At 52.9% G+C, this 57,671-nt stretch carries 49 protein-coding genes (1 of these 49 running past the window's edge); 27 read left to right on the top strand and 22 right to left on the bottom strand.

The window, feature by feature from the left end; all coding sequences use genetic code 11:
* The 3 genes from proX to proV all read right to left on the bottom strand — a co-directional run.
* On the bottom strand, positions 1 to 469 hold the start of the coding sequence (gene proX / locus THS27_RS12860) for a glycine betaine/L-proline ABC transporter substrate-binding protein ProX (RefSeq protein ID WP_085591458.1). The gene continues 548 nt to the left of window position 1, outside the view; the window shows 469 of its 1,017 coding nt (coding positions 1-469); it begins with the start codon at positions 467 to 469; its stop codon lies beyond the left edge, outside the window.
* 62 nt (positions 470 to 531) lie between these two features.
* Positions 532 to 1,659, bottom strand: coding sequence for a glycine betaine/L-proline ABC transporter permease ProW (proW, locus tag THS27_RS12855; protein ID WP_085591456.1), 1,128 nt, complete (start codon positions 1,657 to 1,659; stop codon positions 532 to 534).
* Complete coding sequence (gene proV / locus THS27_RS12850) at positions 1,652 to 2,857, bottom strand: glycine betaine/L-proline ABC transporter ATP-binding protein ProV (protein ID WP_085591454.1); 1,206 nt, start codon at positions 2,855 to 2,857, stop codon at positions 1,652 to 1,654. The genes proW and proV overlap by 8 nt, the downstream gene beginning before the upstream one ends.
* A 225-nt stretch (positions 2,858 to 3,082) precedes the next feature.
* Here proV and THS27_RS12845 point away from each other — a divergent pair, with 225 nt between their 5' ends.
* Positions 3,083 to 3,586: a MarR family winged helix-turn-helix transcriptional regulator gene (locus tag THS27_RS12845; protein WP_085591452.1), complete on the top strand. Its 504-nt coding sequence runs from the start codon at positions 3,083 to 3,085 to the stop codon at positions 3,584 to 3,586.
* A gap of 160 nt (positions 3,587 to 3,746) precedes the next feature.
* On the opposite strand, the gene THS27_RS12840 is transcribed toward THS27_RS12845, so the two are convergent.
* Positions 3,747 to 4,787 carry an ABC transporter substrate-binding protein gene (locus THS27_RS12840; RefSeq protein ID WP_085591450.1) on the bottom strand — a complete coding sequence of 347 codons (1,041 nt, stop codon included), beginning with the start codon at positions 4,785 to 4,787 and terminating at the stop codon, positions 3,747 to 3,749.
* A gap of 350 nt (positions 4,788 to 5,137) precedes the next feature.
* On the opposite strand from THS27_RS12840, the gene THS27_RS12835 reads away from it, so the two are divergent.
* Positions 5,138 to 5,968: a 3'-5' exonuclease gene (locus THS27_RS12835; RefSeq protein WP_085591448.1), complete on the top strand. Its 831-nt coding sequence runs from the start codon at positions 5,138 to 5,140 to the stop codon at positions 5,966 to 5,968.
* A gap of 204 nt (positions 5,969 to 6,172) precedes the next feature.
* Positions 6,173 to 7,189, top strand: coding sequence for a Fe(3+) ABC transporter substrate-binding protein (locus tag THS27_RS12830; protein WP_085591446.1), 1,017 nt, complete (start codon positions 6,173 to 6,175; stop codon positions 7,187 to 7,189).
* Between the two features lie 64 nt (positions 7,190 to 7,253).
* Here the strand turns inward: THS27_RS12830 and THS27_RS12825 are convergent, their stop codons facing one another.
* Complete coding sequence (locus THS27_RS12825) at positions 7,254 to 7,919, bottom strand: hypothetical protein (RefSeq protein WP_085591444.1); 666 nt, start codon at positions 7,917 to 7,919, stop codon at positions 7,254 to 7,256.
* A 271-nt stretch (positions 7,920 to 8,190) separates the two neighbouring features.
* Here THS27_RS12825 and THS27_RS12815 point away from each other — a divergent pair, with 271 nt between their 5' ends.
* The 15 genes from THS27_RS12815 (at position 8,191) to THS27_RS12740 (ending at position 27,680) form a co-directional block, all read left to right on the top strand.
* Positions 8,191 to 9,204, top strand: a complete 1,014-nt coding sequence (locus THS27_RS12815) for a Fe(3+) ABC transporter substrate-binding protein (RefSeq protein ID WP_085591440.1) — start codon at positions 8,191 to 8,193, stop codon at positions 9,202 to 9,204.
* Positions 9,205 to 9,287: 83 nt separating this feature from the next.
* Positions 9,288 to 10,955, top strand: a complete 1,668-nt coding sequence (locus THS27_RS12810) for an iron ABC transporter permease (protein ID WP_139835576.1) — start codon at positions 9,288 to 9,290, stop codon at positions 10,953 to 10,955.
* A 79-nt stretch (positions 10,956 to 11,034) separates the two neighbouring features.
* A complete protein-coding gene (gene glp, locus THS27_RS12805) occupies positions 11,035 to 12,360 on the top strand; it encodes a gephyrin-like molybdotransferase Glp (protein ID WP_085591436.1) in 1,326 nt (441 codons plus the stop codon).
* Positions 12,361 to 12,483: 123 nt separating this feature from the next.
* Complete coding sequence (locus tag THS27_RS12800) at positions 12,484 to 14,055, top strand: MBL fold metallo-hydrolase (protein WP_085591434.1); 1,572 nt, start codon at positions 12,484 to 12,486, stop codon at positions 14,053 to 14,055.
* Between the two features lie 448 nt (positions 14,056 to 14,503).
* Entirely contained in the window at positions 14,504 to 15,721 is a 1,218-nt protein-coding gene (locus tag THS27_RS12795; protein WP_085591432.1) for a glycosyltransferase family protein, read from the top strand.
* Entirely contained in the window at positions 15,718 to 17,037 is a 1,320-nt protein-coding gene (locus tag THS27_RS12790) for a glycosyltransferase family 4 protein (RefSeq protein WP_085591430.1), read from the top strand. Before THS27_RS12795 ends, THS27_RS12790 begins: the two co-directional genes overlap by 4 nt.
* A 5-nt stretch (positions 17,038 to 17,042) precedes the next feature.
* Positions 17,043 to 18,224 carry a glycosyltransferase family 4 protein gene (locus THS27_RS12785; protein ID WP_085591428.1) on the top strand — a complete coding sequence of 394 codons (1,182 nt, stop codon included), beginning with the start codon at positions 17,043 to 17,045 and terminating at the stop codon, positions 18,222 to 18,224.
* Positions 18,214 to 18,810 carry a histidine phosphatase family protein gene (locus tag THS27_RS12780; protein ID WP_085591426.1) on the top strand — a complete coding sequence of 199 codons (597 nt, stop codon included), beginning with the start codon at positions 18,214 to 18,216 and terminating at the stop codon, positions 18,808 to 18,810. The genes THS27_RS12785 and THS27_RS12780 overlap by 11 nt, the downstream gene beginning before the upstream one ends.
* 22 nt (positions 18,811 to 18,832) lie before the next feature.
* Positions 18,833 to 19,975 (top strand): glycosyltransferase family protein, encoded by a 1,143-nt coding sequence (locus tag THS27_RS12775; RefSeq protein ID WP_085591424.1) that lies wholly within the window; start codon positions 18,833 to 18,835, stop codon positions 19,973 to 19,975.
* Positions 19,959 to 20,717: a polysaccharide deacetylase family protein gene (locus tag THS27_RS12770; protein WP_085591422.1), complete on the top strand. Its 759-nt coding sequence runs from the start codon at positions 19,959 to 19,961 to the stop codon at positions 20,715 to 20,717. Before THS27_RS12775 ends, THS27_RS12770 begins: the two co-directional genes overlap by 17 nt.
* Entirely contained in the window at positions 20,708 to 21,388 is a 681-nt protein-coding gene (locus THS27_RS12765) for a hypothetical protein (protein ID WP_246832952.1), read from the top strand. The genes THS27_RS12770 and THS27_RS12765 overlap by 10 nt, the downstream gene beginning before the upstream one ends.
* Positions 21,385 to 23,463, top strand: a complete 2,079-nt coding sequence (locus tag THS27_RS27395; RefSeq protein WP_246832951.1) for an ABC transporter ATP-binding protein — start codon at positions 21,385 to 21,387, stop codon at positions 23,461 to 23,463. Before THS27_RS12765 ends, THS27_RS27395 begins: the two co-directional genes overlap by 4 nt.
* Positions 23,463 to 25,445: an ABC transporter substrate-binding protein gene (locus THS27_RS12750; protein WP_246832950.1), complete on the top strand. Its 1,983-nt coding sequence runs from the start codon at positions 23,463 to 23,465 to the stop codon at positions 25,443 to 25,445. The genes THS27_RS27395 and THS27_RS12750 overlap by 1 nt, the downstream gene beginning before the upstream one ends.
* A gap of 67 nt (positions 25,446 to 25,512) precedes the next feature.
* Positions 25,513 to 26,511: an ABC transporter permease gene (locus THS27_RS12745; protein WP_085591420.1), complete on the top strand. Its 999-nt coding sequence runs from the start codon at positions 25,513 to 25,515 to the stop codon at positions 26,509 to 26,511.
* On the top strand, positions 26,508 to 27,680 hold the full coding sequence (locus tag THS27_RS12740) for an ABC transporter permease (protein WP_085591418.1): 1,173 nt from the start codon (positions 26,508 to 26,510) through the stop codon (positions 27,678 to 27,680). The genes THS27_RS12745 and THS27_RS12740 overlap by 4 nt, the downstream gene beginning before the upstream one ends.
* 110 nt (positions 27,681 to 27,790) lie before the next feature.
* Here the strand turns inward: THS27_RS12740 and THS27_RS12735 are convergent, their stop codons facing one another.
* From THS27_RS12735 to dusA, 4 genes are all read right to left on the bottom strand, one after another.
* Positions 27,791 to 28,648: a class I SAM-dependent methyltransferase gene (locus THS27_RS12735; protein WP_085591416.1), complete on the bottom strand. Its 858-nt coding sequence runs from the start codon at positions 28,646 to 28,648 to the stop codon at positions 27,791 to 27,793.
* Positions 28,649 to 28,790: 142 nt separating this feature from the next.
* Entirely contained in the window at positions 28,791 to 29,969 is a 1,179-nt protein-coding gene (locus THS27_RS12730) for an MFS transporter (RefSeq protein ID WP_085591414.1), read from the bottom strand.
* The gene (mnmC, locus tag THS27_RS12725) at positions 29,966 to 31,291 is read right to left on the bottom strand and encodes an FAD-dependent 5-carboxymethylaminomethyl-2-thiouridine(34) oxidoreductase MnmC (protein ID WP_085591412.1); all 1,326 of its coding nucleotides are present in this window, start codon (positions 31,289 to 31,291) and stop codon (positions 29,966 to 29,968) included. Before mnmC ends, THS27_RS12730 begins: the two co-directional genes overlap by 4 nt.
* Positions 31,288 to 32,283 carry a tRNA dihydrouridine(20/20a) synthase DusA gene (gene dusA / locus THS27_RS12720; protein WP_085591410.1) on the bottom strand — a complete coding sequence of 332 codons (996 nt, stop codon included), beginning with the start codon at positions 32,281 to 32,283 and terminating at the stop codon, positions 31,288 to 31,290. Before dusA ends, mnmC begins: the two co-directional genes overlap by 4 nt.
* 151 nt (positions 32,284 to 32,434) lie before the next feature.
* On the opposite strand from dusA, the gene THS27_RS12715 reads away from it, so the two are divergent.
* Together THS27_RS12715 and THS27_RS12710 are read left to right on the top strand one after the other, a co-directional pair.
* Positions 32,435 to 32,788 (top strand): ArsC/Spx/MgsR family protein, encoded by a 354-nt coding sequence (locus THS27_RS12715; protein ID WP_085591408.1) that lies wholly within the window; start codon positions 32,435 to 32,437, stop codon positions 32,786 to 32,788.
* A complete protein-coding gene (locus THS27_RS12710; protein WP_085591406.1) occupies positions 32,788 to 33,465 on the top strand; it encodes an HAD family phosphatase in 678 nt (225 codons plus the stop codon). The genes THS27_RS12715 and THS27_RS12710 overlap by 1 nt, the downstream gene beginning before the upstream one ends.
* 81 nt (positions 33,466 to 33,546) lie before the next feature.
* Here THS27_RS12710 and ggt read toward each other — a convergent pair whose 3' ends face one another.
* Entirely contained in the window at positions 33,547 to 35,418 is a 1,872-nt protein-coding gene (ggt, locus tag THS27_RS12705; protein ID WP_246832949.1) for a gamma-glutamyltransferase, read from the bottom strand.
* Between the two features lie 209 nt (positions 35,419 to 35,627).
* Positions 35,628 to 36,464: an alpha/beta hydrolase gene (locus THS27_RS12700; RefSeq protein ID WP_085591404.1), complete on the bottom strand. Its 837-nt coding sequence runs from the start codon at positions 36,462 to 36,464 to the stop codon at positions 35,628 to 35,630.
* Between the two features lie 344 nt (positions 36,465 to 36,808).
* Between THS27_RS12700 and THS27_RS12695 the strand changes: the two genes are divergently transcribed.
* Together THS27_RS12695 and THS27_RS12690 are read left to right on the top strand one after the other, a co-directional pair.
* A complete protein-coding gene (locus THS27_RS12695; protein WP_085591402.1) occupies positions 36,809 to 37,492 on the top strand; it encodes a Crp/Fnr family transcriptional regulator in 684 nt (227 codons plus the stop codon).
* 387 nt (positions 37,493 to 37,879) lie between these two features.
* On the top strand, positions 37,880 to 38,272 hold the full coding sequence (locus tag THS27_RS12690) for a DUF423 domain-containing protein (RefSeq protein WP_085591400.1): 393 nt from the start codon (positions 37,880 to 37,882) through the stop codon (positions 38,270 to 38,272).
* 192 nt (positions 38,273 to 38,464) lie between these two features.
* Here the strand turns inward: THS27_RS12690 and rpmG are convergent, their stop codons facing one another.
* From rpmG to THS27_RS12675, 3 genes are all read right to left on the bottom strand, one after another.
* Positions 38,465 to 38,632, bottom strand: coding sequence for a 50S ribosomal protein L33 (gene rpmG / locus THS27_RS12685; RefSeq protein ID WP_007089918.1), 168 nt, complete (start codon positions 38,630 to 38,632; stop codon positions 38,465 to 38,467).
* 94 nt (positions 38,633 to 38,726) lie between these two features.
* On the bottom strand, positions 38,727 to 40,361 hold the full coding sequence (locus THS27_RS12680; RefSeq protein ID WP_085591398.1) for a S41 family peptidase: 1,635 nt from the start codon (positions 40,359 to 40,361) through the stop codon (positions 38,727 to 38,729).
* A 160-nt stretch (positions 40,362 to 40,521) separates the two neighbouring features.
* The gene (locus THS27_RS12675; RefSeq protein WP_085591396.1) at positions 40,522 to 40,923 is read right to left on the bottom strand and encodes a DUF983 domain-containing protein; all 402 of its coding nucleotides are present in this window, start codon (positions 40,921 to 40,923) and stop codon (positions 40,522 to 40,524) included.
* Between the two features lie 202 nt (positions 40,924 to 41,125).
* On the opposite strand from THS27_RS12675, the gene THS27_RS12670 reads away from it, so the two are divergent.
* Positions 41,126 to 41,914, top strand: coding sequence for an Hpt domain-containing protein (locus THS27_RS12670; protein WP_085591394.1), 789 nt, complete (start codon positions 41,126 to 41,128; stop codon positions 41,912 to 41,914).
* Positions 41,915 to 42,040: 126 nt separating this feature from the next.
* On the opposite strand, the gene rnr is transcribed toward THS27_RS12670, so the two are convergent.
* The 7 genes from rnr to THS27_RS12635 all read right to left on the bottom strand — a co-directional run bounded on the left by rnr (position 42,041) and on the right by THS27_RS12635 (position 52,779).
* Complete coding sequence (rnr, locus tag THS27_RS12665; RefSeq protein WP_085591392.1) at positions 42,041 to 44,446, bottom strand: ribonuclease R; 2,406 nt, start codon at positions 44,444 to 44,446, stop codon at positions 42,041 to 42,043.
* Between the two features lie 84 nt (positions 44,447 to 44,530).
* Positions 44,531 to 47,191 (bottom strand): type I DNA topoisomerase, encoded by a 2,661-nt coding sequence (gene topA / locus THS27_RS12660; protein ID WP_085591390.1) that lies wholly within the window; start codon positions 47,189 to 47,191, stop codon positions 44,531 to 44,533.
* A gap of 162 nt (positions 47,192 to 47,353) precedes the next feature.
* Positions 47,354 to 48,670, bottom strand: a complete 1,317-nt coding sequence (dprA, locus tag THS27_RS12655) for a DNA-processing protein DprA (protein WP_246832948.1) — start codon at positions 48,668 to 48,670, stop codon at positions 47,354 to 47,356.
* A 64-nt stretch (positions 48,671 to 48,734) separates the two neighbouring features.
* Positions 48,735 to 49,400, bottom strand: coding sequence for a glycerol-3-phosphate 1-O-acyltransferase PlsY (gene plsY / locus THS27_RS12650; RefSeq protein WP_085591388.1), 666 nt, complete (start codon positions 49,398 to 49,400; stop codon positions 48,735 to 48,737).
* 2 nt (positions 49,401 to 49,402) lie between these two features.
* Positions 49,403 to 50,737 (bottom strand): dihydroorotase family protein, encoded by a 1,335-nt coding sequence (locus THS27_RS12645; protein ID WP_085591386.1) that lies wholly within the window; start codon positions 50,735 to 50,737, stop codon positions 49,403 to 49,405.
* Complete coding sequence (locus tag THS27_RS12640) at positions 50,734 to 51,696, bottom strand: aspartate carbamoyltransferase catalytic subunit (RefSeq protein WP_371455583.1); 963 nt, start codon at positions 51,694 to 51,696, stop codon at positions 50,734 to 50,736. The genes THS27_RS12645 and THS27_RS12640 overlap by 4 nt, the downstream gene beginning before the upstream one ends.
* Positions 51,697 to 51,855: 159 nt before the next feature.
* Positions 51,856 to 52,779, bottom strand: coding sequence for an AEC family transporter (locus THS27_RS12635; RefSeq protein ID WP_085591382.1), 924 nt, complete (start codon positions 52,777 to 52,779; stop codon positions 51,856 to 51,858).
* Positions 52,780 to 53,049: 270 nt separating this feature from the next.
* Between THS27_RS12635 and THS27_RS12630 the strand changes: the two genes are divergently transcribed.
* A complete protein-coding gene (locus THS27_RS12630; protein WP_085591381.1) occupies positions 53,050 to 53,874 on the top strand; it encodes a VOC family protein in 825 nt (274 codons plus the stop codon).
* Positions 53,875 to 53,944: 70 nt separating this feature from the next.
* Here THS27_RS12630 and ruvX read toward each other — a convergent pair whose 3' ends face one another.
* Positions 53,945 to 54,502 carry a Holliday junction resolvase RuvX gene (gene ruvX / locus THS27_RS12625; protein WP_085591526.1) on the bottom strand — a complete coding sequence of 186 codons (558 nt, stop codon included), beginning with the start codon at positions 54,500 to 54,502 and terminating at the stop codon, positions 53,945 to 53,947.
* 258 nt (positions 54,503 to 54,760) lie between these two features.
* Between ruvX and gatC the strand changes: the two genes are divergently transcribed.
* The 3 genes from gatC to gatB form a co-directional block, all read left to right on the top strand.
* Positions 54,761 to 55,051 carry an Asp-tRNA(Asn)/Glu-tRNA(Gln) amidotransferase subunit GatC gene (gene gatC, locus THS27_RS12620; RefSeq protein ID WP_085591379.1) on the top strand — a complete coding sequence of 97 codons (291 nt, stop codon included), beginning with the start codon at positions 54,761 to 54,763 and terminating at the stop codon, positions 55,049 to 55,051.
* On the top strand, positions 55,051 to 56,529 hold the full coding sequence (gene gatA / locus THS27_RS12615) for an Asp-tRNA(Asn)/Glu-tRNA(Gln) amidotransferase subunit GatA (protein ID WP_085591377.1): 1,479 nt from the start codon (positions 55,051 to 55,053) through the stop codon (positions 56,527 to 56,529). Before gatC ends, gatA begins: the two co-directional genes overlap by 1 nt.
* A 3-nt stretch (positions 56,530 to 56,532) precedes the next feature.
* A partial coding sequence (gatB, locus tag THS27_RS12610) for an Asp-tRNA(Asn)/Glu-tRNA(Gln) amidotransferase subunit GatB (RefSeq protein WP_085591375.1) occupies positions 56,533 to 57,671 on the top strand: 1,139 nt, incomplete at its 3' end.

The raw sequence follows: 57,671 nt of genomic DNA, 5'->3' as shown, positions 1-57,671 counted from the left end.
CGTCGCCATTGATGTCGAAAATCTTGGCGATTTTCGGATCTTTGAGCTGTTCGATATTGGTGATGTTGTATTTTTCTGCGGTCTTTTTGTCGATCAGGTAACCCTGAAGCGCACCGGGAGAATACACACCTTCGCGATAGATTTTGTCGGACCCACCGGCATTTTTATAGAAATCCGCGTGTAGCGGGTCCCAGTAATCGGCCATGAAGGTGCCGTCGCCATTGGCGATGGCAACAATACCGGTCGCATATTCAATTTCCTTGATGTCCCCGACGTTATAGCCAAGTTCTTCCAGGGCTTTCATCACGATTTCGGTCTGAAAGGTTTCTTCCGCGATCGAGCTTTTAAGCGGCTGGACGTCAACGCCTTCGCCTGGCTTCATATTGTCGGCAAAGGCAGTTCCTGCCAGCAACATGCTGCTGGTAACAGCAATGGCTGCTCCGGCGGTGAGTTTTTTCAGGATGGTCATTGGCTTCTCCTTGTTATGTGGTTTGGGCCGTTGATTCAGCCTTTATTGCAACCGCTGTGCGGTTATTTCTTGCCCATAAGGGAACGGACGAGGCCAACCGGACCGGTTTCATACCAGTGACGGGAGCCCTTGCTGCGCATGTCCTGACCAAGGGCCTGGGTCATGCGGTCCAATACAATTGCAAGTAAAACAATGCCGATGCCGCCCACGGTGGCGAGGCCCATATCAAGGCGGCCAATGCCGCGCAGCACCATTTGCCCAAGGCCACCAACTGCAATCATGGATGCAATCACAACCATGGAAAGCGCCAGCATCAGGGTCTGGTTAACACCGGCCATGATGGTCGGCATGGCAAGGGGTAACTGCACCCGAAACAAAAGCTGCTTTGGGCTGGCCCCAAACGAACGGGCGGCTTCCACCAGATCGGCCGGGACCTGGCGAATGCCAAGGATGGTCAGGCGGATCAGCGGGGGCAGGGCGAAAATAATGGTCACGACAACGCCTGGCACATTGCCAATCCCGAATAACATCACAATCGGCACCAGATAGACAAATGCCGGGGTGGTTTGCATGGCATCCAGAACGGGGCGTGTTATGCGCGATGCTTTTTCATTGCGTGCCAGCCAGATACCGGTGGGTAGGCCAAGGACAACACAGAACAAAACCGACGTAATCACCAGCGCCAGCGTAATCATCGCTTCGGACCATGCGCCGATCAGGCCGATTGCGATCAGCGACACGAACGTACCAATCGCCAGTTTGCGCCCGGCGACCTGCCAGGCCAGCAATGCCATAATGACGATCACGATCAGGGCCGGGGTCGCTTGCAAACCGGTTTGAACCCCGGTCAACACTGCGTCAATCGGCCAGCGCACGGCCTGAAAGAAACTGCGAAAGTTATTCACAATCCAGTCAAGGCCATTATTAACCCAGATATCGACCGGGAAGGCGGCATCGTGAAACGGGTGGATAATGCTGAAATGGTGTTCAGGGGCCGGTGCTGCGCCTGACAGCCAGTCGCCGGCAGTATCGGAAACGCCGCTGCCAGCAGAGGCATCGGGGGTTCCCCACGGATTGGATGCAGCAGAGGATGCGGCGTCGCCGCCACTTGCCGCAGCATCGCCACCGCTGGTTGCTGCATCCGCGTCAGATTGGCCGCTGCTTGCCCAGGGATTACTGTTATCAGCCATTGGTCAAATCTCCTTCCGGGTCGAGCGTTGCCAGCAATTTTGCCTTGCGGATCACACCGGTATATTTTCCGGCGTCTGTCACAATGGGCACCCCGCACGGGGCATGGGCAACGGTTCCGATCAGGTCGGAAAGCTGGGTATCTTCATTAACGGCTTCGATATTGGCAAGGAACGCCGCCGACAGCTTGTCAGCCCCGGCTTTGATGGCACGTTCAACGCTTTCTTGTGAAATGACGCCGTGGAATTCCATATTTTGACCAACGATATAGCCAAATTCGCGGTTTTCGGTTTCAAGGCGACGCTGGGCCGTTTTAAGGCCGACGCCCTCGCGCTCGATCACGGTGGTTTCGCGTTTTGAAACAATATCCCTGGCCGAAAGGATGGTTGAAACATCCACCCCGCGGAAGAACGATTTGACATAATCGTTGGCCGGGTTATTGAGAATTTCTTCAGGTGTGCCGACCTGCACCACAATACCGCCTTCCATGATCGCAATGCGATCACCGATGCGCATGGCTTCATCAAGGTCGTGCGAAATGAAAATGATGGTGCGTTTGTGTTCGCGCTGCAAAATCAGCAGTTCATCCTGCATTTCGGCACGAATAAGCGGGTCCAGTGCGGAAAAGGCTTCGTCCATCAACATGACAGACGGGTCATTGGCAAGGGCACGGGCGAGGCCGACGCGCTGCTGCATGCCACCTGAAAGTTCGTCGGGATAGGAACTGGCCTGGGCGTGCAAGCCAACCTGTTCAAGGGCGTTGAGCGCCCGTTTTTGACGTTCTTCAAGTTCGACACCGGCCAGTTCAAGGCCGAAAGCCGCATTATCTACAACCGATAAATGTGGCATCAGGGCAAAGGACTGAAACACCATCGACATATCGCGGCGTCGCAAATTCATTAATTCCTGCGCATTCATTGCCGCAATGTCGACGCCATCATACAGAACCTGGCCTGCTGTGGGTTCGATCAGCCGGTTCAATAATCGGACGAGGGTGGATTTGCCGGAGCCCGACAGCCCCATGACAACAAAAATTTCACCCTCGCGAACCGTGAAGTTTGCACCGCAAACGCCAACTGTCTGGCCGGTTTTTTCGAAAATCTCGGCTTTGTCGATCCCGTCGCGCACCATTTTCATGGCTTGGTCCGGCTGGTCGCCAAAGACTTTATAGAGGTCTTTTACAACGATTTTATCGGTCATGGTCCCTTGTCGGTTTTTTGGCAAACCGCATAAATCTACCCGGTTTTAGGCGGGCAGTTCAGCTGTTCGTTTTGTGGTTAGCTGGCCTTTGATTTCGTGGCCAGTACGATTACTTCCCCAAGTACCGTCACATATTCTGCCAAGATAGTTACAATTCAAAACATTTGATGTCAAATTAAATTTGAGCTAGGTTGACGGCGGATTTAAGGATTGGGAAACGGCCAAATGACGTCTGAACAGCAAAAAAGACGCGATTCTCTTGATGTGCTGGTGGCGTTGCGCCAAATTATTCGCGCATCGGACCTGCATTCAAAACAGGTGATGAAGGTTTGTGGCCTAACGGTGCCGCAATTGGTGGTTCTGCTTGCAATTGAGGAACTTGGCGAAGTTACGGTTAAGGAAATTTCGCGTCATGTGTCGTTAAGTCAGGCAACAGTAACGACAATTTTGAACCGGTTGGAGGAGCGCGACTTTGTCCGCCGCACCCGCAATATTACCGACAAGCGCGTGGTTAATAGCTGCCTGACCAAAAAGGGCGCGGACATGATTCGCAATACACCGCCCTTGCTTGACGACGATTTCATGGACCGTTTTGAAGAATTAAAAGATACCGAACGCGGACGTATTGTTACATCCCTAAAGAAAATAGCCATGCTAATGGAGGGAGACGAGGTTGATCCGCGTCCACCCACCCGGCGGGGACATGGGCATTCAACGTTATCGTCATAAGTCGTTGTATGCTGGCAGTGACAAGCCCCGACAGGGGAATTGAATGTTTTTACGAATGACGGTTCAAATAATACGCATAGGACAAGACATAAAAAAGGGGGCAGCCTGAGACTGCCCCGATTGTATAGATTACCGGCCATAGCCGCTTGGCTCGTAAATTTTACAAGCTGTCTTTTACCCGTTCAGCAACATCTTCTGGCACCCATTTGGTCCAGATATCCTGTTTTTCCTTCAGGAAATGCTCGGCGGCACCTTCGGGTTTTTCCCCTTCATCCTGCATATATGCCAGCATTTCCGACACCAATGCGCTGCTGGTGTGATAATGCGACAAAAATTCCGTCAGTTTCGGGGCCGATTTCATGAAACCGGTATTCACGCCGACCGTGACGGTGCTTTGCGGATAGGCCGTTGCCCGGCTGGTATCGCTGCCGTCTTTCAGTTTGTCGAAAATTTCCTTGTTATAAGCCGGTTCTTCCAGCTTTACGCTGTCATACAGGCCCATAACCCAGGTTGGTCCCCAGTAATAAAACAGGATCGGCTGTGCGCGTTTGTTGGCTGATGCAATCGCTGCCGAAAGGGCGGCGCCAGTGCCGGGGCGGAAGTTGGTGAAACTGTCATCCAGGCCATAGGCCTTTAGCTTGTTGGTATTGACCTTTTCGCAAACCCAACCCGATGGGCAGTTATAAAAACGACCTTTGCCGGGTTCTTCTGCATCTTCAAACAGTTTGGTGTATTTGGGCAGATCTGATACCGATTTAAGGTCCGGAGCCATCGGTTCTATCCCGCGCTCCTTGTCACCCTTGATGACAAAGCTGGGCACAAACCAGCCTTCGACAGCATCGTCAAAATTAACGCCAATCTGTTTAACGGTGCCCGCTGCCTCTGCTTTTTTCCAGGCATCGGCAACATTGTCACGCCAGATTTCCATGACGACATCAATGTCACCTTTACCTGTGCCGGTCAAAAGCGGGATGGTTTCGCCAGGCAGCGCATCGGTTTGGCAACCATAACCTTTTTCAATGATGTAACGGGCGACAGCGTTGTGAAACAGAGCACTGTCATAGTTAAGCCCGGCAAACATCACCGGGCGGTCAATTTCACACGACGCGTCTGCGGCGTGGGCCGGGGACGCGTTAAGTTGAAAGGAAAGGCCGAGGCCAATGGCCATCAGCGCTGCGGCTCCGGCGGGCAGGAATTTCATCGTTTTTGTTCCTTCGACGTCGACAACAGTCCGAAAGCGCACCATGTGCATTCCGACTTCTCACTATACGAACCAGATCGGATTTGGTTCCGTCCCGGTTCTGTGGCTTGGTCGAAATACCGCCTGATACAGTCATGGCAAAAAGTTTAGCCGCCCTGTCCGGTTTTGCGCAACCTTTGATCGGTTATAAAATGACAGGATATGTCAGTAGGTTGTAATGCCACCCCGATAAACAGGTGTTTCTGCCTGACAGGGAAGGAAGGATGGCGTGATCGGCCCTGTTAATTCGGGTTGTATCGGGTATATGGTGGGCAGACCTGCCTGCCAATCAGATAACCCGGATGCGCCCCATGCATGACAGCCTGTTTGTTTTTGATATTGAAACCGTTCCCGATATTGATGTTTTGCCGCAATTAACCGGCGAAACCGCGCCGGACCCGGAAACGGGCCGGCAAATGCTGGAACAGTATCATCTCGATATTACAAGCGGGCGTAACGGATTTCCACGTCAGCCCTTTCACAAGGTCGTTGCGATCAGTTTTTTGCGGGCCACCATTCAGCGCGACGGTAACCTGGAAACCTACGAGATCGAGGAATTGCGATCCGGTGGGGATTTGACCAGCGAGGAAAAAGATCTGGTTGCGGGTTTCTTTTCCTATTGCGGTAAACTGCATCCCCGCCTGGTTAGTTTTAACGGGCGCGGGTTTGACTTGCCGGTGCTGAAATACAGGGCGATGAAACACGGTGTTTCGGCGCGATGGCTGCATCAGGCGGCAAATAAATGGGAAAATTACACCTCGCGCTATGCGCCCAACTGGCATTGTGACCTGGCCGAGGTTTTATCTGATTACGGGGCCTCGGCGCGTACTAAAATGAACGAGGTTTGTGCTGCCCTGGATTTACCCGGCAAAACCGGGGTCGATGGCAGCAAGGTTTCCGATATGTATGATGCTGGCGAAATTGACGGCATTCGCCGCTATTGTGAAACCGATGTGCTAAACACCTATCTGCTTTATTTGCGTTATGTTCTTCATACCGGGCTTTCGGACCATGACGGGTATAATCATGCCATTAATCTGACTGTGGCGTGGCTGGAAGAACGGGCAGGCGACATTCCGGCCTATGCCGAGTTTCTGGAGGCATGGCGCACATCAAGTGCCGGGTCCTTTAACGTTTTGTAATGGAAAAAACTGCTGCGGCGGAATGGGTTTTAAAAACTGCAACGGCTAAAAATTCACTAACGTGAAGCGTTTCACACGGGCAGTTGTTTCGCGGGTTTTGTAATTGAACCCGCGCCGGGTTTTGCGGTATCTGATTTTGAGTTTGCAAGTTATTCGCAATATCAACCAATCTGGATACCCTATAAACCCTGAAGGAACGTGTGGATGAAATTCGCAACAATCATTGGCGGACTGGCAATCGGGTCGGCGGTTTTGGGTGCCACAGCGGCATCGGCGCAGGAAGTGAATGTGTATTCGCTACGACAGGCTTTTCTGGTTGAACCCTTGTTTAAAAAATTTACCGACCAGACCGGTATCAAGGTTAATGTGATTTTCGCTGAAAAGGGGCTGGTTGAACGCATCAAACAGGAAGGTGTGAACAGCCCCGCCGATGTCCTGATGACGGTTGATATTAGCCGGATCCAGCAGGCAGTTGATGCCGGTGTGACTGATGTGGTGGACAGTGACGTGTTGACCAATAGCATCCCGGCCCATTTGCGCGATGAGGCAGGACACTGGTTTGCCCTGACCCAGCGCGGACGGGCGATTTATGCGTCGAAAGATCGTGTGGGTGCGGGTGAAATTACCCGCTACGAAGATCTGGCTGATGCCAAATGGGAAGGGCGGGTTTGCACCCGGTCTGGCACGCATGACTACAATATCGCCCTGTTTGCCTCCATGATTGCCCATCATGGCGAACAGGATGCCAAAACATGGCTGGAAGGCTTAAAAGCCAACCTGGCGCGCAAACCGCAGGGCAATGATCGGGGCCAGGTTAAGGCGATCAAGGAAGGCGAATGTGATATCGCCATTGGCAATACCTATTATTACGGCAAGATGTTGGATGATCCGCAACAGCGCAGCTGGGCCGAGGCTGTCAACATTGTTTTCCCCAATCAGGATGACCGTGGCATGTCGATGAATATTTCGGGCATGACGCTGATCAAGGGGGCGCCGCATCGTGAAAATGCGGTCAAATTGATGGAGTTTCTGGTCAGTGATGAGGCGCAAAAAATATACGCCGAGGTGAATTACGAATATCCGGTCAAACCCGGTGTTGAATGGGCCGAAAATGTTAAATCCTGGGGCACGTTCAAGGCCGACCAATTGCCGTTAACCGAAATCGCCCGCTTGCGCGCCGACGCGATCAAGATGGTTGATCAGGTTGGTTATAACGAATAGGCAGTTTTAAAACAGTTTCGGATACTGCTTTGATGAAGGGGTGGCACATTGTGCTCCCCCTTTTTTATGGGGTGCTGAAATTTCTGGCCTGGTTATACAAGGCAAAATCAAGCGCATTATTGGCATTAAATGTCGCAATTACATCATTTGGCAGATCATATGCCGGTCGGCCAGTATGGTTGACGTGGGTAAGGGGCAATATATCGTCGGGTTGCGCCATCATTTTTGCTAAACGCAACAGATCTTCATTTGCGTTTTCCAGGGTTCCGACAAACCAGTAAGGGGCAAGAATGTCTGCTGCATTTTTAGGGTTCGGCGATAACAGGCCGGCCATCGGATTGTGACAGGCCAGTAAAAAATCTGTCAGGCTGTTTTCGGTGATGGGCAGATATCCGGTTTTTGTACCAAAAAAGTAATGTGAAATGGCACGTTCCAGCGGATGGCGCAGAAATGTAATCAGCCTTGTGCCATCGTTATAAACTTCGCTATATCGCTGCCATAAATAGGCACCTTCGGTATCAAAATGCCCACAAATCAAAGCATTATTGCGTAATTTTGAACGATCAATTCCAGCTTTGGCAAAATCGGCGGGGCTTTGTTCATTTTCCGGTGTCGGGCTGCGTTGCCGGTAATCATAAGTGATTAGAAACCACCTGGCAAAGGCGATGCGCAAACTGTTGCCGCCGCATTTATGGATATGATGAAACAGATATCTGGGTTGTGACGACAATTTTGCCCCTGGGCGATGCTATTGAAAACAGTTTTTTTATTTCAGATTTCTCGATTAAAGACGTTTTAAAATATAGCTTTGTTCGGCGTTTTTACAGGAACTATGTGACAGGGATAATTAATGTTGGCAATTGTCAAGAGGGTGATATTGCCAACAATGCTGTGAGCGGCGTGATTGTGCCTTGCCAATCGGGATGTTGAAACGGTAATTTCGCGCCTTGCGAATGTTTTTCATTCCCATTGTCATTATTGGAACGATCAGGAGACCCTTCATGAACCTGCGAAAATTCATCCTTGGACTGGCACTGACGACGGTTTCGTTCTCTGTTGCCCAGGCCGCGCAGGAAGTGAATGTTTATTCATTGCGTCAGCCGTTTCTGATCAAACCGATGTTCCAGAAATTTACCGAAGAAACCGGTATTCGCGTTAACACGTTGTTTTCGCAAAGCGGTTTGGTTGAGCGCGTGAAGCATGAAGGGCGCAACAGCCCGGCTGATTTACTGTTAACTGTTGATATTGGTCGTATTCAGGATGCGGTTGATGCGGGTGTTACCCAATCGTTGACCAGCGACATTATTGAACAGAATATTCCGGCGCAATATCGCGACAAGGACGCCCAATGGGTTGGGTTAACAACGCGGGCGCGGGTGATTTACACATCGCTTGACCGGATCGAACCTGATGCCATTGCCAGTTACGAAGAACTGGCCGACCCGAAATGGAAAGGTCGTATTTGTATTCGTTCGGGGATGCATGTTTACAACATTGCCCTTGTTGCCTCCATGATTGCCCATCACGGCCCGGAAGATGCCAAAAAATGGTTGATCGGGTTAAAGGATAATCTGGCGCGCAAACCGCAAGGCGCCGATATTGACCAGATCGAAGCAGTTTCCCAAGGTGTGTGCGACGTTGCGATTGGCAATTCGTACTATTACGGCAAGATGCTGGATGATCCGAACAAGGCCGATGCAGCCAAACAGGTGCGGATCGTTTTTCCCAATCAGAAAGACCGGGGCACGCATGTAAATATTTCCGGTGTTGCCCTGATGGAAAATGCGCCGAACCGTGAAAATGCGCTAAAACTGGTCGAGTTTTTATCGGGCGACGAAGCCCAGCATATGTATGCCGAAGTTAATTTTGAATATCCGGTGAAATCGGGTGTTGTGTGGTCGGAAATGGTGGCCTCGTGGGGCACATTCAAGGCTGACGATTTACCGTTGAACGAAGTGGCCAACTTGCGCGGTGATGCCATTCGCATGATCGACGAAGTTGGTTTTAACGAATAAAGCATCGGTGCAAATTGGCAGTTAAACAGGACATTCGCGGCACCGGACCCAGCGAAACATTTGATCCCTTGCAACAGAGGCCCATGGTGCATTCGATGCGCTGGTGGGGTCAGGGGCAATCGTCATGGTGGCTGGGTGGTGCAATGCTGATTGCAATGCTGGTGGCTGCACCGATTGTGGCGGTGGTCTATCTGGCAGTGTTTCCCACTGAAAATATCTGGCCGCATCTGGCATCGACCATGCTGCCACGGTATTTGTCCAATACCTTTATTTTAATGTTGGGTGTTGGCATTGGCGTAACTGTGATGGGCGTTTCGTCTGCCTGGGTTGTGACCATGTGCCGTCTGCCGGGGAAACGGTTTTTTGAGTGGGCCATGTTGTTGCCGATGGCAGTTCCAGCTTATATCGTGGCATATGTTTACACCGATTTGCTGGAATATGCCGGGCCGGTGCAAGGCACGCTTCGGGCGTGGTTCGGGTTTCAATCGGCGCGCGATTACTGGTTTCCCGATATTCGCACCAAAGGCGGTGCGATTGTGGTGCTTAGCCTGACATTGTATCCCTATGTTTATATGTTGGCCCGCGCGGCGTTTTTGTCGCAATCGGTATGTGTGCTTGAAGCGGCCCGCGTGCTGGGGCGGGGACCGTGGAATGCATTTGTGAAGGTGGCTTTGCCGCTGGCGCGCCCGGCTATTGTTGTCGGCGTCATTATTGCGCTGATGGAAACCCTGAACGATTTTGGCACCATAGACTTTTTTGCCGTTCATACCTTGACCGCGGGTATTTTTAACGTGTGGCTGGGCATGGGCAATGCGGGCGGGGCGGCGCAAATCGCCTTAACCATGCTGGCGGTTGTGATGGTGCTGATTGTCGCTGAACGTTATTCGCGCCGTCGTCAGCGTTTTCACGATACCACGTCACGGTTTCAGGAACTGCCGGGCTATGAACTGGGGTTGGGGGCGAAGGTGGCTGGCTTGCTGATTTGCAGTCTGCCCATTGTGCTGGGTTTTGTTATCCCGGCACTGGTGCTGGTGTATTATTCGGTCGGTTATTTTGACCAATCCTGGACCAGCGACTTTTTTGAATTTGCCCGCAACAGTCTGATGGTATCGGGCCTGGCAACATTGATGGCGGTAAGTGCTGCCCTGTTTTTGGCTTATGCCCTGCGTCTGTTTCCCAAACCGGCCTTGCGCGCCTGTATCCGGTTGGCTTCGGTGGGGTATGCCGTGCCGGGGGCCGTGCTGGCGATTGGTGTTCTGGTGCCGTTTGCCGGGCTGGATAATGCGGTAGACGCGTTCATGCGCGATCATTTCGGAGTTTCCACCGGGCTGATGTTAAGTGGCACAATTTTCGCCATCGTTTTTGCCTATAGCGTACGGTTTATGGCTGTTTCCTATGGCTCGATCGAGGCTGCTTTGGGCAAGGTGCGCCCCAGTATGGATGATGCCGCCCGGACTTTGGGTGAAACCCCGTTTGGTACGTTAAAGCGCATTCATTTCCCACTGGTGCGCGGCGGTATTTTGGCGGCATGTGTGCTGGTGTTTGTTGATTCCATGAAAGAACTGCCCGCCACCCTGATTTTGCGCCCGTTTAATTTCGATACATTGGCAACGCATGTGTACCAATATGCCAAGGATGAAATGATTGAGCAGGCCGCCCTGGGCGCACTGACCATAGTTGTGGTCGGCGTTATTCCTGTGGTGATGCTAAGCAGGGCAATTTCCCGGTCCCGCCCGGGGCACCACGGATAATTCCAGGTGCCACTTGGGGGTTCGTGCTGATCGCGCTATCACAGGTCAGGTTTCCATCTATACATGCAAGGTAATCACCATGGTCGATACATCTGGTTCTTCTGTTTCTGATGCCCGGGCCAATATTGTTGCGGATGTCGGGCAGCAGGCAGGCTTGACGCCGATCCATGTTGCCCTGGCACAGGCCTGCGCCCAAATTCCGGTTTTTGCACAAACCGAAACCCGCAATTTGACTGATTGTTATGGTGCCATTTTGCGCGAGGATGTCGTTGCTGCCGTTAATGTGCCATCCGTTGATAATTCTGCGATGGATGGCTATGCCTTGCGGCTTGATGATATTGAGGCGTTGCCAAAATCGGGTGCTTTGACCATTCCGGTTGCCGGTGTTTCACTGGCGGGGCATCCTTTTGTTGGCGATGTGCCGGTTGGGCGTGCCATTCGCATTGCAACGGGTGCCGCTGTGCCCGCCGGGGCCGATGTTGTTATTATTCAGGAAAACGTCACGGCAAACAGCGATGAAAGTGAAATTCGCATTGAACGTGATGCAGTGGCACGCTTGCGGCGGGGCGATAATATTCGTCGCATGGGCGAAGATGTTAAAGTGGGCACTATTGTGCTTTCTGTCGGTAAAAGGCTTCGCCCGCAGGACGTAGCTGTGGCCGCAGGGCAGGGCAAAGGGGGCCTGGTTGTTGCACGCCCGCTGCGGGTTGCCGTTTTTTCCACTGGCGATGAACTGTCTGTTCCCGGCGACGCATTGCCACCCGGGGGCATTTACGACAGCAACCGCTTTGCCATGATCGGTATGATGCGCGCCATTGGCTGCGAGGTAACCGACCTTGGTTTGCTGCGGGATGATTTTGACGTTTTGCAATCGGCCTTGGGCGATGCGGCGCAAAACCATGATGTGATTTTAACATCGGGTGGTGTATCGGTCGGCAAAGCTGATTTGTTAAAGCCGGTGGTTGATAGTATTGGTGAAATTCACGCTTGGAAACTGGCAATTAAACCCGGCAAGCCGTTGATGCGGGGAAAAATTGGCAATTGTCTGGTGCTGGGCTTACCGGGTAATCCGGTTTCTGTGATGGTGTCGGGGTTGTTGTTTGCCGTGCCGTTGTTGCTTCATATGATGGGTGCCCGCGATGAAGATCGGACAGCCGTGCGGTTTCAGGTGCCGGCCGGGTTTGCCCTTAAACGGGGCACAGGACGTCGGGAATGGTTGCGCGCGCGGCTGCACCGTAACGGGAACGGGCAACTGGTGGCCTTGCCGTTTCGGTCCAGCAGTTCGGGTGTGCTGTCGTCCATGGTGTGGGCCGAAGGGCTGATAGAACTGGCCGAAGACCGCGCCAGTGTGGGCCAGGGTGATATGGTCGATTATATCCCCTTTGCCGGGTTGCAGGCATTTTAGCCGGAGCCGGTTTTGTCGTTAAATCGGGCAATAAATTTGTCAACTGATCCAGATCATTGAAGCAAACCGGCCTGCGCACCCATTGTTGTAATGCAATCGGGCAATGCGCAAGGAGGTTTTTCAATGACCCTTTCGGTAACATTTTGTGGCGCTGCGGGCGGTGTGACCGGGTCTTGTTACCTGTTGCGCACACCGGCAGGAAATTTTTTGATTGATTGCGGCATGTTTCAGGGCAGCAAGACAGTCAAGGAACTTAATTATGGGCCCTTTCCTTTTGACGCCAGCGACATACGCGCGGTTTTGTTGACACATGCCCATATTGACCATTCAGGATTGATCCCGAAACTGGTTAAGGCCGGGTTTGTTGGTGTGGTTTTTGCGACCGAGCCGACATGTGACTTGCTAACCTATATGCTGCCTGATTCCGGCTATATTCAGGAAACGGAAGTGGACCGGTTAAACCGCCGCAATGCCCGGCGAGGCCGCCCGCAGGTTGAACCGATCTATACCCGTGAGGATGCAGAAAAAGCGCTAAAGCGTTTGCGCCCGGTCGAGTATCACCAATGGATAGAAATTGCCCCGGGTTTTGAGGTTCGTTATTGGGATGCCGGGCATATTTTGGGGTCTGCCTCGATCGAGGTGCGCATTGATGGCGAACCGGGCCATAAAACCCGCCATTTGCTGTTTTCGGGCGATATTGGTACTGGTGAAGCGGTTTTTAATGATGCGCCCGAAGGCCCGTCGGATGTGGATTATCTTTTTGTTGAAACCACATATGGCGATCGGCAACGAGTGGACATGGCCGCCGACGAACGCAGAACCATGTTGGCAACCGAAGTGCGCGAAGCGCTGATTGCGGGGGGCAACCTTGTCATTCCCAGTTTTGCCGTGGCCCGCACCCAGGAATTGCTGGTTGATTTGGCGGCATTGTTTAACAGTGGGCAATTGCCGAAAGCCGATGTTTTTATCGATAGCCCGCTGGCGCAACGTGCAACGGGTGTTTTTGCCCGTTACCTTGACGCGCAAGATGCCCGCGCCCTTAATCATCCCAATTTTCATATGGTGCCCGATGTTGAGGCCAGCATTCAATTGGCCCGTATTAAAGGGGGAGCTATTATTCTTTCTGCCAGTGGCATGTGCGATGCCGGGCGGGTGCGCTATCATTTAAAAAACAACCTGTGGCGCCCGGAATGCACGGTGTTGCTGGTTGGATATCAGGCGGCAGGTTCGCTGGGGCGCATCTTGCTTTCCGGGGCGAAAAACGTGCGTATTCATGGCGATCAAATCCAGGTGCGTGCGCGGGTGCGCAACCTTGATATTTATTCAGGTCATGCCGATCAGCAAACATTGCTGGAATGGGTGAAGGCGCGCCTGCCGGTTCACAAGGCAATATTCCTGACCCATGGCGAAAATCCGGCGCGGACCACCTTCCGCGATCTTTTGATCGCCAATGATATTCCGGCAAAGCTTTTATCAAGCCCATCCCTGGATCAAACAGTTGTATTGCGCAGGGGCAAGGATAACCAGCCGCCCATTACCCGCCGTCTTGGTCATGATGTGATGTCGCGCGAGGATTGGCATAATGATTATGCCCGTACCCTGACAGCCCTTTCGGAAAAACTTGCTGCCCTGTCGACCAATCGGCAACGCGAAAAATTGCTGGCAAAGCTGACAAGCACTATAGAGCGATCATAAGGCTGGTACAGGCAAAAGAGATTGTCACCATGGACGGGGGAAAATGGTGACCAATGCAGGGCAGGGGGCAATGGCTTTCTGCCCTGTATGCGTTTTGATGTTTAAGCGGTGATGTTCGACAAAATTTTATTCCCGGGTTGATGAGGCGGAATAATTTTCAATTTTTGGGGAGTTGCGGGCAAAGTTTTTGCATCTGGGAAGTTGGCGTTGTTGCTGGATTTTGGCGTTTTTTGCGCCAATTCACCATGTCGTGCGCGTTTCTGATGGTTGCATATGTTTGAAATCTGCTAACTATAGGACAGATTTGCTTGTGATTATTTCAATTCCTGTCACCTTTGAAAAAAAGAGGCGATGGGAGGTTCAATGGGACATGAGTGATTTACACCGGCAAGGTTTTTGCCGTAATGGCGATCATGTCTTTGGGGGCACCTGAATTGCGGACGGTATTATGTCTTTAAAGGGCGCACGCGGCTATCGTGTTCTGATTTACAGTCACGACACATTTGGTCTTGGCCATTTGCGGCGGTGCCGCACCATTGCCCATGCCTTGGTTGATAATCGTGACGATGTTTCGGTTCTGATCCTGTCAGGATCGCCGATTATTGGCAGTTTCGAGTTTCGTTCACGGGTGGATTTTGTCCGCATTCCGGGCGTAATCAAGCTGTCTAATGGTGAATACACATCGCTTAACCTTGATATTGATGTTGATCAGATGCTGGCGATGCGTGAATCGATCATTCAGCATACTGCTGATGTTTTTGATCCCGATTTGTTTATCGTTGATAAGGAACCGCTGGGCCTGCGCGGTGAAGTCGAACCCACATTGAAATTGCTTAAAGAACGCCATACCCGGCTGGTTTTAGGTCTGCGCGATGTGATGGACGACCCCGAAACCCTTCGCGAGGAATGGCTGCGTAAAAACTGTACGCCTGCCCTGGATACCTATTACGATGACATCTGGGTTTATGGATTGCGTGAAATATGCAATCCGCTGCACGGCATTGATCTTGCGCCCGGTGTTGAGGAAAAAATGACCTATACCGGGTATTTACCGCGTACGGCGACCCGCAAACCGGCACCTGAACATGGGTCTTTGGGCTTGGACGAACCCTATTTCCTGGTGACCACCGGCGGTGGGGGGGACGGGGTTAATCTGGTGGATTGGGTGATTAGTGCCTATGAAGCTGACCCTGATATTCCCATGCCTTCTTTGGTGGTGTTGGGGCCGTTTATGCCCCCCGCCGATCAGCAGGCATTTATGGAACGTGCCGAAAATATCGACAAGTTGTCGCTGATTACCTTTGACGCCAATGTGGAAATGCTGATGGCGCGCTCAAGCGGTGTTATTGCCATGGGGGGCTATAATACATTTTGCGAAATCCTGTCGTTTGACAAACCGTCGATTATTGTGCCGCGTACCGTGCCGCGTCTTGAACAATATGTTCGTGCTTCACAGGCTGAAAAACTTGGCCTGGTGCGAATGTTAACCGAGGAAGGCGGGCGGCCACCCCTTGAAATGGCAGAGGCTCTGCGCGGTTTGGCCGCACAACCCGCGCCATCCAGTGTCACTGTACCGGGTTTGATGGGCGGGCTTGAAACTGTATCGACCATGGTGGAACGCTGGCTGCCGCGCGAAATTATTGATGCAGAGTACGCAACGGCATGACTTCGGCCAATCTTGCGGGCGTTGACCATATTGCCATTGTTGTAAAAGGGTATCCGCGCCTGTCTGAAACATTTATTGCCCAGGAAATTCTGGGTATTCAGCAAGCAGGAATTCCTTATCGTATTGTTTCGCTGCGTCATCCGACCGATAAAAAACGCCATCCCATCCATCAACGTATTACCGGTGCTGTCGATTACCTGCCTGAATACTTGCATAATGCACCGATGCGGGTGGTGGCCGGGTGGTGGAAAGCGCGTAAAATGCCGGGTTATGCTGCTGCAATTGCGGCCTGGAAGCGTGATTTTCGCCGGGATACGACGCGTAATCGCATTCGGCGGTTAGGGCAGGCCATGGTAATGGCGGCTGAATTACCTGCCGACGTTACTCGGATTTATGCCCATTTTTTACATACACCGGCATCGGTTGCCCGTTATGGCGCGATGATGCGGCAATTGCCGTGGTGTTGTTCAGCGCATGCCAAGGATATTTATACCAGCCCCGATTGGGACATGCGCGAAAAGCTGGCCGATATGGACTGGCTGGTGACTTGTACACGCGCCAATGTGGACCATTTACGCGCGCTGGCCGATAACCCCGAAAAGGTCAATTTGCTGTATCACGGGCTGGATTTTTCGCGCTTCCCCGAACAATTGCCAACCCGGCCCATGCGAACGGGCAATGATGCAGCGGACCCCGTTATTATTTTGTCGGTCGGGCGTCTGGTTGGCAAAAAGGGTTATGATGACCTGTTAAAAGCGTTGGCAAAACTGCCCAAAGATCTGCATTGGCGTTTCGTCCATATTGGCGGTGGTAATGGGGCAAAATATTTGGCCCTTGCCGAAGAACTTGGCATCGCAAAAAATTGCGACTGGCGGGGGCCACGTGACCAGGCCGAAGTGATTGCCGCCTGCCAGAATGCCGATTTGTTTGTGCTGGCCAGCCGTATTGAAAAAGACGGTGACCGCGACGGTTTGCCTAACGTGTTAATGGAAGCCCAGCTTTGTGGATTGGCGGCAATATCAACCAATATTTCAGCCATTCCTGAACTGATCGAGGATGGGGTGAACGGGCGGCTGGTACCTGAACGAAACCCAGACATACTCTCGGTTGCGCTGGCTGAAATGATAGCGGATCCTGAAGGTCGCACCAAAATGGGCACGGCCGGAAACGAAATCGTTCGCCGGGATTTTTCCTTTCATGCCGGGATGCGTGAATTGGGACACCGGTTTGGTCTTGCTGACGATGATCAGGAAACGACGGCTGTTTATAACAGGGATATTACCCCGGTGGCTGGTTCTGCTTCCGGGGCGGAGTAAGTGCCGTGCGGATTGCATTTTACGCCCCGTTAAAGCCGCTTGATCATCCGGTTCCATCGGGGGACCGGCTTGTGGCTCGGTTGCTTGTCACAGCGTTGGAACGGGCAGGATTTGCCGTTGACGTGGCGTCAAAGCTGCGCAGCCGGGTAGGGGATGGCAACAGCCTTCGTCAGGCACAGTTGGCTGAATTGGGCGGTGCATTGGCCCGACGGTTGATCCGCCGGTACGAAAACGGCTTTTTACCCCGTCCTGATGCTTGGTTTACCTATCATTTATATTACAAGGCCCCTGACTGGATTGGTCCTTTGGTTGCCCGTGAACTGGGAATCCCCTATTTTATTTGCGAGGCGTCGCACGCGCCAAAACGGGCAACCGGCCCGTGGGCAGCCAGTCATCGTGCGGTTGAACATGCCCTTGAGCAGGCGGCGGCTGTTTTTTTTCCAAACCGGGCCGATATGGAATGTGTGTTGCCGGTTTCCGGCGCGCCAAAATTGCATTTTTTACCTCCCTTTGCCGACATTGCCACCTGGGCCGGTTCTGCAGACAATCGGGTAAAACGGCGTGAAAATACATCGTCGGATGTTATTCGCCTGATCACGGTTGCCATGATGCGGTCGGGCGATAAAATGCAGTCCTATAAGATTCTGGCAGCAGCCCTGGCTGATTTGCCCGTAGCGCAACAGGGGCGTTGGCATTTAACTTTGGTTGGCGACGGCCCGGCCCGTGCCGACGTTGCAGCATTGTTTGCACAGTTTCCCAAACATCAGGTTCATTTTGCCGGGCAGTGTGACCCCGTTGCCACACGGCAACATCTTGCACATTCAGACCTGTGTGTGTGGCCGGCAATTAACGAGGCCTATGGCATGGCCCTTTTGGAAGCACAGGCAGCAGGTGTGCCGGTGTTGGCCGGGAACAGCGGGGGTGTTGGCGGCATCGTGGATGATGGTCAAACCGGATGGTTGGTCGCAGCCGGGGATGTTGCCGCATTTTGCCAGGCATTGTCCTATTGTCTGGATGCACCCGAAACATTGGTGGCGGCGGGAAGTGCGGCAGTAAAAAATGCCCGCCAGTTTCATGATGTTTCGTCGGCGGCGGCAAAACTTTATCAGGTGATGCGGCCGTTTTTGACACGCCCGTTAGATAGCCCGATAGATGACGATCTTGCAGGCGATGGTCATGAAACCTGATTTTACTTTCGCCTTGTTACGGCATGGGGCCACACAATGGAATGTCGAGGGCCGTATTCAGGGCCATCGCGATATTGGTTTGCTTGATCAAAGCCAAATGCAGCTTTCAGGGTTTCGGATCCCCGATGATTGGGCCAGACTGCCGTGGTACACAAGCCCGCTTAAACGCACCCAACAAACCGCGGCAGCCCTTGATATTGCGTCGGTGGGCGTTTTGGCCCCATTTATCGAAATGGATTGGGGTGACTGGGAAGGGCAGAAGCTTTCGTCGTTGCGCAGCCAACTGGGCACCGAAATGACTGCAAATGAAGAGCGTGGCTGGGACTTTCGCCCTGATAACGGCGAAAGCCCACGGGATGTTTTGTCCCGGGTGCGAACATTTTTGGCGCAGTGGCGGGATGGCAATTTTGGTGTTGTTACCCACAAGGGCCTGATTCGCGCGGTTTATGCCGGTGCAAGCGGATGGGACATGACAGGGAAAATACCGCACAAATTGCGCTGGGATGCTGTGCATGTTTTTCGCTGGTCAGCAAAGGACGGTTTGTCGATCGTGCAATTGAACATACCGTTCGTATCCATCAGATAATGCCAATCAAAAGGATGCCATAATGACGGACGTCATGATTTATGTTCAGCACCTGTTGGGAATTGGCCATGTGCGCCGGACGGCATTGCTGGTTCAGGAAATACAAAAAACCGGGTTGAGTGTTGGCGTGGTAAGCGGGGGGATCCCCGATGATGCCATTGATTTTGGTACGGATACCGTTATTCAGTTGCCACCCTGCCGAAGTGCTGATCACGGGTTTTCCGGTTTGGTGGATGAAAATGGCACAGCTGTTGATGATGCCTGGAAAACCCGGCGCCAGCAGGCCCTTTTTGATGCCTATCGCGATCTGTCACCAGAATTATTGATGATTGAAATGTTTCCCTTTGGGCGTCGTGCTTTTCGGTTTGAATTGCTGCCTTTGTTGGAAAAGGCCGGGCAGGACGGGGTGAAACGGGTGTGTTCGGTGCGCGATTTGCTGGTGCGCAAAACCGATATTGCCAAGGAACGCTGGATGCGTGATGTGGCATTATCGCATTTTGATACCATACTGGTGCATGGTGATCCTGTGGTATTTGGATTTGATCGCAGCTTTCCCTTTGCTGGCGATCTGTCGGGTAAACTTGAATATACTGGCTATGTTGCCCCGCAAATGCCCCAGGGCAGGGCGCCGCGCAATGGTGTTATGGTGTCGGCTGGTGGCGGGGCGGTCGGCGTGGAACTGATCCGCACCGCGATTGCCGCAATGCCGCATTCGCAAAAATATGCTGATGTGCCGTGGGATATTATTACCGGTCCGCATTTTCCAGCAGAAGATTTTGCTGCGATAAACCGGCACTTGCCGCAAAATATGACCTTGCACCGGTTTTTATCCGATTTTCGCCACCGTTTGACCCGCGCCAGCGCATCGGTATCGCAAGCCGGATATAACACATTGATGGATGTGCTGGCTGCCGGTGTGCCCTCGGTGATGGTGCCATTTGCCGAAGGCGGTGAAAGTGAGCAAACCGAGCGGGCCGAAATTTTTGCCGCGAAAAACATTATTTCGCTGCTACCTGCGCCGCAATTGACCCCGCTTGCCCTGGCAAAAGCGATTGATAATGCAGATTTTCCCAAGGAATTTGAATTATCGCTGGACGGGGCGCGTATAGGTGCGGCTAAAATCAGGGCAATAATAATGGGAAAAGACCATGGGCACCTGGGATGACCTTCGCGCCGAGCTTGATAGCTGGGCGCAGACCGATAAACGCGCGACGATGTGGTGGCGGGACGATGATGCTGTTTCCGTTACGGACGAGCTTGAGGAGATTTTGTCCTGCGAGCGCAGTTATCATGTGCCTTTGGCGTTGGCGGTCATTCCTGGAAAGGTCGAAAATGACCTTGTTGATCGGCTGGTTGAAACCCTTGATACCCGGATTTTACAGCATGGCTGGCGTCATGAAAATCACGCGCCGGCAGACCGTAAGAAACAGGAACTCGATGATGTGCGCCCGGCCGAATCCGTTTTAGCCGAGCTGCAATCCGGTTTCGATGTCTTGACGGCACGTTTCGCCAGCCGGTTTTTGCCGGTGATGGTGCCACCATGGAACAGAATTTCCCCACAGGTGCTGCAAGGTCTGCCAAATATCGGTTTGCGCGGCGTGTCGACATATGGTCCGCGTCGTCAACCTTATGCTGCGGACGGGTTATTGCAGGTTAACACCCATATTGATGTAATTGACTGGCGCGGCACGCGGGGGTTTGTGGGCGAAGATGTGTGCCTGGAGGCCATGATTACGCACCTGAAGGCCAGACGGACAGCAACAGTTGATCCGGTTGAAACAACGGGCCTGTTGACCCATCATCTGGTGCATGACAGTGCCACGACGGCTTTCCTTCATGACCTGTTTTCGTTTGAACATCCAGCCCTGTCATGGCAGGCCATTGCAGGGGTTTTTCCATGGCAATAAAGCAAAACACACCAAATCACGTGTCGTCATCATCCGACAACGGGGATTCAGGGGGCGCCGCAAGTGGCAGGCAGGAGAATGATAACGTGCTTGATGCGCCGCCAGTTGTGCCGGCCCAGGCCGATTTGCGTAATACAGATGTGATGGTAATGAAATATCCCCGTCGGGTTGTGATGCCGGATTTGATCCGGGCGGTTCTGGGTATGGTCCTATGCGCGGGAATTGCTGTTACGCCCGATATTATTGAATTGCTGCGCTGGGTGGCCGCCGCCCTGATTTTACTGTTTCTGGTTTATTTGCTACGCACGCTGTTGCGTATGCAAACACGAATGCATGTATCTGAATACGGGGTTCGCCAAAGCGGGGTGTTATCGGGGTCTGCATTTGGCTGGTCGGAACTTTCGGGATTTCGTCTGCGTTATTTCAGTACGCACCGCGACGGTAAAAAAGGCTGGTTTGAAATGACCTTGCGGGCGACCGGAACCAAACTTGTTGCCGAATCAACCTTGCATGGTTTTGACCGGTTGCTGGACCTGGCCCGTGAGGCCGCGACGGAAAACCAGTTGATGATTGATGATGTGACACGAACTAACCTGATGCGCCTGGATGAGGCGGACAATATAGTGCGTGCGCATACAGGACATGGCGGGGCAAGGGGCGAGGGGCAATGATCGATATTCTGCGTGTTCGCGATCTTGAGGTGGAATTTGTTACGCCTCATATGCGAACCAGGGCCGTTGATAAAGTTAGCTTTCGGATCGGCGCGCAGCAAACTGTTGCACTGGTTGGTGAATCCGGCTCGGGTAAAACAACAATATCCCAGGCGATTATGGGGATTTTGCCCAAATCGGCACGGGTTGCTGGCGGCAGCATTGTTTTTGCGGATCCTAAAAAGCCCGGAACCCGTGTTGATATTGCCATGTTATCGGCCAATAGTGCCGAAATGCGCGCCATTCGTGGCGGTAGTATTTCCATGATCTTTCAGGAACCGATGAGTTCGTTATCGCCGATCCATACGGTTGGCGATCAGATTTGCGAAGCCGTGCGTCTGCATCAGAAAGTTGGGGCCAGCGAAGCCCGCAACCTGGCGCGTGAAATGTTGGAGCTTGTCGGATTTCCGAATGCCAAATCAGCATTGCGGACTTATCCGTTTGAACTTTCGGGTGGGTTACGCCAGCGTGCGATGATTGCCATGGCGCTGGTATGTCGCCCGGCATTGCTGGTCGCTGACGAGCCGACAACCGCCCTTGATGTGACCATTCAGGCGCAAACATTGCGATTGATAAAGGATTTGCAGCAAAACCTGAAAATGTCAGTGTTGCTGATTACCCACGATTTGGGTGTTGTTGCCAATATGGCCGACCATATGGTGGTGGTTTATAATGGCCGTGTGGTTGAACGGGGTAAAACCGAGGATATTTTTATTAATCCCGGTCATGCCTATACCCGCTCGTTGTTGCAGGCGGTGCCGCACTTTGACATGGCCCCTGGCGAGCGCTTGACGCCCCTTCGCGATATAAAACCACGCACGGATGGCCTGTTAACGCTGGTTGATAAATTTGATCGCAAAATGGCACGTTTGGAACAGCAGGCAAATGCCGGCCCCAAACATGCAAGGATGGGCCCTGTTGCGGGACATAGCACGCGAGATGGCGTACATGGCGGGGCAGGAGCCGATGCGAACAGCCCGCCAAATTATTCAGCTGACCAGGCCAATACCGGGCCGGATGGCGCGGAACCGGTAAATCGCCGATTATCGGAAGGCATGCGCGGCGAGGCGGTGTTGGCTGTTTCGCATCTTAGCAAGAGTTTTCCGGTGCGTAAAAGCGGCTGGTTTGGCATGGACGAACGGCGCATCGAGGCCGTAAGCGATGTGTCCCTGACTGTGGGCCGCGGTGAATGTGTCGGGCTGGTTGGTGAAAGTGGTTGTGGCAAAACAACCCTTTCGAAACTGATTATGCGGGCGATGGCACCTGATAGCGGCAGTATTCTGTTTCGCGGTGAAAGCGGGCAGATGACCGAACTTGTCGGGCTGGATGAAGACCGCCTGGCCCCTTATCGCAAACGTATTCAGTTTGTGTTTCAGGACCCGTTTTCATCGCTTAACCCGCGCATGACGGTACAGGACCTGATTAGCGAACCAATGTTAATTCATGGTGTTGGCACATCGGCATATCGGCGCAAAATGGTGCTGGAACTGATGGAAGTTGTCGGTCTTGATCCGCGCTTTCTAAACCGTTACCCGCATAGTTTTTCAGGCGGGCAGCGCCAGCGTATCGGTATTGCCCGCGCCTTGTGTCTGCGCCCTGATCTTTTGATCCTTGATGAACCCACATCTGCACTTGATGTATCGGTTCAGGCGCAAATACTTAATCTTTTAAAAGATTTGCAGCGCGACCTTAACCTTACATATCTGTTTATATCGCACAATTTGGCAGTGATAGACTATATGGCAGACCGGATTGCGGTGATGTGTGCCGGGCGTATTGTTGAATCTGCCCCGCGCGCCAGCCTGTTTCGCAACCCGGCGCATCCCTATACCCAGGCATTGTTAAATGCCGTGCCTTATGCCGACCTTGATCATCCGCTCGATTTTTCCAAAATCATTGATGGAAAATGTTCCGACCCGGCGGCCTGGCCAACCCCCTTTACGGTTGATCGTATGTCGAGCCCGCCAATGGTTCAATTGGCCGAAGATCATTTTGTTCGCATGTCCCGACCCGATTACCAGGAGATAGCTGTTTGATGGTATCGCCCGCAAATTTTCAGACCACCCGCATCGAGGTTGATAGTGCATCGTCTGTAAACCGGCGACGCTGTGCAGGTATGCAAACCTTGCGCGCGGTGGTCGGCGGCGGGGCGGCATTGTTGTTTGGCTGCACCATGTTAAGCCAGGCGGCATGGGCCGAGGTGCCGTATTTTTCTGATCAGATCAAAGCGGGTACCTTGCCGCCGATGGAACAGCGGTTGCCTGAACATCCGTTGAAAATGGATTTTGCCGATGCAGGCAAGGAGATCGGAAAGTATGGTGGTGATCTGGTTACCATCATGGGGCGGTCCAAAGACATTCGGATGGCGGTGGTTTACGGCTATACCCATTTGGTTGGCTATGATCAGAACCTGGAATTAAAGCCCGATATTCTGGAAAGCCTGGATGTGAATGATGAGGGCAGCGTGTTTACGTTGCATCTTCGCAAGGGGCATAAATGGTCGGACGGGGAACCTTTTACGGCTGAGGATTTCCGGTTTTACTGGGAAGATGTTGTTAATAATGATCAGCTGTTCCCGGTTGGTCCGCCCCGGTTTTTGCTGGTCGACGGCGAACCCCCGAAATTTGAAATACTTGATAAATATACCGTGCGTTACAGCTGGTCGCAGCCCAACCCGTTTTTCCTGCCTGAACTGGCTGGAACGCGACCACCGTTTATTTACCGGCCGGCGCATTATCTGAAACAGTTTCATGCGAAATATCAGGACCCGCAAAAACTTGATGCGATGGTCAAGGAACGCAGCCTGCGCAATTGGGCCGTTCTTGAAACCGATATGGACCGGCCCTATAAACTTGAAAACATCAATCTGCCCACGTTGCAGCCGTGGATTATTCGGACCCAGGAACCGTCAGACCGGTTTATTTTTGAACGGAACCCGTATTTTCACCGGGTTGACCCCGATGGGAACCAGCTGCCTTATATCGACCGGATGATTTTTAATATCGCCAATGCCAAACTGGTGCCTGCCAAGGTGGGGGCTGGCGAGGTCGATATTCAAAGCCGAATTCTGACGTTAAAGGACTATACGTTCCTTAAACAGGCGGAAAAGGAAAAGTCATATCATGTGCGGTTATGGGATGTTGGCTATGGCAATTATGCCACCTTGTATCCGAATTTAACCGTATCAGACCCGGTGTGGCGTAAATTGTTGCGTGATTTGCGGTTCCGCAAGGCATTGTCACTGGCGATTAACCGAACCGAATTGAACCGGGTGCTGTTTTTCGGGCTTGCTACGCCACGTAACAATACGATTTTGCCTAAAAGCCCGTTATTTAAAAAAGAATATGCCAGCGAAAATATTGGTTTTGACCTTGATAAGGCCAATGCCCTGCTAGATGAAATCGGGCTTGATAAACGCAATGACGATGGCATTCGTCTGATGCCCGATGGCCGGCCACTGGAAATTATCGTTGAAACAACGGGGGAAAACCCCGAACAGGACGATATTCTCGAACTGATTGGCGATAGCTGGAAAAAGGCGGGCGTGAAGCTTTATGTCAAGGCGTTGCAACGTGAAGTAATGCGTACCCGTGCCTATAGCGGTGATACCGTAATGTCGATTTTTACCGGCATTGATAACGGGCTTGCTGTGCCGTCTACCGTGCCGTCGGAATTTGTTCCGGTTAACCAAGACAGTCTGCAATGGCCCAAATGGGGCCAGTATTATGACACCAGCGGTGAAGCGGGTGAACAACCTGACATGCCCGAAGCCCGGGAACTGATGAAGCTATACGAAAAATGGCGTACAGGTGGCCCCCATCAGCAAAAAAAGGCGTGGGAACATATCCTTGATATTAACGCCGAAAATCTGTTTTCTATTGGTCTGGTCGGCAATGTTCCGCAGCCTGTTGTGGTGGCAGACGGTTTGAAAAATGTTCCGGAAAAAGGCATTCACAGCTGGGAACCCGGCGGGTTTTTTGGCATCTATCATCCCGATACCTTTTGGTGGGATCGTTAATTAGAGTAATTTGACGTGCCGGATGGGGATGGTACGTTAAAACCGGTCACACAGGGGGAAGGTGCCGATGCTGACATTCATGGCCAGGCGGTTATTGGTAATGATACCGACACTGATTATGATCAGTGTGCTGGTTTTCATTGTCATACAGCTTCCTCCCGGCGATTTTTTAACCACATATCTTAACGAGCTAAAAGCACAGGGTGAGGCGGTTGACCCGGCCAAAATCGCTTTCCTGCGTGCCCAGTATGGCCTCGATGAGCCGCTTTATATGCAATATATCCATTGGGCCTGGGGGCTTTTGCATGGCAATCTTGGCTTTAGTTTCGAGTATAACTTGCCGGTAACCGAGGTTGTCGGGGATCGTTTGTGGTTATCAATGGTGCTTAATTTCAGCACCATCCTGTTTATCTATCTGATCAGCTTTCCGATCGGCATTTATTCCGCCACGCGGCAATATAGCTGGGGTGACTACGGTATTACCCTGCTGGGGTTTCTCGGCCTGGCCATGCCCAACTTTTTGTTTGCCCTGGTGCTGTTGTATTACGCCAATGTGGTGTTTGGCACTTCTATTGGCGGGTTGATGGACCCGGAATTTATAAATGCAGGGTGGTCCTTGCCCAAGGTGATGTCGGTGATTGAACATTTGTGGGCACCGGTGCTGGTGATTGGGACATCAGGAACGGCAGCGATGATCCGCCGGTTACGCGCCAACCTGCTGGACGAACTGGGCAAGCAATATGTGGTTACCGCAAGGGCCAAGGGCCTGTCACCGATGAAGGTGCTTTTTAAATATCCGCTGCGTATGTCGTTAAACCCGTTCATTTCCGATATTGGCAATATCCTGCCGCAGGTGGTTTCAGGATCGGTTCTGGTGTCGGTGGTGATGTCTTTGCCAACAACGGGGCCAATGTTGCTGTCGGCCTTGCAAAGCCAGGATATGTATCTGGCCGGGTCTTTCCTGATGTTTCTGGCCTTGCTGACGGTGGTGGGCATGTTTGTCTCGGATTTGTTGCTGGCCTGGCTTGATCCGCGTATTCGCCTGCAGGGGAGCATATCGGAATGAGCCGCCATACCCCTGATCGTTCTGATGAACATTTCGTTGATACACAGCCTTTCGACCCATGGGATAAGGAAGAACTTTCGCCGGCACAGGAAAAGTATTTTCTGGCGTCGCAATGGAAGTTGATCTGGTGGCGGTTAAAACAGCATCGCCTGGCGCTGATTTCGCTGATCATTCTGGCCATAATGTATTCGGCGATTTTCATTGTCGAGTTTTTGGCACCCTATGCACAGGAAAGTCGCGACAGCCAAAATATCCATCATCCACCACAGGGCATTCATTTATTTGATGATGGCAGCTTTGTCGGGCCATTTACCTATGGCACCGATTTTTCCATCGATATGGAAACCCTGAAACCGATTTATACGCCCAATCCCGAAAAAATAGACCGGTTACGGTTTTTATGCTCTGGCGATAAATACGAATTTTGGGGGTTGTTTGATGCCAGCCTGCATCTGGTGTGCCCGGCAAAAGACGGAACCCTGTTCTTGCTTGGGACCGACAGGTTGGGACGCGACATGTTCTCGCGCATTATTTATGGAGCGCGCATTTCCCTAACCATTGGCCTTGTCGGTATTGCTGTCAGTTTTGTTCTGGGCGTGCTGATTGGCGGGGCGGCCGGGTATTTTGGTGGCTGGGTTGATAGTTGCGTACAACGTGTTATCGAAGTGATCCGGTCCTTGCCGGAAATTCCCCTTTGGATGGCATTATCTGCGGCCTTGCCGGTCACCTGGAGCCCGGTTCTTATTTATTTCGGCATTACCATTATTTTAGGTCTGATCGACTGGACAGGCCTTGCCCGTGCGGTGCGGTCCAAGTTTTTGGCCCTGCGCGAGGAAGACTATGCCCTTGCTGCCCGGTTAACCGGGGCAACACCCAAACGCATCATCGCGCGCCATTTGCTGCCCAATTTTGCCAGCCATCTGATTGCGTCGGTCACACTTTCCATTCCCAATATGATTTTGGGGGAAACCGCGCTTAGCTTTTTGGGGTTGGGTTTGCGCCCACCGGTGACAAGCTGGGGGGTGTTGTTAAACGAGGCACAAAACATTAATGCCGTTGCGGTTTATCCGTGGCTGATGTTGCCCGTGGTGCCGGTGATTATTGTGGTGCTGGCATTTAACTTTTTGGGCGATGGCCTGCGTGATGCAGCCGACCCTTATAAAAACTGACATCGATGCCAGTACGATATCGATAGTGTTTTAGTTATTCATAATGCCGCGTGGTTTTAAAAATGGGCCACGCGGCATTATCGTTTTTGCGTGTTCATGGGGCCGCTTCGTTATTTCTTGCGTAACCACAGACTGGTTTCAATGCTGCCGTCTATCAAAGGCAGGTCATTGGCAATGGATGCCGTGACTGTATCTTTCATGAAGTTATTGGCATAGGCCGACGACCACAGGATATCAAAGCCGTTGCCCGCCAATAGTGCCGCAACACCCTGTTGTTCGTTATAACCGCGCCATTGCCAGATGGAGGGGTAATCATTGGGCAGGCAAATGTCGTGGATGTGGATGATGACCCCGGCGGGAAGCATGGGCAGCACATTGGAAAATAACATGTCCACATCGGTGCCGGGCATCAGGATATGGCTGCTATCGATTGATAAAATATCGCCCGGCAGTAAATCAGCGAAAACGGCCATTGGCACCTGCTGAACGATCTTTTTGTGGATCGTGATCGGCAATAGGGCAATATCTGCACGCGGGGCCGGGTCGATGGCCGATATATCGGTATCAAGCCCTTCATCAAGCACGGCGCGATAGAAAAAGCGCGTACTATGGCCGGAACCAACCTCGACAATGCGTTTGGGGCGTGTTTCACGGGTGATGACATAGGCCATCATGCCATCCATACCGGGAAACCACCCCTGTTCCCAGCGCGGGTCGGGCGGGGTTGCCTTATTAAACCCGACAAGGGAATCGCGATATAGTTCAGCCTTTAACAGCCATGCTTTCATATCATCGCGATGCCGGGAAAATTGCTGTTCCAGGGTGGTATAATGCGGGCGACCAACAGCGTTCCTTGTTTGGGCCGCATAACGATAAGGGATGAAATAACCCGCCGGTTCTTTGCCAAACAGGGTTTTGATTCCCAGTTTCCAGCGACGAAATTTTTTGGCAAAGGGAAGGTCGGTCATTTGCTTCCTTTATGGGCCTGTAACGGCAACGAATGCGAAGGGACAGATGTTTATCCGGTTTTAGGCCAGGGGCAAAGGGGCAATCGCGCGGGAGGATGGCGGATTTGCCTAATTGCGACAGGTCCAACTGGCGGGCGGCAGCTTATATGGGAATGGCTTGTCCTTCGGTCCAGCGGCGGCACAACCAAAGGGCAAACAAAAACGATATCGCCGAAAACACCACCATCAGGAAATAGGCGCTTGATCCGATATGTTCAAATATCGGCCCCGATGCCCAGATCGACCCGCCGAGAAACAGCCCCATCGACAAGGTTGCCATCAGGCTTTGCGCCGACGTTGCGATTTGCGATGGCACGGCACGGGCAATAAAACCAATGGCGGCAAGATGGGTGATACCAAATGTCAGGGCGTGAAGCGGTTGTACCAGTAAAATCAGCCAGAAATTATCGGTCATGCCCAGGACCGACCAACGGACAATGCCGCCCAGTGCGCCAATGGCAAATAAAAGACCGGGATGATAGGCACGCATATATTTACCGGCAACAGCAAACAAAACAATTTCAGCGGCCACACCGGTGGCCCAGAACAGGCCAATGACATCGTGCGAAAACCCGACATCTTCCCAATGGACCGAGGCAAAGCCGTAATAGGTACCGTGGCTGGCCTGGGCAAAGCAAATACAACCCAGATAAACCAGAAATGTCGGGCATTTCAGCAAAAACATGATCGACGAACCACTGCGTAATGGCCGGTCGGTTTGCGGGTTGGGCATTTGGGTGATGATAACGAAATTAACAATACCCGCCGCACACAGCATCCAGATAATGGCGCTGTTGCCGGTGGCATCCAGCACCCAGCCCGCCCCGTAGGACGCACCGATAAAGGCCAGTGACCCCCATAAGCGTACCCGACCATAATCAAGATCCTGGCGTTTGCATTCATGCACGGTAATCGTGGTGCCAAGCGGCAGCAGCGGTGCAAAGCTGAACCCGATGATGGCGGACAGGCCGAGTAAAAACCAGAAATCATCGGCAAAGCCAAAGGCGATGATGGTCAGGATGTAAATCCCGGCCAGAATGATCATGGGGGTTTTGCGGTTGCCAGAGCGATCGGCCTGTTGGGCAATCAGCGGGTCGGCAAAAATCCGGATCCAGTTTGGCAGCGATAACAAAATGCCAATTTCCCCGCCGCTTAACCCGTGACCCTTAAGCCATACCGGCCAATAGGGCAAAAACACGCCCTGTATTAAAAACAGACCGACAAAAAACAGGCCGAGTATGATGGCAGTTTGTTTGCGGGTAGCATCGGTATTGCGTGTCATGGGGCGAGGAGTCCGCGTTTGATGGCTCTAATAATATAACGGGCAGGGTGCAGGGCTTCTTGAACAAGAGGGGGCACGTCGTGTTTATGACCGGTGATCTGACAGGCAATCATGTTTGCTGCCAGTGGCGCGCCGATCATGCCGCGTGCACCAAAACCGGTACAGACATACACGTCTTTATGGTACGGCGCACTGCAATATCGCGCATAATAACGGCCTTTATCAAGGTCGGGATAGGCATTCAGATAAGCTGCGTAATCCGGTGCCGGGCCAATCATCGGAAGATGGTCCGGTGTGGTGGTACGCAGCCCGGCTCGCCCGCCAAGGGTGCCCGGGCTTAACCGTGCGGCAAGGTCGGGTACAGCCAGCGCCAGTTGGGCAATGTTGGCTTCGTGGTCGTTTTCCGTAATGTCGATATTGTTGGCGTGGCGGTCAAATGTCGCGCCAAAAACATGCATTCCCGCCCGTTCCGGGGTTAAATACCCCTTGTGGCTCAGGACACAATTTACTTTCAAGTCTTCAAGCAACGTATTGGAAAAAAATGATATTTGCCCACGCAGGGCGACCATGTAATCGCGCATCCATGTGGTTTGGGCAAAATTTGCTGTTTCCATCGCCCCGGCAATAATCACGGCACCAAAATCGCCAACAGACAAACCTTGCCGGTCATACAGGCGCGCACCGCTGCCTTGAAGGGGCGTAAGGCGGGCAATTTGAATGCCTTGTTTGATGGTTGCCTGCGCGGTTAACACTCGGCACAGCGACGGCGGATTAACCCAGCCTGCATCTTTGTAAAACAATCCACCGGTGGTTACAGTTAAGCCCAGAATATCGCTGGCGGCCGCTTGATCAAGGGGCTGAACCGATGTTGCGCCATCAACCGCTGGCAATTTTGACAAGCGGTCAAGGATCGCCTGCTGGCGGGAGGCATCACGCGGGGTGGCGGGCAGGGATAACACCCCGCAAAATGCCGCCTCAACATTTCTGCCCTCGGCTAAAAGTTGTCGCACAAGGTTGCTGCTATGCTGGTATCCGGCTTCGTAAAACTGGCCCGCCAAACTGTTATCGGCTGTCACATATGGTTCAAGCATCCCAATCGGGTTGCCCGAGGCACCCTGTGCCAGATGATCATGCTGTTCAAACAGGGTGGCGCCAATGCCAAGCTGGTTTAACGCATAACAACAGGACGCACCGGCAATGCCGCCACCGATGATGGCCACGTCGTTGTTATGCGATGTGTTGCGAATAAACGGCGTAGCAGGGTCGAACCACGGTTTGTCGGCAGGTTTGCTGCCGCTTTGTGGGTCAACCGGTTTTGTCATGCGCTCAGGGCTTCGTCACTGGCATCACGCACCAACGCAAGAGCCGCCCGCACAACATCGCTTCCGGCATCCTTGCGATGAGCGTTTTCGCTGATGTAACGGCGCCATTGTTTGGCGCCGCGCAGGCCCTGAAACAGGCCCAGAATATGCCGGGTTATATGCCCCAACATGGCATTGGGTTCATCCAGATGCGCATCAATATAAGGTAACATGGCCTCAACCACCTGCTGGCGGGTGCGCGGGGTGATCGTATCATTATAAAAACGCCGGTCAATATCGGCCAGAATATAAGGGTTCTGATAGGCTTCCCGGCCAATCATGACACCATCAACATGGGCCAGATGTGCTTCGGTTTCATCCAGCGTTTTGATACCACCATTAATGATGATCTCAAGCTCGGGCAGTTCCTGCTTTAATTGATAGACCAGGTCATATTTAAGGGGTGGAACCTCGCGGTTTTCCTTGGGGCTTAACCCATTTAACCAGGCTTTGCGTGCATGCACGATAAAGGTTTTGCAGCCCGCATTGGCAACGGTTTCAACAAAGCGTTTTAACGACGGGTAGTCTTCCTGGTCATCAATACCAATGCGGTTTTTAACCGTGACCGGTGCTGCCGATGCCGCCACCATTGCCCGAATACAATCAGCCACGGTATCGGGCTGTGCCATTAAACACGCGCCAAAGGCCCCGTTTTGCACCCGATCAGACGGGCAGCCGCAATTAAGGTTAATTTCATCATAGTTATAGGAATTGGCAATGTTACAGGCGCGCGCCAGGTCATCGGGGTTGCTGCCACCAAGCTGAAGCGCAACCGGATGTTCGGCAGTGTTATAACGCAAATGCCTGTGGGCATCGCCATAAATGAGGGCACCGGTTGTGACCATTTCGGTATAAAGCAGGGCATGTCGGCTGATCAGCCGAAGAAAAAAGCGATCATGCCGGTCTGTCCAGTCCATCATCGGGGCAATAGAAATACGCCGGTTGACAGTCATGCCATCCTGTTCCTGAAATGGTTTTAATCCTTGGGGTTGCCGTAGTGTCGGCGCGGTCTTTATATAGTGTCTTGGATTATGGTGCAAATGTCTGCATTCAGGCAGGATGACATGGCAGCTTTGCACGCATCTGGCAGACAGGATTATTTTTATGATTACGGTTTATGGCATTAAAAATTGCGACACGGTGCGCAAATCTTTGAAATGGTTTGCAGGGCAGGGCGTCGAGACGAGGTTTCATGATTTCCGTGTCGATGGACTGGACCCGTCGCTGGTGGTGATGTGGCTGGGCGAGGTTGGTGGCAAGGTGCTGGTTAACAAACGCGGGCCGAGCTATCGCAACCTTTCAGATGCGGATAAGGCCGTACTTGAAAAGGATGATTTGGCCGCAGCAAAGGTGCTGGCGGACAATCCGACAGTGATCAAGCGCCCGGTGGTGGATTTTGGCGCGGTGCGCACGGTGGGTTATGATGAAACCCGCTGGAATGATTTGGTGTCGGCATAATGGATCAGGTTGTTGTGAAGCCCAAAGTTGGTGCCGTGCTGTTTGATTGCGACGGGGTGCTGGTGGATACCGAAAATTTGGGCAATGTTGTTCTGGTCAAGCTGTTGAACGAATATGGCTGCCCGGTGACCGAGGATATGGCGCATCAGCTTTTTATGGGCGGTACACTGTCCATGATTGGCCCGAAAATGCACGAAATGTATGGCGTGACTCTGCCAGATAACTGGACCGATGAATGTTACGCGCGCACGTTCGAATCCTTGCGCAATGACATGGAACCGTTTGAACGCGTAGATGACATCCTTGATATGCTTGATGTGGCAAATGTTCCCTTTGCGATCGGCAGTAATGGCCCGCACAACAAAATGGATGTGTCGCTGGGTAAGGTTGGGTTGTTACGTCGTTTTACCGGGCGCATCTGTTCGGCTCGGGATGTGCCAAATGCCAAACCGGCTCCCGACGTTTATCATTTGGCTGCCAGCCGTGTGGGGGTGGATATTCACGATTGCGTCGTCATTGACGATAGCATTAGCGGCGTTCGCGCCGGTGTCGCCAGCGGGGCTATCACGATCGGGTTGATAGGTGAAACACCGGGCAACTTGTTGCTTGAAAATGGCGCGCATTATATCGCCAATGATCATCACGATTTATATGATTTGCTGCAAAGCTGGCTGTAATGAGCACTTTTTAGGACGAATTTTGTCGTGAAAAACGGGCCACAAGGGCCCGTTTTTCATTCGTGTTGTGCATGTTAGCTTTTATTGGCCAAGCACAATGCCTTCGCGGCGTGGGTCTGCTCCGCCCGTAAGGCCATCCGGGCCGATTTTGATAATATGCAGGCCGGAATTAAGGTCGGTTATTTTGGTGTCGAACCCGGCGGCTTTTAATTTGGGTGCCAGTGCTTCGGCCCATGTGCCAGCCTCGACATCAAATGTGCCAAACCGGTTGACCAAATGGGGCATCGCGGCAGCCTGTTGCGGGTCCATGTCCCAGTCGATCATGGCGATAATCGATTGCGCCACATAGCCGATAATGCGGCTGCCGCCCGGTGATCCGGTGGCAATAACCGGCTGGTTGCCCTGCATGACAATGGTAGGGGCCATTGACGAACGCGGGCGTTTGCCCGGTTCCACCCGGTTGGCAACCGGCATGCCCTTGGCATCGGTTGGTTTAAACGAAAAATCGGTCATTTCGTTATTGAGCAAGAACCCGTTTGTCATCAGGCGGGAGCCAAAGCCATTTTCGATGGTTGTGGTCATCGACACCACATTGCCCCAGGAATCGACAATTGAAAAATGACTTGTGCAGGGAAATTCAATGGCGTTGTCGTCGCCCCAGTTGGCAGCGTGAATTTGTGGCGGGTTGCCCGGCTGAATTTTATCGGCAGGAAGGGCCAGGCCGCCAGAAAGCAGGCGGGAACGCTGGGCCAGATAACCCGGATCAACAAGGCCCTTAAGGTTCATAGGTACAAAATCGCTATCGGCCATATAACGACCACGATCAGCAAAGGCAAGGCGCGAGGCATCACCAATAAGCCGCCAGCTTTTGGCGGAATCGGGGCCAAATTTGGCAATGTCATAAGGTTCGATCATACCGAGTATTTGCCCAACCGTCAGCGCACCGGACGATGGCGGGCCCATGCCGCAAACATCATAGCCTCGATATAACGCGCAAACGGGATCGCGTTCCTTGACATCATAAGCCGATAGGTCACTTTGCGACAGCAAGCCGGGATTCCAGCTCGCACCTTGCACTTTTTTAACAATGGCATCGGCAATTGGGCCATTATAAAACGCATCCGCACCACCCTGCGCCAGCGTGCGCAAGGTATTGGCATAGGCGGGGTTTTTAAGCAACTTTCCGGCAGGAAGCGGCGTTCCTTCGGCATCAAGGAAATAAGCCGCAGCTTCGGGGTCTTTTTTAAGCTTTCCGCCGTCTTCCACGATCAGTTCAGCCAGTCGCGGGCTGATCAGAAAACCCTTGTCAGCCCGGTCAATCGCCATTTCAAACAGGTTCGACCATGCCATTTGCCCCCATTTTTGATGGGCCTTTTCCATAAGCATAGGCGTGCCTGGTGTGCCAACAGACCGTCCGCCAACGACGGCGTCATAAAATTTCATCGGTTCGCCATTGCTGCCCATAAACAGGTTTTCATCGGCGGCCATTGGCGCGGTTTCGCGGGCATCCATGGTGGTGAGTTTTTGTTTCGCGGCGTCGTAATACACCATGAATGATCCACCGCCCAGGCCCGATGACTGGGGTTCAACCAGCCCCAGCATTGCTTGCACTGCGACCATGGCATCAATGGCGTTACCGCCCCGGCGCAGCACATCGGCACCGGCCTGCACGGCCAGCGGGTTGGCGGCACTTATCATCCAGTTTTGCGATTTAACTGCCTGACGCATTTCATTTGGTGCCGCCCCGCTTTCAGGGGCGATGGCATCGGTTGCCTGCTGTGCCTGGGCCAGGCTGGGGGATGTAAATGTTACAAACAGGGCGGCCGCCGCCAGCAGCGGCGCGATTACGGGTGCCTGTCGCGTCGGCCCGCAATAGCGATGGGCCGCGTAGGGGGATTTATGAACAGTTGGCATGGATGCAGACGAAGCTGCCGGGGCTGGGTTTCCTGTCATGGCTTCCTGTCTTTACGATGGGGTGGCGAATATTACAGGCGAGTGATGGTTTCAGAAAAGTCTGTTCTTGGGAAGTAAACAATCGCGCAAAAAGCGTATTAATGCATCCGTTAAACAGCCAAAACGGGACAAAAGCCTTGTGCTTTTCGCCCCGTTTTGTGTGTTGAACAAATTCTGGAATCCGGTTGGGAACAGTTGAAAACGGGATATCAGGCCGCGCTCTGTTTTCCCGGGTTTTCGGCTTTGTCAGCCAGATTTTCTTTCATCCAGCCCAAAACAGCGTCGGCCACTTTTTGCCAATGGGTATCAAGCATCATGGCGTGGGCGATATGATCAATCAGGATACATTCAGCGCCATAACGTTCTGCTGTGCGATGGACAATTTCACTGGGAACGATTTCGTCATTGCGTGCGCCAATCACCAGCATGGGGGGAATGGTGGCTGGCGACAAAAACACCGGATTGGCCCCCGCCATGTCCATCAGGGCACGGTGACTTTCGGTTTCAAGGCGACCAAAATAAATCATGCCTTCGTCTGACGCCATATCTGCTGACAGCATGGCGCGGCCCAGCCTGTCGCGCAGCAGGGTGTGCGGGCCGATGGCCTGTAGCCAGAACATTTGTAAAAACAGGTCAGGCTGGGAGAAAGCCATCATGGCGTTGCTGGCTAATAATCCTTCCGGTGGGACGGATGCCATAAGGATGGCAGCGCGTGCCGGGTGATGTTCGAGATATTTCTGGACCACATATCCGCCCATCGAATGCCCGATCAGGATGGGTTGCTGGCCCAGTGTATCGACGACGGTTTCCAAATCTTCGACATAATCATCAATCGATGCCAGGCTGCGGATATCACGCCCGCCAGAGCCGCCGTGTCCGCGCAAGGAGAACGAAATGGTTTCAAACCCCATATCGGCAAAATAGGTTAGAAAATGTTCATTCCAGCACCAGGCACCTGTAAAGGCCCCGTGGACAAGCACAATCGGATGAGAACACAGGCGCGGGCCGGTTGGGCTGCGGCGAAAAATTTCCAGTTCTGGTCTCATTGGGGCCTCCTTACACTGTTGTTTCAGGTAAATTCAGGCGGGGTCGCAAACCAGACATGCCAGTTTTAAAAAATGCCAAGGCGATGCCAAATTTTTGCTGTGTTGCACTGTCGCGACCAAGGGAACAGGCCTTAACGGCAAGTGATCGGCAGTGGGTTCGTTACTTGCACAGTTTAGCATATATTCAGCCATGCTGCATCCCTGCATCGTAGACAGATATTATTGCGGGCAGGGGGTGGTTTGCATATGATCTTTCTCAAAATCTATAAACATAATGGTAATTCGCAGTGACGCGGGTGACGTCACTGGCAATCGAATTGCAGGTCACATAAGGCCGGGGGACGATGGTTAAGCTGGGTGTAGTTGGCATATTGTCCGATCTGGATGATACGGCTTTAGCAGATGTTGAAAAACATGTTCGTCGGCATGTGTTTCAGCCTGGGGCGGAAATTATCGAGTCCGAAGGTGACAGCAGTGATGTCTTCCTGATTTTGTCTGGCGGGGTTCGGGTGGTTAATTATTCCCTTTCCGGTCGCGAGGTGACACTTGAGGAAATTGGCGTTGGCGGCTGTGTGGGGCATTTGGCCGCAATTGACGGAGAACCACGTTCTGCCTGTGTGCTGGCAGTGGGTGTGACCGAAGTTGCCATATTAAGCCCATCGGGTTTTGAAACCGTGATCAAGAACCACCCGACAGTCGCCTGGCGGGTTATTCGTGAACTCGCCCGGATTGTGCGGGCGTCTACGCGGCGGATTGTTGATGTTAGTACGCTGGGAGCAAATGAACGCGTGATTGCCGAGATTTTCCGCTTGGCGCAGGCCGTCGCCGATGACGACGGGCAGGCCTTGATTGCGCCTGTGCCAGTGCATTCTGATTTGGCGGGAAAGGTTAGCACGTCGCGTGAAACGGTGGCGCGGGTGTTTGGCAGTCTTGCCCGTCAGGGCGTGGTTCTTAAAAAGGGTGAAAGTCTGGTGATCCCCGATATACGGCGGTTAGAAGCATTATTGGGAAATGCTGCCGGTTCGTAAAGACACGCGGCAGATCGATCAAGGTTGCATATGCTTTGAAGTTTGTTGTTTTTCGAGGGGTGCGCCTGAAACCGCATATTTTGGTTCGCAGTAAAAAACTGTGTTGCTTGTGACGGTTATCACAGCCTGGAGTGAGCCTGTATTTTAAGGTGCTGATGTCCGGTCAATAGATCGTGGCACATCTCCCCCAAGAGAAAATATACTGGCCGCGCCTTATGGTGCGGCCATTTTTTTGTTTGTACCTGTGTGTTGGGAGACTGGTTTATCGGTATTTCGGCGCTGACGCGCGATGTGGTGCACATAACAGGGGAAGAACCAGCAAATGGTTCATCTTTGCGGCAAACGGATTTAGGATGCGGGGCAAAGTTACAGAAGGACAATCTTGAAATGCGGATGTCGATCGGACTGGCCGGGATTAGCGGGATGAGTGCTGTGGCGCTGGGCGCTTTTGCGACGCATGGTATGGCCGGGCAGGAAATGGCCTATGCCCGGGAACTGGTGGAAAAAGGTGCCCATTACCAGTTGATACATGCGGTAGTTATTGTGGCTGTTGCCGCTCTTGCTGTCTTTCGGCCCAATATGCGGTTGCTGGCTTTTGCCAATATGGCCTTTATTTTAGGCACAATTCTGTTTTGCGGGTCGTTGTATGCTATCGCCTTTAGCGGGCTAAAAGCCTTTGGCATGGTTGCACCGCTGGGCGGTATCAGTTTCATGGCCGGGTGGTTGATGGTTGCCATTGCCGGATTTAAGGCATTTCCTGCGCATATGGATGCAGAGTAAGCCCGGCTTGGGACGTTTGTTGTGATAGGTAAAATTTAGAGTGGCTTTCAGCAGGGGCGGCGTTCGCACTATCAGCGCGCCCCTGTTTTTGGTTCTATCGGTTCTTGATGGCATAAAAAAAGACGCGATCCATAAATGAATCACGTCTTTTTAAATCTCGGTAATCCAGTTGCCCCGTTAGGGACAGGCTGATTACTTCATTTTCGCTTCTTTGAACTCGACATGCTTGCGCACGACCGGGTCATATTTGCGAAATGAGAATTTCTCGGTGGTATTCCGCGGGTTCTTCTTCACAACGTAGAAGTAACCGGTATCTGCGGTGCTTACCAACTTAACGAGAATCGAAGCGGGCTTCGCCATGTCTCTGCATCCTGTATTCAGGTGTGTCCTAGGCGGCGGAACATATAGATTGTGGCCCGTCTGTCAACCTGTATTGGTTCATTTTTCTGCTTTTTTATTGGTTTGTGTACGTATCTGCGACCTCAAGGGTGCTTTGCTGGCGAAAATAGCTGTAAGCAGCAGGATTTTTGATGATTTCAAGGGCAACGTCGATGTCGAATTTGTCAGTCCCATAGCTGGGCGGGCAGGTGTTTCGTAATTCCCGACGCGTCGATTCATTTCGAAAATCAACCTGACGCCACGCCTGCATTGTGTCGGCAAGGTGCTGTTTTGAGGTAACGGCTTTGGCGACCAGTTGCTGCGGCGACAGATCGTTGATTTGTGATGTGCATATGGCGGGGTGTAAACCCAGCCGGTCAAATGTGTAACCGGAGGGGGCCACCAGACGCGACCATGTAAACGTGATCGTACCATTATTGACCAGGTCGTTAATGGCCTGCACCGACCCCTTGCCAAAGCTGGTACTTCCGACCAGAACGCCGCGCCCGCGATCCTGCAGGGATGCCGCAACAAGTTCGGCCGATGAGGCTGTACGCCCGTTTATAAGCACGACCAGTGGCAGTCCGTCGGTAAAGTCGCGATCATCGGATGTAAAGACATGCCGGGCGGCGGGAACACGGGTCAGTGTTGTCCCGATTGGCCCGCTTGTCAGAAATGCATCAGCGACAGATACCCCCTGATTAAGTAACCCGCCCCGATTGCCGCGTAAATCCATGACAACGCCTTGCAACGGGGAAACCGACCAGATTTTGGCATCGTGAATGGCCTGGGCAATTTCGGCGGCGGTATCATTGTTAAAGCTGCTAACTTCAACAATCAGCACGCTGTTTCGGATTTCAGGGAATACGGTGCGGGCGATGATGCGTTTGCGTGGAACATCAAGCCTTCTGACCTGGCTTGACCCGGTCGGGTTGATTTCCAGCCTTGCCACTGTGTCGGGTGCACCTTTCAGACGTTCAATAATATCAAGACGGGTGCGGTTATAAAGGTCGGTGCCATCAACACTGATGATTTGGTCGCCAGGATGAATGCCGTATTTGACGGCCGGGGCATTTTCCGTGATTTTTTTGACAACCGGATAACCGGTGCCGGCGATAATATCGACGCCGATGCCAATATAACCCTCACGGCGGTCACGTGAAATTTCGGCACGGTTAGGGTTTTCATAGCGGCTGTACGGGTCAAGCCCGTCAATCGCGCCCGATATTAAATGTGCTTGTAAATCGGCGGCACTGCTTTGTCGAAGGGCAGGTGAATACATACGATAGGCCCGTACACTGTCCATCACCAGCTCGGCCCAAATGTCGTCATGAATATGCCCGGCGGAAGGGTCGGCTTCATTGTCATCATCTGGCAAGGGGATCTTCAGGATAACATCGCTACCATAACGCGCCATAATTGTATCAGGTGTCAGTGAGACGGCGATATTGTGATCCAGCGCTTGCAAACCTTCAATGGCTTTGATCGTCAGTTGTTCGGGCAATAGCGGATCAATATAACGATTTTCAAGCAACCCGATTGCCTGTGATACCACGGCAAGGGTTTGGGTGTCGGTTTCATCGGTCAGTGTAACTGGTTGACGTGGCGTACATGACGTCGCAACAAGCAGGGCAAGGCCCATGGGGGCGATGACGGATTTAGCGAATCCGGTGCGGTAAAACGCAAACCGGTGGCGGAGCCCTTCATTCATTGTTGGTAACTGTCCTGTATGCCGTGCAGTGCAATTTAATTGGTGCCAAAGCGCATGGTTAACCGATAAGCTTTGTAATCATATGGCAAAATGGCACCGCACCGCACGGATATTTCGGGATTTTTGTATCGTTTTCCGGTTATTCCGGCGGATATTTTGATTAACCCCGAATGTTCATGGCCCATTGCACGCCCAGAACACCGCCTTTGATGAATGGCAGCAACCCCAGCGCCAGAATAAGGGTTACCGGAATCCAGATGCCCAGTTGAAGGGCCATGGACGGTGTACCTGATTGTTCGACAGCCAGTGCGCCGGGCACAACCAGATGACCCACAATTAGAATCGTGAAATAGGGCGGGGCATCATCGCAACGGTATTCGCCCAGCTTGTGGTCACAACAGGCGCAGGTTTCACGAACGGTCAAATAACCGCTAAAAGCCAGACCATGACCGCAATTAGGGCATTTGCGGCGAAATCCACGCCGTAACCCGGTAAAAAACCGGGCGGCCCCGGGTTCTATTGGCGGGGCGTAATCGTTGTTTTGCTCGCTGCCGGTTGCCATGGTGTGGCGATCCTATCCTGAAGGGGGGCATTTTTGCGAGAATGATAAATTTTTTAAAAATTCGTCCCGCAAACTTAATGCACCCGGATGTTTGCGCGTATATGTATGCTTCTATAATAGCCATCATCAGGTGGTTAACTAAGAACAGCAAGCGTTTTTCATTCGTGCTGACGGTGCCAGAGACAGTTTCAGGAGCCCTTCCATGGACAATGCCGACGATATCATTGCGCGGCTAAAGCAGGATTTCATCGAAGACACCATTGATCGTGTGGACCGTATCGAAACAACGATTGATCGTGTTGCAGGTCGTATGGATGATGCCCCGGCGGGCATTGCTGAATTGCGACGTGAGGCCCACACCGTGAAGGGGCTTGCCGGGTCTTTCGGGTTCCCGCTGGTGGGGGCAATTGCGCATCGTCTTGAAGACTATATCGCCGATATGACCGAGATTGATGATTTGCAGGCGGCATCTTTGGTTGATTTTACGACCTGGATTCGCGAAATCGTTGAAAGCGGAACCAACCCGGCCGCCGAGGAAGAAATTCGAATTCTGCGGTCCTTACCGTCACGCAGTGCGGGTAACACTGCCCAGGATGGCAAAGGTGACACTACTGGCGCGGCATCACACCAGCAGGAAGTTTTGATTGTGACGGCCACGGCGGTGCAGGCCCATTTCCTGCAACGGGAATTGCGCGAACGTGGTTTTCGTACCATTGCTGCCCGATCCGCAGTGGAGGCCTTTCAAACGGTTGTTCAATCCCGGCCCGATGCAATTATTTCAGCTGCCGTACTGGATGGTTTAAGCGGAACAGAACTGATCCGCGCATTGGCTGCGATGAAAACCATGCAGGGCAAGCCTTTGGGCTTATTGACCAGCTTTGATGCCGGGCACCCTGATCTGGAGGGCTTGCCTGCAAATGTGACGGTTATTACCAACCGGGGCAAGGAAACCGCCGGGCATTTGGTTAAATTTATTGAAACGCTTGGTTAAGGGAATATCCAGGATCACTGCGCCTGGGTGTGATCCTGTAATGATCTGTATAAATATGTGTTTATACTACAAAACCCGCATCGTTTTTGATGCGGGTTTTGTTTTGGATAAAGTAAGTGCGCTAAATCAGGATGACTTGGGCGGTGTCGCATTACGATTGCCGAAACGTATTTTACGCTGCTTTTTCGGCGTTGTCTTTTTGCCTGCGCTTGGTCCTTTGGCGTCGGTTTTTCCGGCAGTGTTTTTGGTCGCCGCACGGAAACCCGGTTTGGCACCGTGGCGGTTATTACGTTCGCCAGGGCTGCGTTTGCCACGGGGCGCACCTTTGCCCCCCTTGTTGAAGCGCGGGCGTTCAATAAGGTCGCGGCTGGTGATGTCGGCATGCTCAGCCAGGCGCAATGACAGCGAGCCGGTGGCCGCATCGGCGTCGGCTACGCGCACCACAACATCATCGCCAAGGCGGAATGTCTTGCCCCGTTTTTCCCCAACCAGACAATGATTGATCGGATCATGGACATAATAGTCATCGGGCAGGGTGCTGATCGGTACAAGGCCATCCGCACCGGTTTCATGCAACGATACAAATAGACCGAAATGTGTGACACCCGATATTTTACCGGGCAATTCTGCACCAACACGATCTGCCATATAAGCTGCGACGTAACGGTCAACCGAATCGCGCTCGGCCATCGCCGCCCGGCGTTCGGTGCCGGAAATATCCTCGCCAAGCTGTTCAAACCGTTCGCCGTCTTCGGGGCGTAACGCGCCTTCACCCAAATGCAAACCGGCAATCAGCGCGCGATGCACCAAAAGGTCGGCATACCGGCGGATAGGCGATGTGAAATGAGCATAGCGGTTCAATGCCAGGCCGAAATGGCCAATATTAACCGGGCTGTACATCGCCTGTGACTGGCTGCGTAACACCACCGTATTGATCAGTTCGGCTTCAGGGGTGCCTTTGGCGCGTTCCAAAATATGGTTAAAATCACGCGGCTTTAAAACCGGTCCGGGTTGCAGTTTATATCCGGCACCTTCTAAAAACTCGCGCAGGGCTTCAAGTTTTTCTTCGCTGGGCGCATCGTGGATACGATACATGCAAGGCTGTTTTAACCGTTCCAGTTCTTCAGCGGCACAAACGTTGGCGGCAATCATGAACTCTTCGATCAGCTTGTGACTATCGACACGGGCGCGTGGCGCCACGGCAATAATCTCGCCTTTTTCGTTTAGTTCAATCTTGCGTTCAGGAACATCAAGTTCCAGCACACCCCGTTTTTCGCGTGCGGTTAAAAACGCATGATAGGCACCGTATAATGGTTTGATAACGCGATCGACCAATGGTGCTGTTGTATCGTCCGGGTCGCCATCCATGGCTCGCTGAACCTGGTTATAGGTCAGGCGGGCGGCAGAATTCATCATGCCCCGGCAAAATTTGTGCCGCAGTTTCTGACCCTTGGCATTCAGCCACATTTCAACGGCCATGCAACCGCGGTCTTCGTGCGGCACAAGCGAACACCAGCCGTTCGACAACTCGAACGGCAGCATCGGCACCACGCGGTCCGGGAAATAGCAGCTGTTGCCGCGTTTTATGGCTTCACGGTCCAGCGCATCGTCGGGGCGCACATACCATGACACATCGGCAATCGCCACCATGACATGCCAGCCACCGGGATTTTCCGGGTCGGTGTCGGCTTCGGCCCAGACGGCATCGTCAAAATCGCGCGCGTCTTCACCGTCAATCGTCACCAACGGAATTTGCCGAAGGTCGGTACGGTTGCCCATCGGGGTTGCCTTTGATTCCCGCGCCTGAAGTTCAACTTCGGGCGGGAATTCAAACGGGATCCCGCGGGCGTGAATGGCAACAAGGCTGATCGATTTGGGTTCGTTTATATTGCCCAAAACATCGACAATTCGGCCTTTGCGCAGGCCAAAATGTTTGCCAGGTAAAAGTTCGGTCAGCACCAATGCGCCAGGTTCAAGCCCCGGGCGATCATCTAACGGAACGGCAATTTCGCCGCTGTCCTTGCGATCGGTCGGCACAACACGGCCTTCGCGTTCGTTCGGGCGGAAAAGCCCTAAAACCCGCTGCGGTCCGCTGCCCAAAAGGCGCATGATGCTGGCGTCATAGGTATTTTTGCCGGTATAGCGCAGCTTGGCCAAAATTTTGTCGCCAATGCCCGGCGCACTTGGGCCACCATGTCGCGTAGATTTTACATAAATCACCGGTGGGTCAAATGGCTCTTTCCAGACATTGGGGCGGGCCAGAACCTCGCCATTTTCATCAATGCCGGTAATTTCCAAAACCTCGACAGGGGGCAGGCGACCGGGTTTGTTAAACCGTTTGCGTCCTGCAACCACGTCACCGCCGAATTTAAGATCCTTAAGCAGTTTTTTCAGTTCGATTTTGGCCGCGCCACGGATGTTAAAAGCGCGGGCAATTTCGCCCTTGCCAACCGGCGTCGGGCTCATCTCGACAAATTCAAGAATCTGCTCTTTGGTCGGGAAGGGTGTTTTATCTTCGGGTGTGTTCGCCAAGTTTGTGGCGTCCTTTCAAATTTTATATCTTCGGACCAGAAAATGATGGTCACCTTCTGGTCCGGTAAAAGCAGCGCAGTATGATTACTTGGCCGCTGCTTTTTTCGTTGGTGTCTTTTTTGCGGTCGTTTTTTTGGCTGCAGGTTTCTTTGCAGCGGTTTTTTTCGGTGCAGCTTTTTTAGCCGGTTCTTTTTTCGCGGCTGTTTTCTTTGCACCCGCCGACGTCGTTTTACCCGACTTGGCTTCTTTCTCTTTTAACGCTGCAATTGCCATTTCCAGTGTGACATCTTCCTTATTGGTGTCACGTGGTAAATTGGCATTGGTTTTTTTGTGTTTTACAAACGGTCCCCAGCGACCATCGGCCAGCAGGATTGGTTCGTTATCATCGGGGTGTTTGCCAATTTCCTTGCCGGCTTTTTCGCGCTTGTCGGCAATCAGGGTAATGGCGCGGTTCTCACCAATGGTCAGCACATCGTCATCAGGCTTAAGGGACGCAAATGTGCTGCCTGCCTGAACATAGGGGCCAAATCGCCCGATATTGGCTTTAATATCTTCGCCGGTTTCCGGGTATACGCCAACATCGCGTGGCAATGTTAACAGTTCCTCGGCCTTGGTTAAATCGACAACGGCGGGCTCCAGCCCCTTGGGCAGGGATGTGCGCTTGGGTTTTACCTTTTTGGGCTTGCCGTTTTTACCTTCAACGGTTTCTTCCTCGCCCAACTGCACATAAACGCCGTATGGCCCTTTGCGCAGGGTAATTTCCTTGCCGGTTGCACTATCAACGCCCAAAACCTTGGGGCCACCATCAAGTTCGGAATCACCTGCATTGTCATTGGCGACCAGCGGACGCGTGTAATTGCATTCCGGATAGTTCGAGCACCCCAGAAAGGCACCGAACTTGCCCAGCTTCAGGCTGAGGGTGCCATCGTCACATTTCGGGCATTTATGCGGATCCGATCCGTCTTCACGTTCGGCAAACAGATATTGCTCCAGCATGATCTGCAAGGCATCAAGAACATCTGTGATCTTGAGTTCCTTGGCCTCGTCGACATTGCCCTTGAACGACGTCCAGAATTCGGTCAGTACCTCGCGCCAGGCGCGATCACCGTTTGCCACATCGTCCAACTGGTTTTCAAGATCGGCGGTAAAATTGTACTGTACGTATCGTTCAAAGAATTTCGACAGAAACGCCGTAACCAGCCGTCCGCGATCCTGGGCAATGAAGCGCCGTTTTTCCAGAGTAACGTAATTGCGGTCCTGCAACACCGAAATGATCGAGGCATAGGTTGACGGTCGGCCAATACCCAGTTCTTCCATGCGTTTTACCAGGCTTGCCTCGGTATAGCGGGGCGGCGGCTGGGTGAAATGCTGGTCAATCGACACTTTTTCAAGGCCGGGTTTCTGGCCTTCTTTTAGCGGGGGCAGGCGACGATCATTGTCGTCATCGTCGGAATCATCCTTGCCTTCCTGATACAACCTTAAAAAGCCGTCAAACTTGACAACCGACCCGTTGGCACGCAGCACAACATGGTTATCGTTGGACGCCAGATCAACAGCCACCTGGTCAAAGCGGGCGTCTTCCATCTGGCAGGCGACGGTGCGCTTCCAGATCAGGGTGTAAAGGGCCAACTGGTCTTTATCAAGATGGCGCGAAACCTGATCGGGGCGGCGGAAAACATCGGTCGGGCGGATGGCTTCGTGGGCTTCCTGCGCGTTTTTGGCCTTGTTGGCAAAGCTGCGCGGTTTTTCCGGCAGGTAATCTTTTCCATAATCCTTGTCGATCAGGCGTCGTGCCCCTGCCAGGGCTTCGGACGACAGGATCACGGCGTCGGTACGCATATAGGTGATCAAACCAACGGTTTCGCCGCCAATATCCACGCCTTCATACAGGCGCTGTGCCAGTTGCATCGTCCGTTTGGTGCCAAAGCCCAGCTTGCGCGATGCTTCCTGTTGCAGGGTGGACGTGGTGAAAGGGGGCTGCGGGCGCCGTTTGACGTCCTTGCGCTCGACCTTCGAGACAGTATAGCTGCGGGCTTCGACCTTTTCCTTGGCCAGCTTCGCATCGCCTTCATTGCCAATGGCCAGCTTGTCCAGCTTTTTGCCATCCAGATGGGTTAGTCGGGCGCTGAATTTGCCTTCGGGAATGCCAAAATTGGCTTCCAGCGACCAATATTCGTCGGGGCGGAAGGCCTCAATTTCAATTTCGCGTTCGCAAATCAGGCGCAAGGCAACCGATTGCACACGACCGGCAGAGCGCGAACCGGGCAATTTGCGCCATAAAACCGGCGACAGGTTAAAGCCCACCAGATAATCCAGTGCCCGGCGTGCCAGATAGGCGTCAACCAGTTCCTGATTTAGGGTACGCGGGTTGGCAATGGCGTCGGTAACGGCTTTTTTGGTGATTTCGTGAAAAACCACGCGGTGAACCTCTCGGCCCCGCAGCAGTTTTTTTTGTTCCAGCACTTCAAGGATGTGCCACGAAATGGCTTCCCCTTCGCGATCCGGGTCAGTTGCGAGATATATGGTGTCAGCATCGCGTGCGGCAGCAGCAATTTCGCGGATCTGTTTTTCAGACCGGCCATCGGTTTCCCAGATCATGGCAAAGTTGTTATCGGTATCCACCGAGCCATCTTTCGACGGCAAATCGCGGATGTGACCAAACGAGGCCAATACCTTAAAATCATCACCGAGATATTTGTTTATCGTCTTGGCTTTGGCTGGCGATTCGACGATGACAAGATTCATTACTTTTTACGTGTCCGGTTTTTGCGCCTGATGGCGGAAAAGGTATGCCGCAATGCATATATTTCGCAAGTGCCCATCTCATCATGACGGGAAATGCGTTCGGATTGCGTCTCAAAACGCCCTTGAAACTACATATTGTGGCAATTTCAACGACGACAAGACTCAATTAGCGATACGCGATACCCTATTTCCGGGGTGACGTTCAACCCTTCCTGAAAGTTCGAGTTCGATCAGCAGTGTTGAAATCGTGCTTGCAGGTAAATTTGAGGCCCGGATAAGGCTGTCGATTGCGATGGGGGCAGACGATAACAGATCGTACAAGGTTTGCCCTGGATCGTTGCCATCCGTGCCCGTAGCGACAGAATATGACGCAGGACCAGAGCCGCCAGTTTGTGCCGGGTTGATCGTTGTTTGAACGTGATCGTCGGTGTTGTTCGTGTTTTCAAAAGTCCGGTCACGCATCAGGCCTTCAAGGATAACATCCAGGTTATAGGCCGTATTGTTTGCCGGTGGCGGGCGGGTTTCATCATTAAATGTCTGGGATGGAGCATCAAATTGCGAAATGGTGTTGGCATGCCCGATCACATTTAAAATTGCGTCGATGGAGTCGCATAAAATGGCACCGTCGCGGATCAGGCTGTTGGGTCCTGCCGCGCGAGGGTCGGTCGGGGAACCGGGCACCGCAAAAACATCGCGTCCCTGTTCGGCCGCCATGCGCGCTGTAATCAGTGACCCCGAATTACGTCCTGCTTCAATTACGATAATACCTTGTGCCAGACCTGAAATAATCCGGTTGCGGCGAGGAAAGTGACGGGCCTGTGGTTTTAACCCCGGCGGCATTTCGGAAATAACGCAACCGCTTTGCGTGATACGTTGATGTAAATCTGCATGTTCGCGCGGGTAAATAACGTCCACGCCGCCCGCAACAACGGCAATTGTTGCGCCATTGGTGCCAACAGGTGCCAAGGATGCATCAAGCGCACCCTGATGGGCTGCCCCGTCAATACCGCGCGCTAACCCTGATACAACATTATACCCGGCTTGTGTCAGTTCGCGCGCCAATCCACGTGCAAACTGGCAGCCACCGAGGGAGGCATTGCGGGCACCCACAATGCCAATGTTCGGGCGAGAGAGTAGGCTGACATCACCTAAAACATAAAAATAGGGTGGGGCGTCTTCAATGGCGGCAAGGGCGGTCGGGTATTCCGGGTCACCCCAGATAACCGGTTTGGCCGATAGGGCCAAAGCGGATTCAATTTCGGCAATCGTATCCTGGCGGGTGGCGATCACAATCGGGCGTTTAGCACCGCTTTTCCGGGCAATGTCTGGCAGGGCATCAATCGCGGTTCGCGCCGATCCGAATTGTTCCAGCAACCGGCGAAAAGTCACCGGTCCGATCTGGCTGCTACGCGCAAGGCGCACCCGTGCCAGCCGTTCAGATTGGGGAAGCCGTGATGGTTGTGATGTGTGCAAATTCATAACGCCGGGATTGTGATCATCCCGACGTTATGTCGTCAAGCATTTCTGACGCGGGTTCAGCAAGTTAGTTGCTTGTCGCGTTGCTTTCGGGGCTTTCTTGTGCGGCGTTTTTTTTCTTGTCACCAATTTTGGGCTCGGTGCCATTGATCAAACGGCGGATATTGGCATGGTGGGCGCACCAGACAATGAATGCCAGAAACAGGGCAAGCCAGCCGGCGCCAACATCATGGGCTATGTAAAATGCTGCCAGTGGTGCCACCGCCAGCGCCACCAGGGCCGAAAGCGACGAGTAGCGAAAAATAACGGCCATTACCAGCCACGTTAAAGCCGCAACAAGGCCCATAACCCAATTAACGGCGGCCAATGTGCCAAGGGTTGTTGCAACGCCTTTACCGCCTTTAAAACGAAGCCATAGCGGGAACATATGCCCGACAACAGCGGCTGCACCGGCAAAAATGCCCTGTTCGGGTCCTACATAATAAGTGAACAACAGGGCGGCAGCAGCACCTTTGCCGCAATCGCCAATCAGCGTAAGCAGCGCCAGGGTTTTGTTGCCGGTGCGCAAAACGTTGGTAGCACCAATATTGCCCGAGCCCATTTTACGAATGTCGCCAAGTCCTGCCATCCGGGTCAAAACAAGCCCGAACGGGATCGACCCCAACAGATAACCACATACAGTGGCAATTTGCAGCGACATCAACAGGGCCTTGTAGGCGGGGTCTAGTTCCATGGTTATGAACCTTCAATGCAGCTGGTGTGCGTAAAGACTTCCCGTCCGTCAATCAGGGTGCGCAGAACCATCCCTTGAATCAGGCGTCCGTCAAACGGGGAGTTTTTGGATTTTGACTGGAATTTATAAGGGTCAATCTTGGACGGGCGGTCTGGATCAAACACAACAATGTCGGCCGAACTTCCGGGTTTCAGCGTGCCATGACCGGTCAGTTTCATCAGCGTTGCAGGCGCGATCGTAATTTTACCAATCGCTTCAAGCAGGGACATATGGCCGTTGTGATAAAGTTCCAGCGTAACCGGTAACAGCGTTTCAAGGCCCACGCCACCGGCGGCAGCCTGGGCAAAAGGCAGGCGTTTGCTGTCCTGGTCCTGCGGGTTATGGTCGGATGCGATGGTATCAATCGTGCCATCAACAAGGCCCATTACAATTGCCTGACGGTCATCTTCTGATCGTAGCGGTGGGGCCAGCTTGGCGAATGTGCGATAATCGCTGACAGCATTTTCATTTAGCGCAAAATAAAATGGTGCGGTATCGCAGGTTATTTTCAGGCCGCGTTTTTTGGCCTTGCGAATGACCGACACTGATTCTGCGGTGGAAATATGCGAAAAATGCAACCGGCCGCCTGTCATTTCGGCCAGGCGAATATCGCGTTCGATCTGGATGACTTCGGCAAGAGGTGAAATGCCTGAAAGCCCAAGCCGGGTTGCCAGTTCTCCACTATTCATGTCGCCACGCGACAATTCCGGTTCTTCGGGATGCTGCACAATCATGCCGTCAAAAAAAGTGGCGTATGAAAGTGCCTGGCGCAGCAGGCGCGGGCTGGCAATTGTTTTAACCCCGTCACAAAAGGCCACAGCGCCGGCCTGATGCAAAAGTCCCATTTCGGTGATTTCGCGGCCTTCAATGCCTTTGGAAACTGCACCGTAAACAAAGACCTTTGCCAGCCCTACTTTACGTGCACGCCGGGCAACAAATTCAACGCCGGCGACATCATCAATAACCGGATCGGTATTGGGGAGGGCCACCATCGTGGTAACGCCGCCTGTTGCTGCCGATTTTCCTGCTGTTTCGATGGTTTCCTGGTGCTCGAACCCCGGTTCGCGAAGCTGCACCCGCATATCCACCAGCCCGGGGGCAAGGCAACGGCCTTCACCCTCGATAATACGGCAATCGGCAGGGACGGTGTCACGGTTAACCGACGGACCAAGATCAATAATAACGCCGTCCTGGATCAGCAGGCCGCCAGTCTGGTCTAACCCGGTTGCGGGATCGAGCAAGCGGACATTGACAAAGGCTGTTTTACCGCTGGCTTTGGCGCGAATGGCAGGCATCATTTACGGTCCCCTGCAAGATTTCGCTGGTTTTGAACCAGAATTTCCAGGGCGGCCATGCGCACGGCAACCCCCATCTCAACCTGTTCCCGGATGACAGAACGTTCGACGTCATCGGCAACTTCGCTGTCAATTTCCACCCCCCGGTTCATGGGGCCGGGATGCATGATCAGGGCATCGGGTTTGGCATTGGCCAGCTTGGCGCGGTCCAGACCGTGAAAGTGGAAATATTCGCGAACAGAAGGGATAAAGCTGCCTTCCATGCGCTCAAGCTGCAAACGCAACATCATTACAATGTCGCAGTCTTTGAGCCCTTCTTCCATATCGTGGAAAATTTCAACACCCATGCGGTCAATTTTAGACGGGATCAATGTTGGCGGCGCAATCAGACGGACGCGCGATCCCATGGTGTTGAGCAACAGGATGTTCGACCGCGCAACACGTGAATGCGCAATGTCCCCGCAAATGGCAACCGTCAGACGATGCAGGCGGCCCTTGTGGCGGCGGATCGTCAGGGCATCAAGCAGGGCCTGGGTCGGATGTTCGTGCCGGCCATCGCCAGCATTAAGAACAGCACAATTCACCTTCTCGCTGAGCAGTTTAACCGCACCACTGTCATTATGGCGCACCACCAGTGCATCGGGGTTCATGGCATTCAGGGTCATTGCCGTATCGATCAGGGTCTCGCCCTTTTTGACCGAACTGGTGCCCACCGTCATGTTGATAACGTCGGCGCCCAGCCGTTTGGCGGCCAGTTCGAACGATGTCAGTGTCCGGGTGGAATTTTCGTAAAACAGGTTAACGACCGTGCTGCCAGCGAGGATATTGCTGGTCTTGTCGGCAGTGCGGTTTTTTTCCGCATAATGCTGGGCACGATCAAGAATGAGGGTGATTTCCCCGGGGGTCAAACCTTCGATCCCCAGAAGATGTGGATGCGGATAGTGATCCGCCTCTGGTCCCATGACACTCATGGCGTTGCACTTGTTCCTTGACTGCACACTGATTGGAAAATTGCGTGCGGAGCATAACGAATTGCACCTGTTACGGAAAGGTAAAATATCAAATTTTACCTTGTCCGCCCGGTCAGCTTTTTGCGCGAAAATATTGGAGTTATTCCAGTTTCAGGCCGCGTGTAGCAATATCGCCAACAGTGGCATCGTTGCAATGGCGACAAGTGTGTGAACGGTAATGATACTGGCCATCATTTTGGCGTCTCCACCCATCAGGCGGGCCAAAACATAAGCACTGGCCGAACAGGGCAGGCCCGCATAAAACGCCAGTGCTGCCATGTCGACCGATGGCATATCAAATGCAAAAGACAAGGCAATTGCGATAGCGGGGCTAAGGACAAGTTTGCCAATTGTGGAAGCGGCAACCGGCCCCCCGGCGCGACGTGCCGCTTGCAAGTCTATACCTGCACCAACGGCAAGCAACCCGATGGGAAGGGCTGCGCGCCCCAGCACCTCTAAAAACGGCCCGGCAATGGGCGGTAAACCTAAACCTGTTGCATTTGCGACAAGGCCCAGCACGCAAGCCACCAGTAACGGGTTACGAATGACATCGCGTAATATCGATAGCAGGCCGGATTTGCGATTGTTATCGCCCCAATGTGAGCAGGCTAAAACCGATAGCACGTTAACGGTTGGCACGATCAGGGCAACACACAGGGCGGTAACCGTTAATCCGCGTTCACCCAGAAGGGCGGCCGCAACGGCAAGGCCGATATAGGTATTGGGGCGGATGGCCCCCTGAAAAAGAGACGAGAATGCCGCATCGCTGACACGTAAAACCGGCTTTGCCAAAAGTGTTAAGGCTGCCATCGCAAATGCTGTTCCCAGAATAACAATGGCGATACCGCTTACAGGTAAACTTCCCAGATCAGCCTTTGCCGTATTGGCAAACAGAAGGGCGGGGAAGGTGATGAAATAGGTTAGTTTTTCAGCGCCTGGCCAAAACGCATCGGGCAGAAAGCGCCAATGTCGCAGGGCAAACCCGGCCACAATCAGGCCGAATGTCGGGATGAGGGCCGAAAGAATTGGCAGCATGGCACTGTCCTGTAACAGGGGCGAACGGTAACTATCCGCATAAGGCAGTTCAGGCGTCACTGCAAGGAGGTGTTGATTTATGGTGCCTGTAGTGAGACGCGTATATTTCGTATTGGAATGAATTGTTCAAAATTTGAGAAAATGAAACAATACAGGGTGGTCGCGGTAAAATTACATTGCCGCAGGCCTTAAGAACCGGCACATTTATCCGCGCAAACCGGCTGGCACGCGGCCACCCGGTTTCGGGTTCGGCGGCAAATGGATGCAGTAATGTCAAAAAAAATCGATCATCTTGTATTGTGTGTCAGGGATCTTGACGCCGCTTGCGACCGTTACCGTCAGTTGGGTTTTACCGTTACGCCGCGGGCTCTTCATCCGTTTGGCACTGGTAATGCGCTGGTGCAGCTTGGGGATATGTATCTGGAGCTTCTGGCGGTTGTTGACCCGGAGAAAATCGGCCCGGACAATATTGATTTGCCGTTTTCGTTTGCTGTTTATAACCGTAATTTTTTGCGTCTGCGTGAAGGCATGTCGATGCTTGCATTGCAATCACAGGATGCACATGCTGATCGTGACGCTTTTATTGCTGCGGGTGCTGCTGTTCCCGACGTTTTTGATTTTGAGCGTACAGGAGAAACGCCGGACGGGGCTCAGGTTGAGCTTGGTTTCTCGCTGGCTTTTGCCAGCCACCCGTTGTTGTGCCATGCAGTCTGTTTTTCATGCCAGCATCATCACCCGGCAGAGAACTTCTATTTTCCCGCATATCAAAACCACGTTAACAGTGCAGCCTCTATCGACCGGATATTTTTAACCCATTGGGCTGCCGAGGCCGTTGACGAATTCTTTTCTGAAATGGGGCTGGATGGTCTTGTTCGTGTAAAACATCAGGACGAGTTTTTGACACAGTACCCGATCGGGGACGATGTTCTGCCCGACGATGGCTTTGCCGGGTTTCGTTTGCTTGTTGAGGATATTGATGCCATTCGACCGGCCGCCTTGTCTTTGGGGGCAATCCAGTGCGGGGATGAAGTTATTTTGCCGCCCAGTCGCATGTTTGGTGTGATGATGGTGATCGGTCAGCAAAAAGCCGCCTGAACAAAACAGTTCGGCGGCTTGGCTGAGGCTGCTTTACGATGGCTGATCGTGCCATGAAACAGGTCTGATTTCAGCCCTGTTTGTCGTCCGCGTCGATTTCGTCATTCACTGCGTCGATGTCATCTTCGTCTTCATCTTCGTCATCAACCAAACCAGGATCGGTGTGACGATTAAGATTATCAAGCGCACCTTGCAGGATGTAACCCGCCGCTGCCTTGTCGACAACTTCGGCACGGCGTTTGCGTGTCATGTCGGCTTCGCCAATCAGGATGCGTTCAACAGCGCTGGTTGACAGGCGTTCATCCCACAGCAAAACCGGAACATCGATGTGTTTGTCCATTTCATCGACAAACGCATAAACCCGGTGGCAGGATGTGCCAATCGAGCCATCCATCTCACGCGGAAAGCCGATGACGATGCCGCCGACATTCTGTTTGCTGACAATGGCCGAAAGTTCGGCAATGTCGCGTGTGAACTTTTTACGCTTGATTAGGCTATAGGGCGTTGCAATTTGCAGCCCGACATCCGAAAGCGCAACACCAATGGTTTTGGTGCCCAGGTCCAGGCCCAAAATCCGCGCTGCCGGTGCAAGGTACCGCAGCAATTCCTGAGTATCATTACAAATCATGGCGACCTTATAGGCGCAGATCGCCAAAAATACCAGTGCAAAGCATGGTGGAAACGGTATTTCAGGCATGTCGTTTTGGCGGGCACGGGCAAGGTATTTCAGGTAAAAAACACATTGTGATCCGGGCAACGTTGAAAGTAGGGCGCACGGCCCTTGCCGCCAGTCATTCCCGGTGCTAGGTTCCGGCTTGTATTTTCAGTTTCTGGCGGACGACCGTTCGCCGGGTGTTTTGTCATTCCTTAAGAGAGACTTTCATCCATGTCGTCTTTGGATAAGGAAACGGTTCGTAAAATCGCCTTCCTGTCGCGTATTAAAGTAAGCGAGGAAGAATTGGGCGAACTGGCGGGTGATTTGACCCGTATCCTCGATTTTATCGAGGAACTGCAAGAAGTTGACGTCGAGGGCGCAGCACCTCTGACCTCGGTTGCCGATTTGACCCTGCCGTTGCGCAAGGACGAAGTCACCGATGGCAATATCCAGCAAAAAGTGCTGGCCAATGCGCCAAAAACCGATGCCGGCTGTTTTGTTGTGCCCAAGGTGGTTGAATAATGACTGATCTGACAAATTTGACCCTTGCCGAAGCCCGCGACGGGCTGGCAAAGGGGGATTACACGTCGGTCGAGCTGACCGAAGCCCATATTGCGTCGATGGGTGCACAGCGCAAGCTGAATGCCTATATTACCGAAACCCCGGAACAGGCCCTTGAAATGGCCAAGGCATCCGATACCAAACGCGCCAGGGGCGATGTTGGTAAAATGGAAGGCCTGCCGATTGCGATCAAGGATTTGTTCTGTACCGAAAACGTGCAAACAACTGCTGCCTCGCATATTCTTGAAGGGTTCAAGCCCCAATATGAATCAACCGTGACGGCCAATCTGTTTGGCAATGGCGCGGTGATGCTGGGTAAAACCAACCTTGACGAATTTGCCATGGGTTCGTCGAACATTACGTCTTTTTACGGCAATGTCATTAACCCGTGGAAGGGCAAGGATGGCAAGGATCTGGTTCCTGGCGGGTCATCTGGCGGCTCGGCTGCTGCGGTTGCCGGGCGTATGGCGATGGCTGCAACCGGCACCGATACCGGTGGTTCCATTCGTCAGCCTGCGGCATATTGCGGCATTGTTGGCTTAAAGCCGACTTATGGCCGTTGCTCGCGTTGGGGTGTGGTTGCCTTTGCAAGCTCGCTTGACCAGGCTGGCCCCATGACCCGCACCGTGCGCGACGCGGCGATTATGTTAGGTGCCATGGCCGGGCACGATGCCAAAGACAGCACATCGGCCCCGATGGCGGTTCCCGATTTTGAAGCCGCCCTTAGTGGTGATATTCGCGGCATGAAAATTGGTATTCCCAAGGAATACCGTGTTGATGGCATGCCTGACGAAATTGCCAAACTGTGGGATGATGGCGTTGCCATGCTGCGCGATGCCGGTGCGGAAGTAATCGACATTACCTTGCCGCACACCAAATACGCCTTGCCGACCTATTATATCGTTGCCCCGGCCGAAGCATCGTCCAATCTTGCGCGGTATGATGGTGTTCGTTTTGGGCAGCGTGTGATGGAAGACGGTGACAGCCTTGATGAAATGTACATGAAAACCCGTGCTGCGGGTTTTGGCAAGGAAGTCCAGCGTCGTATCATGATCGGCACTTATGTGCTGTCGGCCGGGTATTATGATGCCTATTACAACAAGGCATTGAAAGTACGTCGTCGCATTTACGAAGATTTCGCAAATGCCTTTGGTACGGTTGATGCCGTGTTGACACCAACCGCGCCGTCGGCTGCTTTTGCCATTGGTGAAAACAGCGATGATCCGGTTAAGATGTACCTTAATGACGTGTTTACGGTTCCGGCCAGCTTGGCCGGGCTTCCGGGCCTGTCCTTGCCGACCGGTCTTTCCGATAATGGCCTGCCGCTTGGCTTGCAGTTGATTGGTAAACCGTTTGATGAAGAAACCGTCATTCGTATCGGTGGCGTTCTTGAAACCGCAGCCGGGTTTGATGCCAAACCTGCCGGGCTGGAGGGTTGATCCATGACTTATATTCTTGAAGGTTCGACCGGTCCGTGGGAAATCGTTGTCGGTCTGGAAGTTCACTGCCAGGTGATTTCCCATTCCAAGCTGTTTTCCGGGGCTTCGGCCCAGTTCGGATCAGACGCTAACAACAATGTCAGCCTTGTCGATGCGGCAATGCCGGGCATGTTGCCGGTGATCAATGCCGAATGTGTGCGCCAGGCGGTTAAAACCGGCTTGGGGCTTAAGGCCAGGATCAATCATGAAAGTGTGTTTTCGCGTAAAAACTACTTTTATGCCGATCTGCCGCAGGGCTATCAGATTTCACAGTTTGACAAGCCCATTGTCGGCGAAGGCACCATCATTCTGGATATGCCTGATGGTTCGACCAAGGCGGTTGGCATTGAACGCCTGCATCTTGAACAGGATGCAGGCAAGTCGATGCACGACCAGGACCCGAAATATTCGCATATCGATTTGAACCGTTCGGGCGTCGCCCTGATGGAAATCGTATCGATGCCCGATATTCGGTCGCCGGAAGAAGCAGGGGCCTATCTGACCAAATTGCGCGCAATTGTGCGTTATCTGGGCACCTGTGATGGCAACATGAACGAAGGTTCGATGCGCTGTGATGCCAACGTTTCTGTGCGTCGTGCCGGGGCCGAATTTGGTACACGTTGCGAAATCAAAAACGTGAACTCGATCCGTTTCGTGATGCAGGCTATTGAAATTGAAGCCATGCGCCAGATCGAAGTAATCGAGGGTGGCGGAGAAATTATTCAGGAAACCCGCCTGTTTGACCCGAAACTGGGTGAAACCCGGTCGATGCGGTCAAAGGAAATGGCGCACGATTATCGCTATTTCCCGGATCCTGACTTGTTGCCGCTGGTTTTTGATGAAGCCTTTGTTGCCGAAATCGAAAAAACACTGCCCGAACTGCCTGACGAGAAAAAAGCCCGCTTCATGCGTGAATATGGCTTGTCAGCCTATGACGCCGGCGTGCTGGTTGCCGAGCAGGAAAAGGCCGAGTTTTACGAGCGCGTTGCCAAGGGCCGTGATGGCAAAATGGCAGCCAACTGGGTGATTACCAACCTGTTTGGTGCGCTTAACAAATTGGGTGTTGATGTTTCGGAAAGCCCGGTTACGGCAGAAAACCTTGG

The organism is Thalassospira sp. MCCC 1A01428, from assembly GCF_002115825.1.
Classification (GTDB): domain Bacteria; phylum Pseudomonadota; class Alphaproteobacteria; order Rhodospirillales; family Thalassospiraceae; genus Thalassospira.
Note: the sequence above shows the minus strand (reverse complement) of the source record. Positions and strands in the feature narration are given on the sequence as shown.

Bases quoted from the DNA above. Each gene is read 5' to 3' on its own strand.
- proW (WP_085591456.1), bottom strand. From the start codon at position 1,659: ATGGCTGATAACAGTAATCCCTGGGCAAGCAGCGGCCAATCTGACGCG.
- proV (WP_085591454.1), bottom strand. From the start codon at position 2,857: ATGACCGATAAAATCGTTGTAAAAGACCTCTATAAAGTCTTTGGCGAC.
- THS27_RS12845 (WP_085591452.1), top strand. From the start codon at position 3,083: ATGACGTCTGAACAGCAAAAAAGACGCGATTCTCTTGATGTGCTGGTG.
- THS27_RS12840 (WP_085591450.1), bottom strand. From the start codon at position 4,787: ATGAAATTCCTGCCCGCCGGAGCCGCAGCGCTGATGGCCATTGGCCTC.
- THS27_RS12835 (WP_085591448.1), top strand. From the start codon at position 5,138: ATGCATGACAGCCTGTTTGTTTTTGATATTGAAACCGTTCCCGATATT.
- THS27_RS12830 (WP_085591446.1), top strand. From the start codon at position 6,173: ATGAAATTCGCAACAATCATTGGCGGACTGGCAATCGGGTCGGCGGTT.
- THS27_RS12815 (WP_085591440.1), top strand. From the start codon at position 8,191: ATGAACCTGCGAAAATTCATCCTTGGACTGGCACTGACGACGGTTTCG.
- THS27_RS12810 (WP_139835576.1), top strand. From the start codon at position 9,288: ATGGTGCATTCGATGCGCTGGTGGGGTCAGGGGCAATCGTCATGGTGG.
- glp (WP_085591436.1), top strand. From the start codon at position 11,035: ATGGTCGATACATCTGGTTCTTCTGTTTCTGATGCCCGGGCCAATATT.
- THS27_RS12800 (WP_085591434.1), top strand. From the start codon at position 12,484: ATGACCCTTTCGGTAACATTTTGTGGCGCTGCGGGCGGTGTGACCGGG.
- THS27_RS12795 (WP_085591432.1), top strand. From the start codon at position 14,504: ATGTCTTTAAAGGGCGCACGCGGCTATCGTGTTCTGATTTACAGTCAC.
- THS27_RS12790 (WP_085591430.1), top strand. From the start codon at position 15,718: ATGACTTCGGCCAATCTTGCGGGCGTTGACCATATTGCCATTGTTGTA.
- THS27_RS12780 (WP_085591426.1), top strand. From the start codon at position 18,214: ATGAAACCTGATTTTACTTTCGCCTTGTTACGGCATGGGGCCACACAA.
- THS27_RS12775 (WP_085591424.1), top strand. From the start codon at position 18,833: ATGACGGACGTCATGATTTATGTTCAGCACCTGTTGGGAATTGGCCAT.
- THS27_RS12770 (WP_085591422.1), top strand. From the start codon at position 19,959: ATGGGCACCTGGGATGACCTTCGCGCCGAGCTTGATAGCTGGGCGCAG.
- THS27_RS12765 (WP_246832952.1), top strand. From the start codon at position 20,708: ATGGCAATAAAGCAAAACACACCAAATCACGTGTCGTCATCATCCGAC.
- THS27_RS27395 (WP_246832951.1), top strand. From the start codon at position 21,385: ATGATCGATATTCTGCGTGTTCGCGATCTTGAGGTGGAATTTGTTACG.
- THS27_RS12750 (WP_246832950.1), top strand. From the start codon at position 23,463: ATGGTATCGCCCGCAAATTTTCAGACCACCCGCATCGAGGTTGATAGT.
- THS27_RS12745 (WP_085591420.1), top strand. From the start codon at position 25,513: ATGCTGACATTCATGGCCAGGCGGTTATTGGTAATGATACCGACACTG.
- THS27_RS12740 (WP_085591418.1), top strand. From the start codon at position 26,508: ATGAGCCGCCATACCCCTGATCGTTCTGATGAACATTTCGTTGATACA.
- THS27_RS12735 (WP_085591416.1), bottom strand. From the start codon at position 28,648: ATGACCGACCTTCCCTTTGCCAAAAAATTTCGTCGCTGGAAACTGGGA.
- THS27_RS12730 (WP_085591414.1), bottom strand. From the start codon at position 29,969: ATGACACGCAATACCGATGCTACCCGCAAACAAACTGCCATCATACTC.
- mnmC (WP_085591412.1), bottom strand. From the start codon at position 31,291: ATGACAAAACCGGTTGACCCACAAAGCGGCAGCAAACCTGCCGACAAA.
- dusA (WP_085591410.1), bottom strand. From the start codon at position 32,283: ATGACTGTCAACCGGCGTATTTCTATTGCCCCGATGATGGACTGGACA.
- THS27_RS12715 (WP_085591408.1), top strand. From the start codon at position 32,435: ATGATTACGGTTTATGGCATTAAAAATTGCGACACGGTGCGCAAATCT.
- THS27_RS12710 (WP_085591406.1), top strand. From the start codon at position 32,788: ATGGATCAGGTTGTTGTGAAGCCCAAAGTTGGTGCCGTGCTGTTTGAT.
- ggt (WP_246832949.1), bottom strand. From the start codon at position 35,418: ATGACAGGAAACCCAGCCCCGGCAGCTTCGTCTGCATCCATGCCAACT.
- THS27_RS12700 (WP_085591404.1), bottom strand. From the start codon at position 36,464: ATGAGACCAGAACTGGAAATTTTTCGCCGCAGCCCAACCGGCCCGCGC.
- THS27_RS12695 (WP_085591402.1), top strand. From the start codon at position 36,809: ATGGTTAAGCTGGGTGTAGTTGGCATATTGTCCGATCTGGATGATACG.
- THS27_RS12690 (WP_085591400.1), top strand. From the start codon at position 37,880: ATGCGGATGTCGATCGGACTGGCCGGGATTAGCGGGATGAGTGCTGTG.
- rpmG (WP_007089918.1), bottom strand. From the start codon at position 38,632: ATGGCGAAGCCCGCTTCGATTCTCGTTAAGTTGGTAAGCACCGCAGAT.
- THS27_RS12680 (WP_085591398.1), bottom strand. From the start codon at position 40,361: ATGAATGAAGGGCTCCGCCACCGGTTTGCGTTTTACCGCACCGGATTC.
- THS27_RS12675 (WP_085591396.1), bottom strand. From the start codon at position 40,923: ATGGCAACCGGCAGCGAGCAAAACAACGATTACGCCCCGCCAATAGAA.
- THS27_RS12670 (WP_085591394.1), top strand. From the start codon at position 41,126: ATGGACAATGCCGACGATATCATTGCGCGGCTAAAGCAGGATTTCATC.
- topA (WP_085591390.1), bottom strand. From the start codon at position 47,191: ATGAATCTTGTCATCGTCGAATCGCCAGCCAAAGCCAAGACGATAAAC.
- dprA (WP_246832948.1), bottom strand. From the start codon at position 48,670: ATGAATTTGCACACATCACAACCATCACGGCTTCCCCAATCTGAACGG.
- plsY (WP_085591388.1), bottom strand. From the start codon at position 49,400: ATGGAACTAGACCCCGCCTACAAGGCCCTGTTGATGTCGCTGCAAATT.
- THS27_RS12645 (WP_085591386.1), bottom strand. From the start codon at position 50,737: ATGATGCCTGCCATTCGCGCCAAAGCCAGCGGTAAAACAGCCTTTGTC.
- THS27_RS12640 (WP_371455583.1), bottom strand. From the start codon at position 51,696: ATGGGACCAGAGGCGGATCACTATCCGCATCCACATCTTCTGGGGATC.
- THS27_RS12635 (WP_085591382.1), bottom strand. From the start codon at position 52,779: ATGCTGCCAATTCTTTCGGCCCTCATCCCGACATTCGGCCTGATTGTG.
- THS27_RS12630 (WP_085591381.1), top strand. From the start codon at position 53,050: ATGTCAAAAAAAATCGATCATCTTGTATTGTGTGTCAGGGATCTTGAC.
- ruvX (WP_085591526.1), bottom strand. From the start codon at position 54,502: ATGATTTGTAATGATACTCAGGAATTGCTGCGGTACCTTGCACCGGCA.
- gatC (WP_085591379.1), top strand. From the start codon at position 54,761: ATGTCGTCTTTGGATAAGGAAACGGTTCGTAAAATCGCCTTCCTGTCG.
- gatA (WP_085591377.1), top strand. From the start codon at position 55,051: ATGACTGATCTGACAAATTTGACCCTTGCCGAAGCCCGCGACGGGCTG.